Genomic DNA, 42,896 nt, shown 5'->3' with positions numbered 1-42,896 from the left:
CCGCCGCCAAGCCGGCCACCACGCGCTCGACCACCACGCGCACCCGCGCCACCGCGGCCAAGCCGGCCGCCAAGGCCACCGCCACCAAGGCGGCCCCGAAGACCGCGGCGAAGACCACCGCGGCCAAGGCCACCACGGCGAAGGCCACCACCACCCGCGCCAAGGCCGCCGCCAAGCCGGCCGCGACCAAGACCGCCGCGGCGAAGAAGCCCGCCGCCGCCAAGGCCCCGGCCAAGCGCACGTCGGCCGCCAAGAAGAAGTAACACCGCTCGAAGGGGCCCCGCACCGAGGTTCGGTGCGGGGCTCTTCCGCGTTCCTCGGGTTCGGCTCGCCGCTGTACTCGGCCGAGATGCGGAGCACGGGTCAAGGGTGGCAGAGCGAACCGGGCTCGGGAGGATGCACGGCGAACGACGACCACTCGCACGTGGTCACACCGGATCAGCATGACCGCGAACTTCGTCGACGTCCGGTTCGAAGTTCATCCCGCGCAGAAACCCTCCGAGGTCTTTGCCGTGTTGCGCCACGAGGGGGGAGGTAGCGGCTCACCAGCGGCCGCGCAAGGCGTGCCTGGACGCGTTCAGTCCGGACGGATCCAAGGAATGCGCAACCGGACCGCACAGCCGGTCGGCGAAAGTGCGGATCTGTTCGGGGACTTCGCTTTCCGCTGATCATGCGGTCGATCGGCGGGCTGATCGGGTTCCGCCGGGATTCGTCGCGCACCGCCGCGCGGAGGCTGGTCCGGCGCCGAGCCCGGTCTCGGATCTGCCGGCGCCGGTGTGGGTGGTGCACGGCGCGACCTCGCCTCGCTGCAGGCGCGCCCAGCCGTGCCGGTCCATCCGTTGCCGACGGCGCAAAGGCCGCGATGACGGCGCCTCGATCCGGAAGCGGCTACGCGGCGGTCGGCCCCGATCATGGTGCGGCCACCGGCCAGCGTGACGCCCGCCGGCGTGCAGTGCACGACAACGCCCCATTTCCGCGCTGGTGGCCGCTGCGGCTTCGGCGCTGCCGCGTGAAACCCCGAGTGGGCGATAGCCGGGTGCCGGGATGCCCGGACGCGAGTTGTCCGTTCTGAGCCGACGAGTTCGCGGTAAGGTCACCCCGGCCAGGGGCAGGTGGCGGTATTTCGAGCGACGGGGGGTTTGCATGGTCGTCCCGCACGAGGTTCCGCTGGGACCGCGCGTGTTCGTCAACCGGCTGCCGGACTTCGGCCGGATGGCTGCATTCTGGGAACTGCGGCGGCCCGGTGCCCCGCGGATCGGAGTCTGCTCGGGACTGCCCGGCGTGGGCAAAACGGCGTTCGTCCGGCGGTGCGTGCAGGGGGCGCGCGACGCCGACGCGTTCCCGGGCGGCGACCTGCACGTCGACTTCGGCCCGGTCGACGGCGAACGGCTGTCCGTGTCCGACGCGCTCGCCTCCTGCTTGAACGCGCTGGGCGTCGCGAGGGAAGTGCTTCCCGCCTCGCTGGCCGAACGGGCGAACCAGCTGCGCACCATCACCGCGCACAGGCCGGTCCTGCTCGTGCTCGAGGACGTCACCGACGCCGCGCAGGTGCTGCCGTTCGTGCCCAACAGCCAGGCCAGCGCCGTTCTGGTGACCAGCAGCGGGCGGCTGAGCGAGCTGATCGTCGACGGCGCCGAGCCGATTCCCCTGGAACCGCTCGACGGTGAGGACGGTGCGCACCTGCTCCGCGAGCTCGTCGGCCCGCGAGCCGAAGCCGAACCGGGGGCGGTCGCGGAACTCGTCCGGCAGTGCGCGGGACTTCCCGTGGCGCTGAAGGTGGTCGCGGCCCGTCTTGTCGCCCGCCCGGCGTTGTCGATCGCTTCGTTGGCCCAGCGGATCGCGGAGGATGACGGCGGGCTGAACGCGTTCACCGCGCGCGGCCAGGAGAAGGTGTCCGCGGTGTTCTCGGCCGCATACGACGCGCTGTCCGCGGAGGCGGCCCGGCTGTACCGGTTGCTGGGGCTCGTGCCCGGGCCCGACCTGCCGCTCGATGTCGTGGCGTCGGTTGTCGACCGGCCCCGTTCCGTCGTCGCCGAGCTGGTGGAGTCGCTCGACGACGCGGGCTTGCTCAGCGTGGGATCCACCGGCAGGCTCTCCCTGCATCCGATGGTTCGCCGGCATGCCGCGCACCTGGCCCGGCTCCGGGACCCGGCCGACGAGCAGGACGCGGCGTTGCGGCGCCTCGTTGACCACCTGCTGGTCAAAGCGGCTTTCGCGGACCAGGCCGTGCTGGGCGCCGGCCGCTATCGGTGCACGCCCGCGGAGCTGACGCGGGCCAAGTCATCGCCGTTCACCGGCCCGGGCGCCAAGGCCGCAGCCTTGGACTGGCTCGACACCGAACGGCAGGCTCTGCTCGCCGCGCAGCGGCTCGCGGCAGAACAAGGGCGGCACACCGAATCGTGGCAGCTCGCCGAAGCCTTGACCGCGCTGTACGTCACCAAGCGGTACCTGGTGGACTGGACGATCTCCAGCGAGCTCGGTGCGAGTTCGGCTCGCCACGTGGGCAATTCGCGTGCGGAAGCGCGGTTGCGCAGCTTCGTGTCGCGGGCGTGGACCGATCTCGGCAGGCTTGATCGCGCCGAAGACGAGCTGATCACCAAGGCGCTGCCGATCGCCGAGGAGTCGGCGGACGTGCGGCTGCGGGCATCGGTGTGGGAGCTGGTGGGACGGTTCCGCGACGAGACGGCACCGGAAGCCGCCGCGGAAGCCTACGAACACGCGATCGAGCTCTTCAGTTCGCAGGACGACGCCCGGGGCGTGGCGTTCGTGACGTTCTTCCTCGGCTGCTCGCTGCACCGCAGCGGCCGGCGAGACCTCGCCGAGGAGACGTTGCGCCGGTCGCTGCCGCTGATCCGGGCGGTGCCGGACACCCGGATGGAAGGCCGCTGTCTCACCGAGCTCGGGGCCGTCCTGTTCGCGGCCGGCCGGCCGGACCTGGCGCACCGCGAGCTGACGCAGGCCGTCGCCTTGCTGACGCGGGGCGGTTACCCGTACTTCGAGGCTCAGGCGCACGAGAAGCTCTTGGCGATCGCGGAGGCCGACGGCGAGGTCGCGGACGCGCGCGCGGCCCTGACCCGCCTGGCGGAGATCCACCTGAACCTCGGCAGCTCTCGGGCCGCCGATTTCAGGGAGCGGCTGGACCGGCTTACTCCGGCGTGAACTTCAGGGACAGCCGTAGCGCGCGCCGACCGGCGCGCACTGTCAGCTCCCGGTCTCGCAGGGACCCGGACAACCAGCAGCAGTAGATCGCGGATGCCGCGATCGCCACGTCCCCGTCTTCTCCGGCGACCTGCACGGAGCCGGTGCCGCGGACCACGGCGAAGAAGCCATCGTGCGTCGCCGTCACCGCGAGCCGGGCGCCGGGGTTCGCGGTGAGGGTCGAACGGGCCCAGAGATCGGCGTCGGGACGCGCGAGCACACGGTGGCGGGTGACGGCAGCCGCTCGTTCGCCCACCTTCAGGTCCGGTTCGGTTTCGTCCGCGACGATGTGGGAGTCGGTCTCGTCGCCGTCGCGCACGGCGGCCGCCGGGTACCTGGTGAGGGTCAGGAGTTCCGCTTCCGGTGCGACGTTCCGCACGAGGTGAGACGTCACCGGACGGCGAAGTGGGTCGGGCACGGGAATGCGGCGAAGGGGCGCTGCCGATTCCGGCGGGGGAAGAGTCAGTTTTTCGTAGATCAGGTCGCGAAGGTTCGCCGCCGCGGCACCGGTGTGGGCGAAGACCCGTGAGGCGATCGCGGCGAACCGGCCGGGCTGGTGGTCCGCGCGTGCCTTTTCGATTTGGTCGAGGAGAGGCGGCCGGGGGCAGGAGAGTGGGGGCGGTCCGGGCCAGCTCGTGCGGTGGGGAGCCGGCGACCGTTTCGTCGGTGGGGGCGCTCAGCAACAGCGGCTTGTCGAGTGCGGCGGCCACGAGCCCGAGGGACCCGTGGTCGGTGATCACCTGGTCGGCGGCGATCAGCGCGGCCTGCCAGCCGGCGTGCGGGGGCATCAGGAGCAGGCCGGCGTCCAGCGCGGACGCCAGCCAAAGGGTGATCTGGTGTCGGCCGTAGTACGCCCAGATGTTGGGGTGCAGGACCGCGCAGACCTGGTAGGAGTCGCCGGGGAGCTCGCCCAGCAGGCGTAGGGGGAGGGAATGCCAGCGGCCGAGCAGCGAGTGCCGTCGCCACGTCGACGCGAGCGTCACCAGCGTCCGGTCGCCGGTGCCGAGCTCGGCGCGGTAGCGAGCGCGGTCGGAGCGGCTGGCCCGTACGCGGTCGAACACCGCGTCGCCGACGACCGCGGTCCGCCCTTCGCTGGCGGGACAGCTGGCGAGCAGCTGTTCGCGTTGTTCGGGATGCTGCAGCACCACCGTGGCGCGGCCGTCGCGGAGGACCGCTTCCGGTGGCAGGCCGGCAAGCCGCACCCCGGTGCCCGCGCTGCCGGGGACGTACTTGTTGAAGCCGAGCCCGTGGGGCAGGACGACGGTGTGTGCGGTGAGGTGGTCGAAGTCGATGTTTTCGCTTGCGGAAAGGGCGAGGTCGTAGGGAGTTTCCCCGCGGGTGATCGACGACCAGGGAATCGGGGGCACACCCGCTTCACGCAGGACTTCGGGGACGGTCCCGCTGAAGGGCGAGGTGTCGTTGACCGTGAAGACGAACCGGACCCGGAAGTCGTCCCGGAACAGATCGACGGCTTCCAGGAGGCGGTACGTGGAGGTCAGCGTCCGGGCGACGACCAGAACGGTCCGCTCATGCTCGAACGTATCCCAGACGCTGCCGGCTGCCGGCTGCCGGCTCCCGGCTCCCGGCTCCCGGCTCCCGGCTCCCGGCTCCCGGCTCCCGGCTCCCGGCTCCCGGCTCCCGGCTCCCGGCTCCCGGCTCCCGGCTCCCGGCTCCCGGCTCAACGTATTGTATCATTCCGATTACTCATTGTGAATTCGATGGGTTTCGCGCGCCCGTGGTGGCTTTCCGGGAGCCTAGCCGGTTGAGCCGGTGGTTCTTCGTGACCGCCGCCGTGATCTGTGTTGCGTCGTCTGGTGCGGGCTGCCGTCTCCTCGACGGCCAATCGCGCCGGCCGTGATCGACCAGGTGGCGCCTGCGATCCACGCCACGGTTGGTCAGTCACCGCCGACCGGGTCGTCGTGGCGGGCACGACCGGAACCGCGATCGACAGCGGAACCGTTCGGGCCGACGATCTTCTGTCAGCTGCCGGTGGGTTCCTCGGCCCGGCTGGTGGGCGTCCCGGTCGAGCCCGTTGATCCGTATTGTGAGGCGACACGCGCTGGATGGATGGGGGCGGTCATGACCACCAACGAGGTGATCCTTGACCTGTTGGAGCGCTATGTCCTGCGTGCCGGTGAAGGGGTTGAGCGGGTGCGGCGATGGCCCGACGGCGTTGCGGTGACCACGAGTGCCGGCAGGCATCTGGTGGCGGGGTCGGAGGCCGCGTCGTGGTCGGTGAGCCGGGAGGCGTGGGTGGCCGACGTGGTCGAGGCTGTCCGCGACGACATCATCGTCAACGGGGGTGGCAACCCGGCGGAGCGCCACGGGTTCCTCCTGCTTGCCGACGGTCGCGACGTGTACGTCAACGACGCCGCTGCCGTCGCCGAGCTGGGCCGGCGGTTGGAGGATGGCCTCGACCCCACCGCCTATGCCGAGATCCTGGCGGAGTTCCATCCCTACACCTCCGCGGTGAGCAAGGTGTTGTCCACACCGGACCAATTGCGCCTGCTGATCGGTCACGAGGACATCCCGGACATCGAACCGCCCCGAGTCGAGCGGACGGCGACGGGTCTGGTCCTGACCTTCAGCTCGATCTACCAGTACCGGTGGCCGGTCGAGGGACCGTTGCTCGATCTCGCCGCGTGGACGGTGCGGGTGCCCCGAGGGTGTCCGGCGCGCTGGGAGACCCGGCGCGTGGCGCAGCGGATCAGGCTCGCGCCTCACCCAGGGATCGGCGGCCGCCTGGGCAGCCGCAATTCCCCGGTGGTGGACCGGGAGGACACCATGGCCTCGGACGCTTCGGCAGTTCAGGCCGAAGCGGATCGAATCGCGGATCTGTGGCGCGATGACGACCGGGGCGCCGGTGCGTGAGCTCAGCCGGGCTGTCGGACAGCAGCTCAGTCGTCGACCTGGTCCTGCGAGCGGACGACTTCCTCGGCGACGACCTCGATCACCTGGTCACGGTCACCGGGTTCGAGCACCCGAGGGTGGGGAAGCTCGACGCGTAGGTGATTGATGATGACCTGGGTGGTGTTCGAGGACTTGGTGCGCAGTTCGGCGTAGACCGCCCAGGCCAGGTCGGCGGCCGCGACGATCAACGCCGCCAGGGAAACCCCGTCGACGTACTGATCGGCTGGACGGTGCGGAGTCGTCCCGTGCCGGTCGTCCAAGGCGGCCTCGGTCGCCACCTTCAGGCCGGGCCAACGGCCGTTCTCCAGGCGCCGCGCCGCCACGCGGGCGATCTGCCGGACCGGATCGTCATACACCGTCATGCGAATCCCTCTCGTCGTCAGTACCGGGCGATGGCCTCGATAACCTCGGTAGGTGGCAGGTTCCCGGTCACGCCGAGCCAACAGCGTTGCAGCGCCTCGGCTCCCTGGACGGCCACCAAGCGCGCCAGGTCACCCACGAGGGAACGGTCCACCGGCCTGGCGTGTCGGGTCAGTGTCACGATGGCGCGAACCGTGAACTCCAACGCCTTGTCCGCCTCTCCGCGCGCCTCCGCGAGCCGGCTGAGTGCCGTGAACGCCTGGGCCTCGCCGCCGTGGTCACCGAGTTCCTCGTGGATTGCCTGGGAACCACGGAAAAACGATTCGGCCACGTCAAGCCTACCGCCGTGCTGCGCGACCACGCCGAGGGAGTAGTAGCAGAGTGCGGTGTCGGCCCGCAGGCCGAGCCGCTCGTTGCGGACGAGCGATTCGCGGAACCAGTGCTCGGCATCGGCCAGTTCGCCGCGCCGCAGGGCGAGTGAACCGAGGTAAATCTCGATCACCGCTTCGTGAGCCGGGTTGGCCAGCATGCGGCACGCGTCCCGTGCCCTGAGATAGCACGCTTCGGCCTCCGCCAGCAGCCCTCTTTTCTGAGCGATCACTCCCAGTTCACGGTGGTCGGCGGCGACGCCGTACCAGTCGCCTTCGTTCTTCGCCTGGACGAGAGACCTGCGGTAGCAGGCTTCTGCCTCGTCGAGCCGTCCGGCCCGGTAGGCGAGCAGGCCGGCCCGGTAGTCGTCCATGGGGGATACCCCGGCCCGGTTGCTGGGCACTTTCGCCAGTTCGCGCTGCTTGCGGTGCCAGGAGCCGGCTTCCGCTTGGCGTCCCTGTTTGCCGGCGATCGTGGCCAGCGCGTCGCAGATCTCGGCGACGTTGCGGGACACTTCCGGCACCCATTTGTGGGTCACGAGGATCTCGTAGATCTCGGTGTAGGCGTGCTTGGCCCGATCGAGTGCGCCTGCCCGGTGTAGCCGGTGCGCCCGCGTGATCACCAGGTAGCGCCAGAGGGAAGCAGCAGGGCTCTCCGGCTTGCCGGTGTTGTCTTCGGCGAACCAGACCATGCGGTCGATCCGCGCCGAACCGGCGAGGCCGTCGAGGGGCGGTGGTCCGGCAGCGGCGGATTCGAGCCGCAGCAGCGCCTGGTCGGTCCACCCCAGCGCCTCCTGCTGGGCACCTTCGGCCGACCAGTACCGGTCGAGTGCTTGGAGGATGATCCGGGCGGCGCGCCAGCGCTGTCGCTTGAGGCTGTAGGTCAGCAGGTCGCCGAGGTTGCGCCGGTGCAGCCCAAGCATGGCGAGCGGGGCGCCGTCGTTGCCGCTGTCGATCTCCCTGCTCGCCCAGCCCGCGAAGGCGACGAAGGCATCAAGCAGGACGATGTGGGCCGCTGCGCGTTCCATGACATAGGTGTTGTGACTCTCGGCGCGCCACGCGGCGACCAAGTAGGCCGGGAGTGCCGGGTGGACCGCGTGGGTCGAGCCCCGCAACGGGCTCAACAGCCCGGCATCGCCGGCTTCGCGCAGGGCCGCGGTCCAGGCGTCGAGGTCCGCGTCGGAGAACCTGGTCGGCACGGCGGGCTGCTGGGAGAACAGGGCAAGCACGCCGGCGTCGACGGCACCGTGGAACAGCGCGACCACCACCAGCAGCCTGCGGGTCTTGGCGCACAGGTGGTTGAGGGAATACGTGGTGCTCGCCGCCAGCGAGGTCGTCCGGCTGCCGACGTCGTCGTCCGGGAGCGGGCGGAGCCCGCGCAGTTCGTGCAGCAAAGCCCTCGGTCGCGTGTCGTCCAGCCGCGGCAGGATCAACCGCATGCTCAGCGGGTGGCCGTCCAGCCACTCCATCAGCTCGCCGAACGCGCGGTCCTCGCGGCGGCTCTGCCCGCCGGGGTGCCTCGCCAGCAGGTGGTCGGCGTATTCGTTCGCTTCCTCGCCGGAAAGGCCAGGCACCGGCAGCCGCCGGACGTCACCGAGCCACGGTTCGGTGGACCGGCTCGTGATGAGCACCGCGCTGCGGCCACCCGCCGCCACCTCGGCCAGAAAGGCAAGCAGTTCGTCGCGGCCGGCCTTGTCGAGCGGCGGGATGGCCGTGGCCGGGTCCGGCTTCGAGTGCACCGCCTCGAAGTTGTCCCACACCACCAAGGCCCGCCGAGCCGCCAGCGCCGCCAGGACCCGCCTGCGGCGCTCGCCAGGGGTGAGCAGCTCGGAACCCGTGCCGAGGAGCTGCGTTCCGACGGCGGACAAGACCGCCTGCAGCGTGAACGAAGCACTACCGGGCTCGAAGGAGTGCCAGACCACGAGGTTCGGCTCGGCGACCGCGCCGGTGTCCCGCCACCACCGCCCGAATGCCTTCGCCAGCTCGGTCTTGCCGGTCCCGGCCGGGCCGTGCAACAGCACCACTCCGCGAATTCGGGCCGCGACCTCCAGGTCATAGAACAGGCCATCCCGGCCGACGAACGCGTCGTGCGCCTCGAACTGTCCGGCCGACGCGGTGGTGCCTGCCGCCTGACCCGCGGTGGCGCCGGACGGCGGTGCGGACTGGTGCTCGAACACGAGGTCACGGCACGAGTAGTGCACCGGAACCATCCAGTCCGACAGCGGCTGCGGACCCTTGCGGCTCGGCCGCGTGTTCTCGGCGGCCAGGCAGCTACGGCCAACGGTGACTGCGTCGGCGACTCGACCACCTGCGACGAGGTGGGCATAGAACCCCGTCATGAACCGCGCGGCCGCGACCGCGTACACGCTGTAGGCCATCGCGACCACCGAAGACGTACCCTCGGCCAGCAGCCGGGTGGCGATGGATACCTCCAGTTCCTTCCCGATCGCGCCGGAATGACAGGCGTTGAGCACCACCAGCGGCACCCCAGCCACGGCAAGCGCCTCCGCCACATCACCAGCGGGCACCGGGTCCTCGCCGCCATCGGGACGTTCGAACCCGAGAACACCGGTGTCGGCGAACCTCGTGCCGTGCCCGTCGAAATGCACCACGTGGAAGGGCTCACCCGCCGCCAGCGCGGCCCGCAACGTCTCAGCCAACCCCTCAAGGGTCGGCGGGCGGAGCACCACCAGCTCCACCTGGTCCCGGACCAGGGCCAGCTGCTCGAGCAGCGGCCGAGCGATCGTGCGGTAGCCGACGTCACCGGCGCCCCTCGGCCGCGAGATCACCATCAGCACCCGCAACCGCCGGTAATCGATGCGCACGGGCCCGGCAGACCCACCGGGTATCCGACGGCTGATGGTGGTGCCGGTCAGGGCCAACGGCTGCGGGGAAGCCGGATCGTGCACCAGCTCCCACGGTAGCGCCAGCCACCTGGGCACCGCCGACCGGAAGACGATCTCCTCGATCGGGCCGCCACGGACGACGTCCCGAGCCGGACCGGCGCCGAAGACGGCGTCGAACACCCGGACGCCCCACTCGCCGAGCCGGCCCGCCACCTGCCCGCCGCGCTCGTCGTACACCCCGAACGGCGTGTGGAGGTAGTCCTCCAGGTACCAGCGCAGATCCGCGAGTTCCTTCGTCGTCAACGGCCAGTCCAGCCGCACCGGTTCCCCCACCTGCCGCGGATTCCCGTTGCCGACGGCAGCAGACACCGCGGCCCGCCCGTCGGCACCAAGATCCACGTACAGACGCTTGATGGCAATCCACCCCCGCCCCAGGATGCCACAGGCACCGTCGTCGTGCGGTGTACAAGCGAACCGGCGAGTTCGCCCTGTCGCCGTCGAGCACCGACGCGCACAACTGACATCGTTGTCCGGTGACGATCACGGGAGTGGTGGACCCCGCTGCAACGCCTGGCAGGGGCTTCCCGGTGCACAACACCGAAAAGGGCGACTCCCGCCGCAATCGCTGCCAAGTCGCCACCCGCATCGCGAACACGCTGGACACCTCCAGCGGGAATCCGGGTTTCCGGACCGGCGCCGACACCTGAGCACGAATGAGGATTCGTCAGGGTTGCGCTGCCTTGCCCCGTGCCGTGATCGTTGTCCGGCCATCGCCGGCCGGTCTCACCGGGACTGGCGCTGATTCGACGTGTTAAGGAATCGAGTGCTCATGCGTTACATGGGTCGCCGGTGCGCTGATCGGCATGGACTTCCAGTTCGACGGCCTGCACCGGCCGGTGATCGTGGTCGGCGGCGGCCAGGCGGGACTGTCGATGTCCCACTGCCTGACCACTGCCGGGGTCGGGCACGTGGTGCTCGAACGCGAGCGCGCGGGACACGAATGGCGGACTCGCCGCTGGGACAGTTTCTGCCTGGTCACGCCGAACTGGCAATGCCGGCTGCCCGGGTTCCCCTACCTGGAAAACTACGTGAAGGCGTTCGGCGTCCCGCTGCACGATGGCGTCGAGGCGACGCGGCTGCGGCAGCTGCCCGGCGGCGGGTTCCGGCTCACGACCTCGGCCGGGGAGCTGACTGCCGACCACGTCGTGCTGGCCACCGGCCCTTACCAGGTGCCGCTGAAGCCGCGGCTGGCCGAGCGGCTGCCCGAGCACGTCGTGCAGCTGCACTCGGCCGGCTACCGCTTTGCTCCTTGCTCTCGTCGGAAGCTCCGGCCGCTCAACACGCGTCGGCCAACGTCCCGTAGCCGACCGAATTCTCTTGCAGGGCTGTGAAAGTGGACCAGTAGCGCCGCACACTGACCGAATCGGACAGGTAGACAGCCGTGTGCTCGTGCGGCAGAACAACCGTGGAGACGTTGTTCTCGGTCAGGTAGATGACGAAGGGCTTGGTCGTCCCGGCGGAAGCCGGGTTCTCCTTGACCACGCCGGCCTTCACCAGGCGCCGGTCGGCGAGCGCTGTGATGTGGTCCCGCTGGGCGTGCCGAACCTCCGGAGGAACGAGTTCGTGGTTCACCGCTGCCGAGCCCAGCAAGACGGTGTGTCGGTGCCGCCGATCTTGGTCGAGCTGCCGGACCTGCCGGGTGAAGATCTCCTGGTCGACTTCGTCCGCCTGAAGGACGTGTCCTAGGACCGCGTGTGCGTACGCGGACGTCTGCAGAAGGTCCGGCACGACGTGCGGGGCCCATTGGAACGTGCGAAGCGCGTGCCGTTCGTACACGTCCTGGAGACTGGGTTCGCCCGGCGTGAGGATTTCGACATGGCTCGTGCGCTCGGATTGCCGGTGAAGCTGCATCAAGAGCTGGCGTTCGGCGGGCGAAACCCGCAGATAGCCGAGAATCCAGCCCAGCTGCCCGGACTCGATCGACCGCTCTCCGGTTTCCCAGCCGGAGAGGCTGGACGGGCTGAACCCCAGCTTGCCGGCCAATTCGCGGAGGCTCATACCTCGGCTTTCGCGAAGCTCTCGTAGCGCGCAGCCGAGCACATAGAAGCCGGGGCAGCGTGAAGGTCCGTCGGTCATGCCGAACGCCGTTCCGTGAGTAGGTGATACCGCGGGGCCGGGATGACGCCCGCGTCGACGTCGGCCGCATGGGACTGGAGGAGGTCCAGCAGTTCCTCGACCTTGTCGGCGACTCGGTGCTCCTCGTCCGACGTCGCAGTACCGTCCTGCAGCTGAACGGCGAGCAGGCCGATCTGCCACTGTGTTGCCTCGATCGCGTCGAGGAGTTTCGTGGTGTCGCGGGACATGGGAACTCCGATCGAGGGTCGCGGCGCGTCCGAAGAGGACAAGCGGCGCAGCCCGTTCAGGACGCGGCAGAGGTGAACGTATTCGGCTTCCTCCGCATAACGCAGGTAGGTGGCCGAAGGCCATCCGTTCTCTTCACCTCGTTCGCTGCTGTCCATGTCATACAGCGTGATCAACAGCTCGCGGCGGGGGAAGCGAAGATCGGGCCTCCGGGGGCCGGGGCGGGCACAAACGGGGCCTCTTCGGGGCCTGTCCGTTGCCCTCGAAGAACGCTTCGTTCACACTGAACGACAGACAATGACGGGGGACGACCATGGAAGAATGGACCGCCCAGCGCGCGGCCGCATTGTGTGCGGCCATGGGGTACACCCTCGGCGAGTTCGCCGAATACCTGGGACTGTCCCGGTCGACGGTGGCCAAGTGGAACCGGAAGACCAATCCGCGAAACCCGGGACGCGAGGCACAAGACCTGCTGTCGGTGGCGTTGACGAAAGCTTCGCCCGCCGTGCGAGCGCAGTTTCACCAGCGGGCGGGGGAAGTGCCGCAGGACTGGACGGCAGGCGAACCGCGCGCGCAGGTCGTCGATTCGGCTGCACAGGCCGAACAACTGGCCAACGAGGTCGCGGCACTGGGCTCGGATGCCGACCTGATCGAGTACCAGCGAGCTGAGCTGGGCCGGCTGGCTGTCGAGTACGTTCACGCCCCGCTGCCCGCCGTCTTCGAGGACCTGCGACACGTTCAGAACACCCTGACGCAGGCATTGCGGACGCCTCAACGTCCCAGCCAGACCCACGACCTGATGTTCCTTGCCGGAGTCACTTCGATACTGCTCGCCCACGCGAGCCAGAACCTCGGTGATCACGGCGCGGCTCTGAAGCATCTCCGGGCCGCGGCGACGCTGGCGACCGCGGTGGACAGCACCTCGCTGCGCGCCTGGACGTGCGGTTCTTCGGCCTTGTTCCACGAATGGTCCCGGCGGCCGGCCGCCGCGGTGACCGATGCCCTGAAAGGGTTGCAGTACAACGCCGGTCTCCAGACGCGGCAGCGCCTGCTGGCCATCGCCGCGCGTTCCGCGGCACGCGCGGGACGAGCTGACACGGCGCATGAACTGCTCGCCCGTCTCGACGAGCTCCCGGAGCGCGGATTCGCGTCCGCGGACTCGGTGGAGGGCTTCGGTGGATTGCTGTCGTTCCCGGCGACCAAAAAGGTCTACTACGTCGGCGGTACGTACGCGCTTCTCGGTGAACACGATGCGGCGCAACGTTTTTCCGCTCAGGCGATCCGGGCCTACGAGACGGGCTCGCCGGAGGAGCGGTCGTACGGTGACTTGGCCCTGGCGCGCTTGGACCACGCGCACGCGTGCCTCGGCCAGGACGACTTCGACGGGGCGGCGGCGTCGGTCGCGCAGATCCTCGACTTGCCCCCGGCGGAGAGGATCAGCCAGCTCGACGAGGCGGTCACCACGCTCCGTGATCGAGCACGGCAGCTGGCCGGCCGCCAGCACCGCGCCGCCCGCGAGCTGTCGGACGGCCTCACCGGCTACCTCGTCGAACGACCCCGCGCTCTACCATCGGGATGTGCCTGACCTCGTTCTGCCGGAAGTGCTCGATGCCGCCTGCCGCCGCGCGGGTCTCGACCTCGCCGGCGCGACGCCCCTGCGTAACCACGCCAACGACGTGTATCTCCTCCCGTTCGCCGGCGGCTCCGGCGTCGTGGTGAAGGTCGCTTCGAAGGCCGAAGGGGATCGAGCGACCCGAGCTGTTCGGCTCACGCTCTGGCTGGCCGAACACGGCTTTCCCTGCACCCAGCCGGCCGAGGTCGAGCAGCCTGTCGTCCTCGGCGATCGTGTGGTCACGTTCTGGCGGTTCTATCCGCAGAATGAGCGTGGCGTCCCTTCCGCGGGCCACCTCGGCGGCCTGCTGCACCGGTTGCACCGTCTTCCTGATCCGCCGATCGAGCTGCCGTCCGCGGCACCGCTGTCCTCGTTCGCGGACGTCGTCGCGGTCGACCTGACGCTGCCGGAACACGATCGGCAGTGGCTGATCGAGGAACGCGCACGTCTGCTTGAGGACTTCCACCAGCTGACCTTCCCGCTCGGAGTCGGGTTCATCCACGGGGACGCCTACCCGGGCAACACCCTGTGGGACGGGCCCGACGTCCGGCTCGGCGACTGGGACGAGCCGGCTTGGGGCCCTCGCGAGCTGGATCTGGCCAACACCGTCCAGGGCGGCCTTCGGTTCGGTCGCTCGAGCGCCGAACTGGACGCCTTCGCCGCGGCCTACGGCTACGACCTCCGCGACTGGGCCGGCATCGGCACCCTCGTGCGAATCCGCGACCTCCACACACTGGGCAGCTTCCTGCGGCGCGCTGCGCGCGGGGACAACGCCGCGGCCGTCGAACTGGAACGGCGGGTGGGGTCGCTGCGGCGAGGAGACGGAGCTTCGTGGGTCGCGACGTGAGGCCGTGGATCGAACGCATGTTCTAGCGGTCTGATAGGTTCGCCACGTCGTGGTCGGATCGTGGAGCCGGGAGGTCGTCGTGGCGTGGTTGCTGAGGGAGCGGGCCACCGGCCGGGAATGGCGGATCGGCGACAGCGACCTCGCCTGGGAAGCCGGCGGCTACGACACGGCGCGGTTCGAGCTGCACGTGCTGGCTGAAGACGTCAGCGGGGCGCCGGATGGCTTGCCTGAGCGTCGTCCGAAGTCGGTTTGCGGGAGCTGATGCCCGAGCGGACCAGCGACTTCGTCCCTACGATGATCATCTCGGATCCAGTGATCATGGGATGGGTGCCGGATGGCGATGATGGTTCGGCTGGCGGTCGGGGTTGTCGTCGGCTTGGCGCTCACGCCCCTGCTCGTTCGTCTTCTGCGCTGGACTGCTGACACCAAGGTCCCGAGCTGGTACGTCGTCGCGATCACGCCGGTCGCCGCAGCCGCGGTAGCGCTCTGGGCGCCGGCCGCGATCGCGTTCGGCGCTGCCTTCGTCGTGCTGGGCATCCCGGCCGCGGCGGTCGACGTCGTCGAGCACCGGATTCCGGACCGGCTGAGCCTCCCGCTGTGCGGGGTCGTCGTGGTCGCCGCGATCATCGGCCATCAAGCCGGGCTCCGAGCGCTCGCCGGTGGCGTCGCTTGGGGTGCTGCGTTGCTGGTTTCGTACCTGCTGACCGGGCAGCCGGGACCTGGGGACGTCAAGCTTGCGCCGAGCGTCGGGATCCTGCTGGGCTGGTTCGGCTGGACGTGGGTACCGGGCGGCTTCATCGCGGCCTACGTCGTTACCGCGGTGGCCGGACTCGTGGGCGTTCTGCTCGGCAGGTTCTCGTTCCGCGACGGCCAGGTGCCGATGGGGCCGCCGATGGTCGCGGTCGCCCTCGTCGGCGGAACCCTCGCGCAGCTGTGAAAACGCTCAAGCAGACCGGCGAGCACGGAGGGTGCGGCGATGCCGGGCCTGCTCGACGATGTCGCCGTGCCGGCTGACCCAGTCGGCCAATGGCTGCATCGCGTCGAGCGCCTCTCTGGTATCCGAAGTGAGCGTGTAGACGACCGATGGCGGGAAGACGCCAGGCTCCTGGTGTCGGACGATCAGGCGGTCGGCGGTCATGGTCTTCAGCGTGCGGGTGAGGACGCTGGCGTGCAGGACCCGCGGCCGACCGGACCAGCTGTTCGCCGCGGCGGCATCGTTGAGCGAGCCGACCATGCCGAGTAATTCGGTGTAGTGCTTCGGCCCGCTCTTCAAAGCCAGCAGGATCGCTGTCATCCAGTCGCCGCCGAAGAGTTGCTTCGCGTCGTGCAGCTTGCGCAGCCGCTCGGCGTCCTCGGCGGTGATCACCTGTGTCGTCGGTCGAGTCATCGGCCCTCCCCGGTTCGATCACCCCAGGCTGTTGATCTTAAGTTTTCGCAGGTCGTGTCTCAACTGTCGAACAGTCATTCACCTGATCAGGTCTTAATCTGAGTTAAAGCGCTGTTTCGGCGGTACTTTCGAAGGGGAGCTGAGGAGGGGGACGATGGCCGAACGTCCCGAGCGACGCGACTTCGCGGACAAGCTGAACCACCTGTTCGCCGTCACGAAGTCGCCGGACGGCGACGAGTACAGCAACGACTTCGTCGCGGAGTCGATCACGGCCACCGGCACGAAGATCTCCGGCACCTACATCTGGCAGCTGCGCAAGCGGAAGCGGGACAACCCGACGATCAAGCACGTCGAGGGGCTCGCGAAGTACTTCGGCGTGCCGTTCAACTACTTCTTCGACGACGACGTCACCGGCCGCGTCGACCAGCAGCTCAAGGAACTCGCCGACGAGCGGGACCGCCTCAAGGCGCAGGCCGGTGACAACGAAGCGCAGCGCATCGCGATGCGGGCCGGCGAGCTGTCGCCGCACCGTCGGCAGCTGGTGATGGACCTGCTCGACGTCGTCTACCGCGATCAGCAGGCCGAGCAGGAGCGCGAAGCGACCGAGTGAGCAGGGGAGGGGAGCGATGAACGAGCGGTTGCTCCGGCGGCGGTGCCGCCGGTTGCTGAACGAGCTCGGCATCCGTCCGCCGCTGGACGTCGTGGAGCTGTGCCGGCGCGTCGGCGAGCAGCGGGGCAAACCGATTCGCCTGCTGGCGCACCCCATTCCGGTGCCCGGACCGTTCGGCGCGTGGATCAGTACCCGCCAGGCCGACTACATCCTGTACCAGAAGGAAACCAGCAAGTCGCACCAGAACCACATCATCCTGCACGAGCTGGGCCACCTGCTGGCCGGCCACCAGAGCGACCCGTGCGACGACGAGCTGCTCGCCGGGCTCTACCCCGACATGTCGCCGGACAGCCTCCGCAAGCGCTACCCGGATCTCGAGCCGGACGCCGTTCGCCGGGCGTTGAGGCGCACCTCGTACGACACCGATCAGGAGCGTGAGGCCGAGACGACGGCGACGATCATCCTGGAGTGGGCGTCGGTCGTGGACGAGGTCGTCGTCAGCGGCGGCACGAGCGGGCTCGCCCGGCAGATGGACGCTGCCCTCGAAGGACGGCTGGGCTGGCTGTGACACCGGTTGTCGCCGCTTACGGCATCGTCTCGGCCATCGTGCTGCTGTGGCTGGTGCTGCGGCTCGCCCGCAATCCCCGCAACACCGCTCTTCGCAGCGTGACGGCGCTCGTGGCCTGCCTGGCGATCGCGTTCCCGTTCGGCGCCGCGGCCGACATGGGCGCGCACGTGCTCGGCCTCCCTCCGATGATCTCTCGGCTGGTGCAGCACGGTCTCCTGCTGGTCGGGGTCTACAGCCTGGTGTGCTTCTTCCTGTTCTCCGCGCGCGAGCGAGCGGCCGCGCGCCGAAGGGCCGGGTGGTACGCGATTCCGTTGCTGGCGGCCGAGGCGGTGCTCGTCGTCGCCGCGCTGGCGACGCCGGTGTCCGTCCGGACCAACGACCAGTCGGTGCCCAGCGTGGCGGTGTTCTTCATCGCGGCAGACGTGTTCATGGCGATCGGCTTCGCCGCGGCCGCGGTGTGGGCGCACCGGTACGCGCGCGAGGCCGTCGGCAGGCTGGCGCGCGGTCTGCGGATCGCCGCCATCGGCCTGGTGGCCATCGTCGTGGCCAACTGCCTGTTCGTACCGGCGATCGTGGTGACGTTGCTCTACGACGTCGGAGCCACCGACGACTCCGGATCGGCGGGGACGGCGCTGGGGGCGTTCGCCGCGACCTTCTTGTTGATGCCGGGCGTCCTGCTGTTCCTGCTCGGAGTTACGTATCCGGCGGTCGCGACCCGGCTCGGCGCGATGCGGATCTGGTGGCGGCACCGACGCCTCCACCGGCAGCTCGCGCCACTGTGGACGGTGCTGCACTCGCAGTTCCCCGACGACGCGCTGGATCGCGTTCCGGCTGCGCCATGGCGCGACGCGTTCCGCCTGAGGGGAACGCACCGCAGGTACTACCGCCGCGTCGTCGAGTGCCGCGACGGCCTGGTCCGGATCAGCCCGTATCTCACGCAGACCGACGACGCGGCCGATCTTCCCAGCCGGCTGAAGCAGGCCCTCGGGGCGCACGCGGCCGGCGAGCCCGCGCCTACGAAGGCGATTCCGGTGGCGTTGCCGGCGGGCGAAGGGCTGGACGCGGACGTTCGCGAGCTGGTTCGGCTGGCACGGGGCTTGGCGACGAGGGGAGCGGGATGACCAGGGCGTTGATCATCGGCGGAGGCATCGCCGGACCGGTTGCGGCGATGGCATTGCAGAAGGCGGGCATCGACTCGGTCGTGTACGAGGCGTACACGCATGGCGCTGACGACGTCGGCGCGTTCATGACGATCATGAACAACGGCTTCGACGCGCTGCACGCGATCGACGCCGACAAGCCGGTGCTGGACGCGTCCTTCCCGGCCGACCGCGCACTGTTCTGGAGCGGCTCGGGCAAGCCGCTCGGCGAAGCGCCGATCGGTGGCGGCTCCGCCGGGACGTACGGGCCGCACACCATCAAGCGCGCCGAGCTGTACCGGGTGCTGCACGAGGAGGCCGAGTGCCGGGGGATCACGATCAAGCACGGCAAGCGCCTCGATGACGTGGACACCGACAGCGGCGTGGCCGCGGTCTTCACCGACGGCACCCGCAAGGAAGGCGACCTGCTGATCGGCGCGGACGGCATCCACTCCGCGACCCGCGTCGTCATCGACCCGGACGCGCCCGAGCCGCGCTACACCGGCACGGTCGTGCTGTGCGGCTACGCCCAGCGGGCACCGGTCGAGCCGATGCCGGGTGTGTACCGGATGATCTACGGCAAGCGCGTCTTCTTCGCCTACACCACGGCGCCCGGCGGCGAGACCTGGTGGTTCGTCAACATCCCGGGTTCGGAGCTGCGGAAAGCCGAGCTGGTGGAGACGTCGCTCGAGGAGTGGAAGAAGCGAGCGACGAGGTTGCTGCGAGGGGATCGGTCACCTGCGGCCGCGATCGTCGAGGCGTCGGAGGAGATCCGGGCGAGCAACGGCTACGACATCGCCTCCACCCCGAGCTGGCACACCGGCCGGATGATCGTCATCGGCGACGCCGCACACGCCGCGGCGCCGAACGCCGGGCACGGCGCCTCGATGGCCATGGAGGACGCCGTCGTGCTGGCGAAGTGCCTGCGCGACGAGCCGGACGTGCCGGCGGCGTTCCGGGCTTATGAGGCGCAGCGGCGCGAGCGGGTCGAGAAGCTGGTGGCGACGAGCGCGCGGATGGGCGGCACCGCGACACCGGGGCCGATCAAGCGGCTCATCCGCGACGTCGCGATCCGCAAGCGACTCAAGGGCGGACCGCGAAACACGGCGGCGTGGCTGACGCAGCACCACATCGATTGGGACGCGACAAACCTACGGGAGTGAAGCTCCGCCGTTCCCCGTTGACGGGCTTAGTCGGCCTGCGGCTGAGGGGTGTAGGTTCAGCTCCTCGACGAGCGCGGAGTTCAGCTCCCGCCGAGGAACGGCACGTCAGCCGGCAGACGTTGGGCAGCTGCGAGGACCTGAGCCCGAAGGCGGGCGCAAGCCGTTGCTGGACTTCAAGGAATCCGACCTGTTCACCGCCGTCGACTCCTGAATTCCCATGCGTACTTGAAAGTCCGCGTCATACACCGTTTGCAGTGCGTGGGACCTCCGCCGGTAAACCGGAACCAGAAGAAATTGCTGGACCGGTTTGGAGGACGGAATGTCGAAAATGTTTCGCACTGCGGCTCGGGTCGTCGCGACGGGCTCGGTGGTGATCGCCATGTTCGGTAGTGCGTTGGCCACGGCCGCTGACGCCGCTGTGCCGCTGCGGGTGAAGGAACGCTGCGGGTACTTGGACTGGGGCAAGTACCGCCACTGTGACGGCGGCACGGGGTCGCACGTGATGCTCGACGTCCAGGACATCTGGGGCACCATCTACCACTACTGCGTCGGTCCCGGGGTGACCGACCTGCAGCCGGTCATCAGATGGCGTCTGACGGGCGCCTGGTGGAATGGCGGCGTCGGCTGCGATCCCGGCTACTACGGCCCGGCCTGAACACATTCGAGTGAACAGAGCTGTTCTTCTCCACGTCATGGCGATGAGTCGGTTCGATGACCTGATCGAAGCTCGTCAGAAAGGTCGGACAATGGTGCAAAGTTGGTTCTCGGTCGCGGCGCTGGTTCTCGTTTCCGCCGGACTGGTGAGTTGTACGGGAGACGCTCAGACGCCGAGCGTGCCGTCTTCGGCGATCTCGCTTCCGAAATCCACGTCACCCGAGGACGAAGCCGCCCGAGCTGCGATGGCCGCCTACGAGCTGTACTGGCAGATCAGCGAACAGGCCGGACGCGCGCCGCGGGAGAAGGACTGGAGGCCCGAGCTGGCGAAGGCGATGGCCGACCCCGCGCTCACCGACTACGTCAACGAGGTCGCCAACCTGGCGTCCGTGCCGGCGCACACCGTCGGCCAGTACGGACGCAGCCCCAAGACGACCTCGGTGTCGCTCGGCCGGCCGCCGCGGGTAGTCATCACCGACTGCCTCGACGCCACCGACGAACACCTCGTCAGCGACAAGGCCGGCGAAACCGGCCGGAACCTCGACAACCCGGACCAGCCGCGCCGGTACGAGTTCGAAGCGCAGGTCGTGCGCTACCCGAACCCCGACCGCTGGCTGGTGCAGCAAGTCCAACCACGTCTGGAGAAACCATGCTGAAGGGAAGCTGCCTCCTCACGGCGGGCCTGCTCGCGGCCGCTCTGCCCGGGGTGGCGTCCGGCCAGGCGGGACCCGGCGGATGCACGTCGGCCGGCACCCGCGGGATGTGCTGGGTCGCGGCCACCGACCCCGGACGGCCCGGAACAACGGCCGGTGGAAACCCGCAGCGGGGACGGGCGCCGCACGCCGGTGGCCGTCCGGCCGCTCAACCGCCGTGCGTCGACCAGCCGTGGACTCCGCCGCCGGCCGGGGATCCGTTGTGGGGTGGTCATTCGCCGTCCGACGGGTCGCTGAAGCTGTTGATCTGCCAGGGCGGCGGGGCCCTGCAGGGGTGGCCGCGGGTGGTGTTCGCCCCGAACGGGCAGCCGGTCGTCGTGCCGCAGGTGTCGCCGGCCGAGCTGGCCGAGCAGGCGATCTCGGAGATGGGGTTGTCGGCCCCGGACATCAGGCTCGCGCCACCGGCGGGTTCGCCGCACGGAGCGACGATCGGGTTCCCGGTGTGGATGTGGACGGCACGCCGGGAAGCCACGGTCGGCCCGGTGACGCGGACGGCGAGCGCGGGCTCGGTCACCGTGACCGCCACCGCGACGCTGGCCAAGATCGACTGGTCGATGGGCGACGGGTCGACGGTCAGCTGTCCCGGGCCGGGCACCGAGTTCACCGACGACCGGGCCGGACAGCCGTCTCCGACCTGCGGCCACGTCTACCGCGCACTTGTCGGCGGCGGCGTGGCCGGGATCGACGCGACGAGCCGGTGGGAGATCCGCTGGTCCGGCGGTGGGCAGAGCGCGTTCCGGACGATGGCGTTGACGTCGTCGGCGCGGTTACCGGTGCGGGAGATCCGGACGCTGAACACCGGGAGGTCGCGATGACGACCCGGGTGCAGCCACTGCGCGGCGTCCCGGCGGCGCCGGTACCGTTGCGCCCGCCGCGTCGCCGTCGCTCGAAGCTGCTCGTTCTGCTGGGCGTCCTGCTGTCGGCACTGTCGGCCGCGGGCATCGTCTGGATCTTCCACGCAACCGACGACGCGGTCGCCGCGGTCGGTGTCGCTCGCACGGTCCGGTACGGCGAGGTCATCACTGCCGAGGCACTGCGCGAGGTCCAGGTCCGCCCGGACCCGGGCGTGCGGCCGCTGCCGTGGGAACGGCGGTTCGACGTCGTCGGCCGGACCTCCCCGACGGACTTGCAGCCGGGCGAGATCGTGACGCCGGACGCGGTGGCGGACTCGGCGATGGTGCCGGGTACCGGGCAGCAGCTGATCGGGGTTCCGGTGAAGCCAGGGCAGCTGCCCGCGGCGCCGCTGCAGCCGCGCCAACCGATTCTTCTCGTACCGGCCGGTGTTGCGGGCGCAGGCGCCGAGTCGTGGCCGCCGGTGCGAGGCGCGGTGATCAGCGTGACCGAGCGGGACGCGTCCTCGACACAGGTGGTCGACGTCGTGGTGCCGGACGCGAACGGCGTGCAGCTGGCCTCCCGGGCGTCCTCAGGTGGCGTCGCGATCGTCGTCCTGCCGAAGGACCGGTGACCGACATGTTGATCTCCTTCATCTCGGTGAACGGCAGCCCGGGGGTCTCGACCGCGGCGTTGGCGCTGGCCTGGGTGTGGCCGCGGCACGCGGTCGTCGCCGAGTGCGATCCGACCGGCGGTCGCGCGCTGAGCGTGTTCGACCCCGACGGCAGCCATGGTCGCAAAGGCGTGTTCGAGCTGATGCTGCAGGCGCGGACGATGGAACTGCACCGGGCGATGTCGAGCCAGCTGCTCGTCCTGCCCGACGGCACCGGCCGCCACCACCTGCTGCCCGGCGCGGGTTCGCCGCGCGAGGCGGACAGCCTGGATTGGCGGCGGCTGACCTCGTTGTTCCTGGACCTGGAGACGGTCGACGTCCTGGCCGACTGCGGCCGGTTCCACACGCGGGCCACCCCGGCCGCCGTGCTCGCCGAGGCCGACCTGGTCGTGGCGGTGGTGCGCAACTGCCGCAGCTCGTTGCAAACGTTTGCGAAGGCCGTGGACGTCATCCGCGAGGAGCACGGCGTCTTCGACGACGAAGGTCTCGTGGTGCTGCTCGCCGACCCCGAGCCGCGCAGCCACCAGCGCTACCCGCACGGCGAGATCGGCAAGGAACTCGGGCTGTCCGTGGTCGGCGCCCTGCCGTGGGACCCGGCCGGCGCGGCGCAGTTCACCGATCTGCACCGGCCAGGCCGGAGGTTCGAGACGTCCCCGCTGCTGACGCACGCGCGCAAGACCGTCGACGAAATCGGGCGCCGCGCGATGCAGCGGATGACCTGGCTGCGCAAGCCGGTGGTGAACGGCCATGTCCGTTGACGTCGCCGCGTTCGCGGAGCTCGACGAGGTCGTCGACCGGGTCCAGCAGCGCCTGGCCCCGCTCGTGCAGCAGAAGATCGCGGCGGGGGAGCGTGACGAGCGCGCGGTCGCGGAGGTCCTGCTCGACGACGTCCTCGCGACGGTGATCAAGGAATGGGCAGGCTCCGGCCGCCCGTTCCTCGACTTCCCGCAAGAGCAGACGGTCCGCGCGGCCGTGCTGGCCGAGATGTTCGGCCTCGGCCGGCTCGAGGTCCTGCTGGCCGACGACGGGGTCGAGAACATCGACATCATCGGCAGCGATCCGGTGTGGCTGTCCTACCACGACGGCCGCGTCGAGCGCGCACCACGGATCGCGCCGACCGACCAGGCCGTCGTGCAGTGGTTGCAGCGGATCGCCGCGCGGATGGGACGCACCGAGCACACGATCAACGACGCCCGGCCCCTGCTCAACATGGAACTGCCCGGCGGCGAACGACTCGCGGCGGCGATCGGTGTCACCGACCGGCCGCACATCTCGATCCGCCGCCACCGCCTCCCGACCGCCGGGCTCGAAGCGTTGTGGCGGCGCAGGATGATCTCGACCGCTCAGCTCGCGTTGCTGCGCGCGGCGGTCCGGGCGGAGAAGAACGTCGTGATCTGCGGACGCCAGAAGGCCGGGAAGACGACGTTGCTGCGCGCCCTGTGCTGGGAGGTCCCGGCGACCGAGCGGTTCGCGACGTTGGAGACGGAGTTCGAACTCGGCCTGCACCGCCACCGCGACCGGTTCCCCGCGGTAGTGGCGTTCGAGGAGCGCGAAGGCAACACCGAGCGTTGGGAGAACGGCCGGCCGGTCGGCGGCGTCGACCTCCCGCGGCTGGTGTGGCAGTCGCTGCGGATGCACACCGCCCGCACGGTCGTCGGCGAGGTCCGCGGCGGCGAGATCGTCCCGATGCTCAACGCGCTCGCCGCCGGTGGCGCCGGGTCGCTGTCGACGTTGCACGCGCGCAGTGCCGCGCAGGCGATTCACCGGATGGTGTTGCTGTGCCTGGAAACGAACGCCGCGTGGACCCCGGAGTTCGCCTACGAGGCCGTCGCGAACACCATCGACCTGATCGTGCACGTCGACCTCGTGCACGAACCCGGCCGCCTCGATCGACACGTCACCGAAGTCGTCGCCGTCGAGCCGGGGGAGTACGGCCGCCCGGCACGCACCTACCTGTTCGCCCCGGCAGATGGGCGGTCCGCGCCGACGGGGAACTTGCCGACCGACATCGAGGACTACGAGCGTGGCGGCTTCGACCGCAGCTGGCTCACGAGCAGCGGCGATGGCGGCTGGCTGAGCGATCGGAGCCGACCATGACCGAGTTCGTCCTGACCGTGGCCGGCGCCGGAGCGGGCCTGGGCATCACCCTGATCGCGCTCGGCCTCTACGGACGCGAGCCGGACGCCGTGCCGGCGTTCCGGGGCGGCCACCGCTGGCTCCGCCGCCGCGGCTCGGTGCGATGGGGCTTGGCGTGCGGCGCGGGGTCGCTGGTGTGGCTGGTCAGCGGCTGGCCGGTCGCCGGAATCGCCGTCGCCGCAGCGGGCGCGTTCGTGCCGTGGCTGTTCGGCGCCGGGAAGCTCGCCGCGCAACGGATCGAGCGGCTGGAGGCGCTCGAGGACTGGCTGCGCGGCCTCGCGGACGTCCTGCGCGCCGGAAACGCGGGCCTCGTCGGAGCCCTGCAGGGCTCCGCGCACGACGTGCCGCCCGCGATCAGCGCCGAGGTCACCACTCTGGGACAGCGGCTGCGCACCTGGAACGTCGACGACGCCCTGCTGCGGTTCGCCGACGACATCGACGACCAGATCGGCGACGTCGCGGCAGCGGGGTTGTGCGTCGCGCACCAGCAGGGCACCGGAACGGCGGAACTGCTCACGACGCTGGCCCGGCAGATCGCAGCCGACGTCGTCGCACGCCGCGACGCCGAGGCCGAACGCGCACGCCGCCGGTCGGCGGCCCGGATCCTGCTCGGGCTGTGGGCGGTGATGTTCGTCGGGTTCGCCGCCTTCGGCAGCGACAGCTACACCGCGGTCTACAGCTCGGTCGGCGGGCAGCTGGTGCTCGCCCTCGTGCTGGGCGTCGTCGGCGTCGCCGTGGTGTGGCTGCGTCGTCTCGGCGTCGAGCCCGCATCACCACGCTTCCTCGGTGGGGAGCCGTCATGACGGTGCTGATTCTCTTGGCTGTCACGGCGGCGATCGGGGGCACGCTGGTCGTGGCGGGATTCGCGCCGACCCGTCCACGGCTGGCCGACGTGCTCCACGAACCCCCGCGAGGCGCGGACTTCGTGATGATGCAAGCCGATCGGCTCAAACTGGTCGCCAAGCCAGCTGATCTGGCGCTCGTCGGGCGGTCGCGGGAGTCCTTTGTGGTCCAGCGGGTCGGCTTCCTGCTCGGCGGTGCGCTGTGGATTCCGGCGTTGACCACGGTGCTGGCGCTGATCGGTGCCGCACCGCCGATCGTCCTGACCGGTGCGGCGTCCGTGGGGTGCGCGCTGGTCGGCTGGCAGCTGCCGGTCATGCTGCTGAAGAGCAAGGTCAAGCACGCCCGGACGACGTTCACCGGCGCGCTCGCCGCGTACTGCAGGCTGGTCGCGTTGGGCCGGCTCGGCGACCGCGGCCCGGTGGAGGCACTGCGCTACCCGGCCACGCTCGGCGACGGCTGGGCGTTCCGCCGGATCAAGCTCGCGATCGACGAAGCCGTGCTGCGCGGCCGGATGCCGTGGGCCGGGTTCGTCGAGCTGGCCGAGGAAACCGGCGTCCGCGAGCTGAAGGACATCGGGCACATCATCGCCAGCGCCGGCCAGGACGGCGCCAGCATCGTCGACACCCTCCGCGCCAAAGCCGCTGCCCTCGACGAGAAACAGCTCGCCGACCGCAAAACCGGGGCTTCGGTCCGTTCCGATCGGATGGACATGCCTGTCGCCCTGCTCGGCTTGGCGTTCATCGTCTTCCTCGCGTTCCCCGGTCTCTACCTGATGCTCCACACCTGAAAGGGGAAAGATCATGCTGGGCAAGATCACGTGCTGGTGGCTCTATCTCCAGTCCCGCTGGCACCAGTTCGCCGCGGAGGGTGAACGCGGCGACGAGAACATCACCAAGGCCTTCTACGCCGCGCTCGGCATCACGGTCGCCACGCTGATCGGTGCCGGGATCACGGCGTTCGTCAACGGCAAGCTCCCGCTGATCGGCGGCCACTGATGCTCGCGGGCGAACGCGGAGACGACAACGTCGCCGCGGCCGTCATCTTCAGCGCGATCCTGCTCGTGGCGTGGGCGATCCTGCAGGTCGCCGTCGTCCTGCTCGGCCGCGGTATCGCGCTGGAGGCCGCCCGCGACGGCGTCCATTCCGCCCGGCTCCCACCGATGAACACCGCAACCGCCGCCTCCGCCGCGGCCGGCTACGTCACCCGCGCCACGGGCTCGTGGTTGACCGACGTCGCCGCGCACGCGGAGTCCGACGGTCGCATCGTCACCGTGACGGTCACCGGGCAAGCCGTGTCGCTGGTGCCGTTCGCGCACTTCCCGATCCGCCAGACCTCGTCCGGCCCGATCGAGGAGCTGACCCCATGAAACCGGGTTCCGAGCGGGGTGACATCACCATCGAGGCGGTGGTCGGGGTCGCCGCGCTCTTCCTGATCTTCGGCCTCGGCCTCGCCGGCCTGCGTCTGCTCGTAGCCGACGCGGCCATCGACGACGCCGCACGCTCCGCGGCCCGGGCGGCGTCGATCGCTCGCAACGGCCAAGCCGCCGCGATCACCGCCGACCGCCGCGCCCGCGCTGTGCTCGCCGAGCAGCAGCTGGCGTGCAGCAGCCTGGACGTGAACGTGGACGCCCGCGACTTCGCCAAGTCGCTCGGCGAGACCGGATACGTCGTCGCGACCGTGACGTGCGTCGTGCCGCTCGCCGATCTGGTCCCAGGAATCGGCGGCCTGAAGACGCTTCGCGCGGAGTTCCGCTCGCCGATCGATCGGTTCGGAGCCCGGTCATGAGGTCGTTGCGCGGCGAGCGCGGGTCGGCGTCGGTGCTGATCCTCGGTTTGAGCGTCTCGGTGCTGCTCGGCGTCGGGTTCGCGGTGGACGGCACTCGCAAGGGACAGGCGTACTCCCAGGCGACGTCGATCGCCGAAGAGGCCGCGCGAGCCGGCGGCCAGGCACTACGCGCCCGAGCGCTGGCCGCGGGTGCCGACGCCGACGTGGACCCGCAGCTGGCCGTGGCCGAGGCCCAGCGCTACCTCCTTGCTGCTGGAGCCAACGGGACGGCGCGCTGGGACGGCCGGCGCCTCGTCGTCGACGCCACGATCACCCGGTCGACTGTCTTCCTCGGCTCGATCGGCATCGCCGAGTTCACCGTGCACGGCACCGGCGCGGCCGTCGTGGTGTCCGCGGGATAGGAGAATTCCGATGCGAACGTTCCGGCTCTTGGTCGCGGCGGTGGTCCTGCTGGCGATCACTGTGGTGCCACCGGTGGCGTTGTGGCACGTCCGATCCGCTTACCTGCCCGACCGTGTGCCCTCTGCCACCGAGGCCGTCGCATGGCTGACCGGCGAGGACAACGGGCGGCTCTTCTTGCTGCTGTTGGTCGCCGCCGGTCTCATCGCCTGGTTGCAACTGGTCGTGGCGATCGTCCTGGAGCTGCTCGCCCGGCTCCGCGGGGCGGCCGTTCCCCGCCTGCCCGGCTTCGGCTGGGCCCAGCGCATCGCCGCCGCCCTGCTGCTCGTCGTGCTGACCGGCACGGCGGCCGAGGCGGCGGAACCGACCGGCGACGACGCCCAGCCCACTCACGTGGTCGCGCCGGGCGACAGCTTGATGAAGATCGCCGCCGGCGAACTCGGCAGCTCCGCGCGCTACCGCGAAGTCTTCGACCTCAACCGTGGCATTCCCCAACCTGGCGGCCGTTCCCTTCAGAACCCGGGACTGCTGCGCCCCGGCTGGATTCTGCGGCTGCCGCAGGAATCCGATTGCGAAGAAGTCGTCGTGCGCCCCGGGCAGACGCTGTCGCAGATCGCCAGCGAGGAGCTGGGTGACGCCGGACGCTACCGTGAGATCTTCGGCCTCAACCGCGGACGGCCTCAGCTGGCCGGACGCGTCCTGGACGACCCCGACTCGATCCGACCTGGCGACGTCCTGCGCATCCCTCGCCCGGCAAAGCCCGCCGGTGGCGGCGGAGCCGCGACTGCCACCTTCGTCCGTGCTTCGGCGACCTGCCAGACCCCCGAACCACCACCTCCGACCCCGCCATCTCAACCCACGAAGCCACCGCCGCCACCGCCGAGCGTGCCGTCACCTGTCGACAGCGGCCACCCGTCGAGCTCGGCCGACGCCGACGATGGATCGTCGGTGATGGTGGTGAGCGTCGGCGGCGTCCTCGCCGTCGGCCTGCTGACGCTGCTGGCCGCCCGGCGGCGACGCGCTCACCAACGCCGGCGACCAGGCCACCGCATCCGCCACAAGCAGCCGGGTCGGCTCGAAAAGGACCTTCGCGCGGCAGCCTGCCCCGGAACGGTCGATGACCTCGACCGGGCACTGCGAACGCTCGCACGGCATGCCGGAGCCGATCTGCCACGCCTGCGAGCGGTCAAGATCGGCACCGACGGGATCACGCTCCGGCTCGCCGAGGCCCGCAGTCCGATCGCGCCGTTCGTCCAGATCCGCCCGGCCGAATGGCAGCTGGACCCGGCAGCCGCCCTCGACGGCGAGCACGTCCCGCCGCCCTACCCGGCCCTGGTCTCCCTCGGCCACACCGCCGACCGCGACCTCGTGCTGATCAACCTGCACGAAGCCGGTGTCCTCGCACTCGGCGGCGACCGCGACAGGGCCGAGTCCGTCATCCTCGCGATGGCTTGGGACCTCGCCGCGGCTCCATGGGCTGCCTGGACACAGCTCACGCTCGTCGGCACGGGCAGGACCTCGGCCGAACGCCACCCGGATCGACTTCGCTTTGCCTCTGGCTGGGACGAAGCCTTCGAACCGCCCTCGGGCCGTCCCCAGGTGCTGCTATCGGCCGTCCCGCCGACCGACGACGTCGCGCGACGGCTCCCGCCGAGCGGGTACGACGCTGTCGTAACGGCGCTCGACGACGACCTCTCGCTGCCGGAAGCCTGGCACCTCGACGCGACCGGTCAGTTCACGACGGTGAAGATCCTGGGCGAAGACGTCGAGCTACAACGGCTTTCGCCGGAGCAGGTCAGCGAACTCGTCGCCGCACTCGCCGACGCGGACGAGCCCGACCAGGTCCAGGCCGACGAGTACCGAAATGTTCCGCCGGAGGAGATCGGCGTGCCGGAGGCAGTCCACGTTCCGGAACCCGCGGTCCCGGTCGACCCACGTCCGGTCGCGACGGCGATGCCCTCGCTCCAGTTGCTGGGCCCCGTCCGGCTCCACGGGGCCGATCCGGAAGCCGTGGAGGGCAAGAAGCTCAACCGCCTGACCGAACTGGCCGCGTACCTCGCCCTGCACCCCGGCGTGACAGCCGACGACATCTCCCGGCAGCTCGGCACCGACACCCAACCGTGGTCCGCCGCGACCCGGCAGGGCTACATCTCCCGGCTCCGAACCTGGCTCGGCCGCGACGAGAACGGCCAGCTGTACGTCCCGAACGTCGACGCCCGCAGCGGCGGCTACCGGATGTCCGGCACCTTTACCACCGACTGGCACGAGTTCCAAGACCTCGCGCGCCGCGGTCTCGCTGACCGAGACCGCGTGGTCTCGGACTTGCGGCAAGCCCTGGACCTGGTCCAGGGCACGCCGTTCAGCAACGCCCCACCTGGCCGGTACGCGTGGAGTTCCTGGCTGCAGCGGGAGATGATCGACGCGATCGTCGACGTGGCCCACACCTTGGCTGACGCGTACCAGAAGGCCGGCGACCTCCCAGCGGCCCGCCGAGCGGCGATGCGCGGGCTCCTGGCCGAGCCGGTGAGCGAGATCCTCTACCGAGACCTGCTCCGCATCGAGTACCGCGCCGGCAACCTTGCCGCCGTCCGGGAGACTGCTGACAAGCTCGTGGCCTTGACCGCGTCCCTCGATGTTGAGCTAGACCAAGAAACCAGCGTCCTTGTCAGCCAGCTTCTGGCTAGGGGTTAACGTAGCCGGAGCCACGCAATGTCCGCGAGCTGGTTCGCGGGTTTGCCTACCTGCCGTGCAGGGTCGCCGAGGAGATGGACGAAGCCTGCGGTCCGCGCTCGCCGCCGCCACCGCCGGCAAAGATTTGAATGCGGAGCAAGCCCTGGTCACAGCCGAGTGCGTCCAGGAGCAGGCCGACGCGGCCCGCGCCGAGAAGCTCCGCACCAAGTCGGAAACCGGGCACCGAGCGGTCGACGGCCGATTCGTCGAATGCGGCTCGCTGCCCTTCCTCGGCATGCCGAATGCCCCGGCCGCGCGGTGCGACTATGTCCGGTCCGGCATGAGCTCATCCTGAGTGCTGTCGCAGCGATCCAGTGCTCCCTGCGCGGATGCTCGACTTGACGACCGACCTGCCCAGGCGGGTCCGCCGGGAATCCGCGGGCTGACGCCTATCCCGGCCGGGCACCCTCGACGGTGAGAAGGCGAGCGTGGCGAAACTCGACGCTGGAAGTTCACCGGATCGGCACCGTTCCGGTCTCCTTCCGGCGAAGCGCGGCAGCCACGATTCCGGTGCCCGTTCGAGACTTGGAGGTTCCGTGCCCGCTTCCCTGCTTTCCCGGACCGCGCAGCGGCTCGCCGTGACCGTCACCGCCGTGGCTGCCACGCTCGGGGTCTGCACCACCGCCGCCGACGCCGCCGTGTACAGCTCGTGCACGCAGACCCGCTGCGCCGATGCCCGCTCGGCCAACACGACCTGGCAGAGCAAGCGCTACCCCGGCACGCGCGGCTGGTACGACTGGCCCGGCGGCAAGTGCAACTACGCGGGCGGCACCTACTCCAACCGCGAGGGTGAGCTGCCGGCCGGCCACTCCTTCCGCGAGTTCGACGTCTACCCGCGCACGTGCGGCGCGGCCCGCGACGCGTACCGGATCGTCGTCGACCTGACCACCGGTGTCGTGTGGTTCTCGCCCAACCACTACACGGACTTCTACGAGATCTGAGCCGGCTCGTGGCTTCCCACATGGTTTGATCTGCTGATGTCTCGACCCGCCGTTCGCGGGACCGTTGCGGCATGAAGGCGAACGAGACCCGGCCGCACCTCGAAGTGCCGCCGGATGACCACGACCAGTGGAACTTCGCGGTGCGGCGCGAGACGCCGACCCAGCGGCTGGACCGCAACTACGCCGAAATCCTGCAGGAAGTGCGGGTGGCGCAGACCGGGGTGCAGTTGCTGCTCGCGTTCCTGCTCACCGTCGCCTTCACCCCGCGTTTCGCGACGCTGACGGATTTCGAACGGCGGGTCTACGTCGGCGCGCTGGTGCTCGGGGCCGCGGCCACCGCGTTGCTGATCGCGCCGGCCGCGTTCCATTGCTGATAGTCAGTGCTCTGCTCGGTAGGCGTACAAGGAGGGCCATGGGGCGCCGAACCAGAGGGGGCGATAGGCGCCTCCCGCACGGGTGGGGCAGCTGTCGCCGAGTCGTAGCGGCAGTTGTTCGGCGGCGTGGGCGGCGTTGATCTCCTCCGGGGTACATTCGCGGCCGCCGATCGCGGTGAACTGCCATTTCCCGTTCGCGGTCTGCTGCCAGCCGTCATGGTTGATGCGATAGATCCTAGCTACGGTGCCGTCAACGGCGATGATCGCGTAGCGCGCCATTTCGCGGACGAGCTTGCCGACGGGCCAGGCGCCGCGGTCGGAGGCGTACTGCTCGGCTCCGCCGACCTCGCCGTAACGGCCGCGGGGGTCGTTTCCGTCGTGGTGGACGCGCGCTCGCCGGGAGATCACCACCGCGACGGACGACATCCGGTCCCGCTGGGCGTAGCCGCGCAGGGAGGAGCCCCATCGCTTGGCAACGGCCTGGCGAGTGATGCCCAAGGCGGCGACGACGTCTTCGAGGTCGGCGCCGTGGTGGATGGCCTTGCGGATATCACGGTCGATGCCGGTTTTCACGTTCTCGCGCAGGAGCGTGAAGATGGAGGCGCGGGCCAGGAATGCCTTTGCGATGTCCTCGTCGTCAGGGCCGGCGCCGGTGATGGGGGTGCCTGGTTTGAGCCTGGTCATGGGCAAGGCGAACCGCCACACCAGTGCGTCGAGGTCCTTGGCGATGTCAGCGAGATAGGCCTCGGTGAAGCGTGGCGTTGCTCCGTTGTCCATGCGGCGCGACAGTACCTGCCGCGCCGGCGACACGGACAGGCGGCAACCTGGGTTGCCTCCTGGAGTGAACGCGCTGACCTGGGGAGATCCGGTGAGCGGTCGCGAGCGACCCCGCGAGTTCTGCCCGGGCGTAATTCTCGGATGTGGTCGCAGCGTGTAGAGCGCCGGTTGCCGAGCGGCAGTCCTGATCATGAGCGGTGTCTTCTACGTTCGAAGCAGACACGGCATGGAGGGGCGGCCTCCTCTGGCAAGGAGGCCGCCCGTGGTTCCGGACGTGGCGACGTCGGCAGACATCCAACCCCGAGGGGAACCGTAATGACGATAAGACGCGCTCGGCCGTTGCCGCCAGCACGTTCCGGCCAGCTGCGCCCACGGCGCGACGACGGACTCGGTGACAATCACGTCGCGCCGAAGAGTGCCGGCGCCGACCGGAGGGTCGAGACCGATGAGCGGACATGGGCACAGGTCGCCAGCCTGATCATCATGACAACGCTGGGTACCTGGCAGCACACGCTGCGGATGATCGCCCTGACCGCGACGCCCCTGGCGATCGCGATCATCGGGATCACGCTCGGCGTCCAGATCGATCTCGGCGACGTGCACATCGGCCGGCCGCATTAGTCGACGTGCCCGGCCGTCACCGACTGACGGCCGGGCACCGTAGCTAGTGTCGCGTCTGAAGTTCGTTGGCGCCTGGCGTGGGACAGGATCTCGTCGGCGGTTTTGGTCCAGGTGAACGGGTGGCAGCGGTCGTTCCAGCCGTTGATGAAGCGGCGGATCGCGGTGACGAGTTCTTTGACGCTGTTGAAGGATCCACGGCGGATGGCCTGGCGGGTGATGATGCCGAAGAACACTTCGACCAGGTTCAGCCAGGAGCCCGAGGTGGGCGTGAAGTGCAGCGTGATCCTCGGGTGCCTGGCCAGCCATTCGTTGACCTCGGCGTGCTTGTGGGTGTGGTAGTTGTCCTGCATGACATGCAGTTCGCGACGTGGGTAGGCCTTGGCGACCTTCTTGAGGAAGTCAAGGAATTCGGCTTTGCCGTGCCGGTCATAGCAGTGGTCGGTGACCTTCCCGGTCGCGAGCTCCAGCGCCGCGAACAAGGTCGTGGTCCCGTTGCGTTTGTAGTCGTGGGTAGCTTTTTCTGGCAGCCCGGGGCGCAATGGCAGCATCGGCGCGGTGCGGTTGACGTCACCAACGGCGGCAACGTCACCCTCGACCCGATCGAGGTGACCGACCCGAAGACCGGTCCGGTGCGGTGCCCGGTGTCGAAGCAGGCACCAGGCCGGCAGACCACCTGCACGGCGGCGTATCGGCTGACGCAGGCCGACGTCGACGCGGCCACGGTCGACAACACCGCGACCGCGGCCGGCGAGACTCCGGGCGGTCGAGACGTCGAGTCGCCTCCGGACAGTGTGACCGTCCCGGTCGGCGGCGGCCCGACTCCAATGCCGATGCCGCCGACCCATCGTCGCCGGTGCCCCGGCCGGACGGCACGTCGCCGACCACCGCGAACTTGCCGCACACGGGCGTGGACGTCACCGCGCTGCTACTCGGAGGAGGCCGTCGGGGGCGGAAGAAGCCATCACGGTGAGCCGGTCGGTGCGGGCGGTGACCCGCTCGGATCACCGCCCGCGGTATCCCCGCTTTCCGCCACGGCCGGCGACGTCGCGCAGCAGGGCGTCCACCCGCTCCGCGGCGTCGGGCAAGCGATGGGACCTGACTTCGGGGCCGGCCGCGGCGGCCAGCTGCGGATCGCCGGTGAGCCGGTCGGCGATCCGGTGGTGGGTGTGCTTGATGCGGTCGTCCAAGCCCGCGTCCGGCTCGGCAAGGACGACCGCCGTCGACCAGTCGAGCACCGCGGCGGTCTCCCTGTCGTCGAAGACATCACGCACGACGTCGGCGACCAGGACCATGGCCATCGGCCGGTATCGGCGGGCGACGCGAGACAGCTCGATTCCGATCACCAGCAGCACCGGTGCCGTGCCGCCCGCGGTCCGGCGATACACCTCGGCCAGCCGGGCACGAAGGTGTTCCTCGGTCGCCAGGCCGGTCAGGGGTTCGGACGCCGCCGTTTCACACGCCGTGGACGAGACGTCCGTCCAGCCTGCTGTGGCGGCTCGGAGGATGGCGGGTGGCACGGCGCCGGGATCGGCGGAGATCAACCCGTCGGTGTCCGATCCGTTCTCCAGGACGGCGTGCAGTGCCGCGACGTCGTACAGCGTCTCGTCCAGCCCGGCACCCGAGTGCGCGCGCTCGGCCCAGTTCGGCCAGCGCCCCGGCCAGGTTGCCGCGCACCACGGCCGAGCGGCACACGGCATCCACTTCCGGTACTGCCCAGTCCCGCGGAAACCGCCACCCGCTGGTGATGCTCGCGACCCGCCAACGGCGCCGAAGCCCGCCGCGCACACAATCGGCCGCGCCGGCATCATCTCTCCCGCTCACGGGCCCGCCTTTCTTGTCGTCCCCGCTGGTGCCTGTCATGCGACCGAAATAGCTGCCCGTCGTGACGCCGGGATGATCGCCGATGAGGCGACTCTCACAATCCGGTCGTGTCCACAGCTGGCCGAAGGTCTCTGCGGGCAGGGAGAGCGAGGGCACGTATGCGCGGACGCCGAGTGCCAAGCGGCTGCCTCGGAGCCGGCTGCCAGTGCGATGTCCACGGCCGCTTCGGCGTGCAGCCGCAGGGAGTCGCGGATCGGGACGGGGAGTTGTCAGGGGCGATGAGGAGCTCGATCTCGGTGCAGCCGAGGACCGAGTTCCAGGTGGGCGACCCCGCACGGGGACCCTGAACGGGCACGATGCCACCCGTAATCCGGCCCGGTGCGGCCCGCGGCCCCGTCGTGAAGGCTGCGAGCTGGAAGTCCGCACGCCTCTCGGTCCTCGCCGAACCGAGGAAGCCCGCTGTGTCCCCCTCGCCTGCACCGGCCGTCCCGGAGACGTCGGTGCAGGCAATGAGCGAATGTCGAGCCCGGTAGATCCGGCCCCGCCTCATCACTCGTCGCAGAAACCTCAGCGCTCAGACCTTGGAAGCGATTGCCGCGTCGACGCTGGTGAAGATACGGATGTCGTCGCTGAACGCGACCATGCGCAGCAAGCGCTGTGCATGACTGCCGGAGTCGACGACCAGGTAGCTGCGTACTCCCTGGGACGCACAGGACGTCATGACGCCGCGCACCAGGTGGACGCCGGCCGCAGACATGAACTCCACCGCGGTGATGTCGAGCACCAGCATGGACGGCGCCCGCATGCCTTCGGTCGCGGCCGAGAGCGCGGCACGGATGTCGGCGGCGGTGGCCAGGTCGAGTTCTCCGCCGACTCGCAGCACCAGCCCACCGTCGATTACGCGCTGTGTCATCGTCGCTCGTGCGGTGTTTTCGTCACCGAGACTCATGGCCTGGGTGGTACCCAGCGCGGCTGATCGACTAACTCAGAACGCTGCCGACGTCATGAACCCGCCGTGCGAGCCCGATCTCGAGCCGCGGTGTGCACCGTTCGAGATCGACATCGACCGCACGGTGGAACACCTCACCGTGCCGGCTCACTGCCGGCCCGCGGGCGCTCTCGGTTCACGCCGGTCGGAGGATTGCTGTGTCGGGTGTGGGGAGCAGGCCGAGCTGGTAGCCGCGGGCAACGGCGTGGGCCCGGAGAGCGGTGAGCCGGTGCATGATCTGTTTGGCGTGCGTGCGGATGGTCTCCACCGAGACGCCGAGTTCGTCGGCGATTTCGGCGTTGCGCAGCCCGTGGGCGATCCGGGTGAGGATTTCCAGCTGGCGCGGGGTGAGCTGGATGGTCTGGGCGGGCAGGGCGCCGACGGCCTGGGAGCCGGTGAGCAGTGGTGCGAGGTGCGGGTCGAGGAAGGCGCGTTCGTGGTGGGTCGTGCGGATTGCCGCGATCAGCACTGTGGGCGCGGCCGACTGGGAGACGAGTCCGTTCACCTGAGCGGCGCGGGCGGCCTGCAGGTACCCGCCGGCCGTCGCCTGGTCGTCGTGGACCAGGCCGATCACCCGCACGCCGGGCTGGGCTTGGCGCAGGATGTGGATTCCGCGGGCGTCGCCGTCGATCCGGCTGTCGAGGAGCACGACGTGCGGATGCAGGCGCAGGAGCTCGGGCAGGGCTTTCTCCGCGCTGGGCGCGGCCCCGCACCAGGCGAGGTCGCTCGTTTGGGTGACAAGGCTGCGCAGGCCGTACCCGACCAACGGCTGGGTGGAGATCACCAGCACCCGCACCGCGGCAGGGGCGCCTGCGACGGCGGGCCGGGGAATGGCTTCGATCGTCGTCATGAGTTGCTGTGCACCTCGGGCTGGGTCGGCAGGAACTTGTGGAGGTAAGGATTGGCATCAGCCTCCACGACGGAAAGAGAGCGGGTTCTCCGGCCTCGGGTGACGGCCACAAGGGTGCTGAAACATGCCGCGGACATACTGTGAGTAGGCGTGCAATGCATAGCGGCTCACCCGTCTGGGCAGTCACTCGGCGGAGTGGGTGGTTGGCCCCGACGGAGAAAAGTACTCAAAGGAAAACCTCGTTCTGGGAGCCCTCCCAGACCAGCTCGGGTCGTCCGATGGGGTGATTCATGGGCGCGGAAGCCGGCTGAGAGTGCCCCGCATCCCGCGACGTGGGTACAGCGCGGTTGCCCGACAGGGCCTCACTTCCACGTCAACGCACACAGGCCCGGGGCGCATGCTCGAAACGCACACGACGAGTGCTCTGCAGCGTGGGCTTGGGCGCGTTGCTCGCGGCCGCTGTGTGGAGTTCGGGGCGGTGGTGAACACCGAGCGCGAACGCGTTCCGAGCCCGCCGAGCGAGCCGTGGCTCATCTGCCGTTTCGGGACGCTCGCCCTGCCACGGTGGGCGACCAGCACCGTCGCACCTTCGAGGTGAACCTGGGGCGCGAGCCGCGATGAAGGGAAGGACGGCATGGAAGGCCGCACGGCGGGCGGTCACGTCGCCGGCGAAACCGGTGCAGCGCGGGGACTTCGTCGCCGCTGGCGGATGGCGATCCTCGCGAGTGGATGGCGGCTTCCGAACGACTGCGCCGTGTCCAAAGTGGACACGGTTTGCCGCGCAGTCAGCGGCTGGGCTGGAGGAGACGTTCCACGCCGTCGCCGCGCCGCGCGCTGTCCTGGAACGCGGGTCGGACGCCGACGGCCGCGTCGCCGCTGATCCCGATCCCGTGCCATTCGCCATACTCCGGGCCGCGGCAGCCGGCTGGGCCGATATCGCGACCGCCGCCTGCGAGGCCGGCACCACCGACTCACTTACCGGTCTGTCGCCGGAGAAGTACCTCCGCGTCCGGCTGGCCGAGGTCTACCGCCGCTGCCGAGCGTGACGGATGCGAGGTGACGCTGACATCGGTGCCCTGGCGATCGAGGTTGATCTGTCAGCAGTCCGCCATCCGTACCGGTCGATGGCCCCGGTCTGGTCGCCGACGTCCTCCGCACCGTATTCGCCAGTGGGGAGACCGCCGCGGCGCTCGACCGAGCGACCGCCGCTGTGCTTGCCGAACGGGACACAAGCTTAGGCCACCAAATCAGGCACGCCCGTCGCCAGATCACCGATCTGCTGTCGGGTGCATCGGTTGCCCGATACAGAGGCAGCGCATGACGTCCCGGGCTACCTCGCCGGGCGAGGCGAACGGCCGGACAGCCGCACGTTCGATGGGCCAGACGGTGTCGCGGCGGGCAGAGCCACTTCAGAGCGTCGGCCATGAACGGGGCCGGGCCATGAACTTCGTTATCGGTTCCAGCGAGATTGGGGCGCAGGACCCGCTGTCGGGTGATCCCCGGCTGGATCCGCCCGCGGACCCGACCTCAGAGTCTGCCGCTGGCCTTGGCGCGGCTGCCGGACCCGGCGTGCTCACCGGACCTGCCTGCGCGTCCTGCCCTCCCGACGTGAACAACGCCTGGCCACCATCAGGGCGGATCCACCGAGAAGTATCAGCGCGCTGCAGACCATCAGTGAAGTGTCGACCGGGGCACCGGTCGAGGCGAGCGACTGGCCCGAGTCCGGGTTTACCTGCGGTTGCGTCCCGCTGCCGGTTCCGTCCACGTCGGTGGTCGGCGTGATCGGCGGTATGGCCACAGCGGACGTCGTGCTCGACGTAGTGGTCGGTGTGGCCTTTGCACTCGAGGTGCTGGTGGTGGGTGTTGTCGGGTCTGTGGTGCTTGTTGGCTTGGTGGTCGTAGTGGGTGTTGTCGGGTCTGTCGTGCCCGTTGGTTCGGTGCTCGTGGTGGGCGTTGTCGTGCCCGTCGGCCCGGTGGTCGTCGGTTGCGTCGTGGTGGTCGTCTCCGAGGTCGTGTCCGTGGGGACGGTCGGTGTGGTGGTGGTCGTTGCGGTGGTTGGTGTGGTTGTCGGTGTGGTCGTGGGCGTGTCGCCGCAGGTGGTGACGAGGTTGCCGAACGGCGCGTTGTGGATTTCGCCGCCGTTCTCGCCGGCTCCGCCCATGGTCGCCGTCCTGGAGACGACCGCGCCTTCGATGTTGGCGGAGCTGCGGTCGACCAGGGCGGCGTTCGGCGCGTAGATCGTGCCCCACACCGTGGGCGAGCTCGAGTACCTGTGCGCCACCCGTCGGCTAGATCTGTCCGATGTGGATACTCCGACGCTGGTTCTCGCCGGTACCACGGACGTTTCCCTGCCACCGGCCGGAGCGCGGGCGCTCGGTGAAGCGATGCCCGCGGCGCGGATTCGCCTGCGGGAGCACTACACGCACTTCTGTCACCAGAAGCAGGCTGCGGAGGTCGCCGCGGAACTGGCCGCATTCCTGGCCTGACTGGCTCAGCATTGCCGGGTGGGACCAGATGGTGAGGTCACCGATCTCGACGTCGGGGGCTGCTCGACGGCGAACGCGATCGCCCGCGCGACGGCGTCGGGGCTGATGCCGAGCGCCGCCATCGCCTGCCGGGCCTGCTCACGCTGCAGGGGCCTGGCCGGGACGATCTTCAGTCCCGACGCCGAGACGGTCGTGACGAAGTGCCCGGATCCCGGAAGCCGACTGGGCCGAGCGCGCACCTCGGATGGCGGTGGTCGTCGACGTCCCGGGTCTCCTCCGCGAAGACCGCGACTGGGCCGTGGTGCATCTTGCCTGCGCGATCTCCCGCCCTGGCCGAGTGTCGCACTCACGTCCCTGTCCGAACCGGACGCCGGCGCCGGTGACGCCAGGTCCTTGCGCGGGCAACCGAGCTTTCGGCCAAGAACCGAACGGGGCTCTCCGTCAGGGAGCCGACCAATCGGGAACCACATGCGTCACCCATTCGAGTTCACCCGCGGCGGGTAGTTTTTGCGAGATATTTTCGCGGGGCTATTCGAAGGTGGATCGTCATCGTGCATCATGCGCTCATGATGGAACAGACCACGTCGCGGCCGAGCACCCGCGGGGATCTGGAGCCGACACCGATCTATGACGCCGTTTCCGTGTTGTTGCAGGCACAGTGTCACGCTGGACAGCGCGCCGAGGAGACGGCCGCGACATCGGTGACGGCCGACCAACCAGTCCCCGCCAAACATGCGAACGCCGCGCAAGCACAGGAGGATCGTGCGGTGGCAGGCACGCTGACGCTCGACCGGGAGTAGCACGCACCCGCGTACGCGGCTGGCGTGGCGACGCGTGGCATCGTCGCTCCCCGCCGATGCATCGGCGTTATTCGTGGATGGAAGCGATCGCCGGCCCCGCTGTTCCGCACCAGCTGGCTGCACCCGCGCCTGGCAGTCAGGACAGGCATTTCGTCTCCTGATCGACTCGTCGGCGTCGCAACACGATGTAGCCCTGGCTCGGTGAGCGCGGAGCAGGCCGCAGCCGAGGAACCCCGCATGCGGTGCAGTGGATCATCGGGCGTGCCGCGGTGGGGCAGCTGCTGCATCTTGGCGAACCCGATGGATGTCTCCGCGCGCTCTCCTGTGCGGTCCGCTTGGCGCGACGAGGTAGTGTACCCGGCCCGCCGGAGCGGACGGGGCGGCGCCGGCCGGCCGGAACCAGCCGACGCCGTTGCCCAAGCTCACTGCGCGACGCTGATTTGCGTGTTCAGTGCCTGGTCACCCTGGGTCTTCTCATTGCCGGTCGCGTCCTGCGTGACGCGGTCCTTGGTCACGCCGAGTCCTTCGAGGGCGGTGGTGATCGCCTCGGCGCGCTTTTCGGAAAGCGCCTTCGCCTTTTCCGCGTCGGGGTAACCCGCGTGGGTGGCGATGCTGATCTTCACGGTGTTCCCCTGCAGCGCCTTGGCGATTTCGCCGAGCGTCTGCGTCGCCTGTGCGGTCAGGTCGGCCTTCTCCGATTCGAAGGTGATGGGCGCTCGCTGGAGCGCCTGCTCGATTGTCGTGCTCACCTGCTGGGCCGCGTCACCGGCCGCCTGACCCGCCGAGCTCGGCGCGCCGGCACCCGATGAGGCGGCGGCGCCGCTGGACGAGCTGAGGTCCGGGCCGGGAGCTGCCGTGTTGGTTGTCCCGCTTGAGTCGCACGCGGTGACCAGGCTGGCCACGATCGCCAAACCCGCCGCCGTCCGGGCAATTGTGCTATGCATGAAATTCCGTTTTCCTTTGTGTTTGCTCCGCCTTGTCTGACGCGAGGATACGAACACGGTGAGGTGGCAGCGGCAACAACGACCGAGGTCACAACGACCTGGCCCGAGCCGGCTTCGAGTCCCCTCCGTCGGGAACGTGCGGTCCTGCAACGGCTTCCGTTCGAAGTTCACCTGCGTGGGGGAAGTTCGGTGGCGTCACCCGCGTGAGGGGTATTGCCATCGGTGTGCCCCATCCAACGACCTTGACGGCGCCGATCGTTCAACCGTGGCAGCACCTTCACCCAGGTGACCGTCTCAAGTTGCAGGCTGGCGCCCGGAGGCTTTGATGAAGCCCGTCAACCGGGCCATGCGCCCCGGGCCACGGAATTCACAAGGGGTCCCAAGAGCATCGACTTCGATGGTCTGAAGAACGTCGCGAGCGGCGGCAACGTCGATCAAGCCGCGGAGTTCGCGAAATCCCGCTTCGGCCAGCACAGCGACAAGATCGACGCGGTGGCTGGCAAAGGCGAAGGACTTCCTCGGTCGTGACCAGCCGCGCGAATCCCGCGACGAGAACGCGCCCGGCGACGAGACGCCGGTCGGCGACGTCGGCGGACGTTCCGAGAGCGGCTTCGGCCGTCAGCAGGAGCAACCGCACGCGGACTGGCAGGGGAGCGAGTACGGTCGTCACGCCGCGACGGATGACGACACTTCGCGCGACATAGACGACCGTGTCGGTCAGGAGGCCGCAATGGACAGCCGCTACGGCCTGGATTCCGCGACCACGTACGGGGGATCTTCCGACGACCGTGCCGATTCCGGCTACGGGGTCTGAGTTCCGTGCCGGCTCGCTCGGCAGCGTGGCCTCGGCTCGCTTTAGCCTTGTATTCCTGGTTGTCGGTGATCTGGAAGGCATCGTGTGAACACAGCCTGATCCAGCGGGCCTCGTTCTGAATGTCAACCGGACCAGCCTCCTTCGTGGTCAGCTCGGCCCGTGCGATCGCTACGACGGTCACCCTACGGTGGTGCGCAGGCATTTCTGCGCTGTCGCGTCATCGTTGGGCCGCGGAGGCGTCTCAGAGAGTGCCGGGGTGTCCCGGGCGGCCCCTCCCCCTCAGTACCTGGGCCACCCCGGTCCAACGCCGCGCGACCACGCGCTTCCGGAATTTGGCCGTTCTTCGAATTGCGGCACACGACGCAGCAGGGCCCACACTCCGGCGAAGACGACGTAGACGGTTGACATCCAGAACTCGGTCATGGGCTAGATGTGCTGCTGCTTCTGGTCGTTGACACCCTGGGATGGGGGTTGGGTCTTCTGTAGGAGCCTCTCATACGGGGTCTGGCCAGCCAGGCTCCCGTGCGGGCGGTGGTAGTTGTAGTAGTCCTCCCATTCCTTGAGCTTGTCGTTGAAGGCGGCGAGGTCGCCGAGGACGACACCATCGAGCAGGCGGTAGAACTCCTCGGCGTCGATGCGGTGCGAACGCTCGACCTTCCCGTTGAGCCGGGGTGTGGCGGGCCTGATGTAGGGTCTGCCCAGGGTCTGGTTGACACCTCACCTGTGAGGCTTCGGCCTCGCCTGGAAGGATGTCATCGTGCCCAAGCCCTACCCCCGCGAGTTCCGTGACGACGTCGTCGCCGTCGCTCGCCGCGGCGAGACCCCGTTGAAGCAGGTCGCCAAAGACTTCGGGATCTCCGAATCGTGCCTGGCCAACTGGCTGCGCGCGGCCGACGTCGAGGACGGCACCCGGCCCGGAGTGACCCGGGAGGAGTCCGCCGAGCTACGCGAGCTGCGTAAACGCAACCGGCTGCTGGAGCAGGAGAACGAGGTCCTGCGCAAGGCCGCGGCCTACCTGGCGCAGGGCAATCTGCCGGGAAAATAGCCTTCCCGCTCGTCCGTGAACTGGCCGCGGCCGGCGCCCCCGTGCGGGTGCCGGCCGCGGTGACGTGCAGGGTGCTGGGGATCTCCCGGCAGGCCTACTACCAGTGGTGCGCTGCCCCGGTCTGTCAGCGGGACTTCGACGACGCGCATCTGATCAACGCCGCGCTCGAGATCCATGCCGACGATCCGGCCGATGGGTACCGGTTCATCGCTGACGAACTCGCCCGCCGCGGGTTCACTGCCTCGGAGAACCGGGTGTGGCGGATCTGCTCGATGCAGAAGATCTTCTCGCTGCACGCCAGG

47 protein-coding genes and 3 pseudogenes are annotated in these 42,896 nt (G+C 69.6%); 36 read left to right on the top strand and 14 right to left on the bottom strand.

Features of this window, described 5'->3' with window-relative positions; translation table 11 throughout:
* From G3I65_RS06515 to G3I65_RS06505, 3 genes are all read left to right on the top strand, one after another.
* Nucleotides 1-263: hypothetical protein (locus G3I65_RS06515; protein ID WP_203612297.1), on the top strand; the 263-nt coding region annotated here is incomplete at its 5' end.
* A 180-nt stretch (nt 264-443) separates the two neighbouring features.
* Entirely contained in the window at nt 444-668 is a 225-nt protein-coding gene (locus G3I65_RS06510) for a hypothetical protein (protein ID WP_160695269.1), read from the top strand.
* Nucleotides 669-1,143: 475 nt separating this feature from the next.
* Nucleotides 1,144-3,159, top strand: coding sequence for a tetratricopeptide repeat protein (locus G3I65_RS06505; protein ID WP_160695268.1), 2,016 nt, complete (start codon nt 1,144-1,146; stop codon nt 3,157-3,159).
* Here the strand turns inward: G3I65_RS06505 and G3I65_RS06500 are convergent.
* On the bottom strand, nt 3,146-3,577 hold the full coding sequence (locus G3I65_RS06500; RefSeq protein WP_160695267.1) for a hypothetical protein: 432 nt from the start codon (nt 3,575-3,577) through the stop codon (nt 3,146-3,148). The two genes, G3I65_RS06505 and G3I65_RS06500, sit on opposite strands and share 14 nt — an antisense overlap.
* Nucleotides 3,578-5,277: 1,700 nt before the next feature.
* On the opposite strand from G3I65_RS06500, the gene G3I65_RS06495 reads away from it, so the two are divergent.
* A complete protein-coding gene (locus G3I65_RS06495) occupies nt 5,278-6,069 on the top strand; it encodes a hypothetical protein (RefSeq protein WP_160695266.1) in 792 nt (263 codons plus the stop codon).
* A gap of 26 nt (nt 6,070-6,095) precedes the next feature.
* Here G3I65_RS06495 and G3I65_RS06490 read toward each other — a convergent pair whose 3' ends face one another.
* Both G3I65_RS06490 and G3I65_RS06485 read right to left on the bottom strand, forming a co-directional pair.
* Nucleotides 6,096-6,470 (bottom strand): hypothetical protein, encoded by a 375-nt coding sequence (locus G3I65_RS06490; RefSeq protein ID WP_160695265.1) that lies wholly within the window; start codon nt 6,468-6,470, stop codon nt 6,096-6,098.
* A 17-nt stretch (nt 6,471-6,487) separates the two neighbouring features.
* Entirely contained in the window at nt 6,488-10,081 is a 3,594-nt protein-coding gene (locus G3I65_RS06485) for a CHAT domain-containing protein (protein WP_160695264.1), read from the bottom strand.
* A gap of 134 nt (nt 10,082-10,215) precedes the next feature.
* On the opposite strand from G3I65_RS06485, the gene G3I65_RS06480 reads away from it, so the two are divergent.
* Nucleotides 10,216-10,389, top strand: coding sequence for a hypothetical protein (locus G3I65_RS06480; RefSeq protein ID WP_160695263.1), 174 nt, complete (start codon nt 10,216-10,218; stop codon nt 10,387-10,389).
* 156 nt (nt 10,390-10,545) lie between these two features.
* On the top strand, nt 10,546-11,073 hold the full coding sequence (locus G3I65_RS06475; protein ID WP_239070649.1) for an NAD(P)-binding domain-containing protein: 528 nt from the start codon (nt 10,546-10,548) through the stop codon (nt 11,071-11,073).
* Here the strand turns inward: G3I65_RS06475 and G3I65_RS06470 are convergent.
* Entirely contained in the window at nt 11,018-11,818 is an 801-nt protein-coding gene (locus tag G3I65_RS06470) for a helix-turn-helix transcriptional regulator (protein ID WP_160695262.1), read from the bottom strand. The genes G3I65_RS06475 and G3I65_RS06470 overlap by 56 nt on opposite strands.
* Nucleotides 11,815-12,201 carry a hypothetical protein gene (locus tag G3I65_RS06465; protein ID WP_160695261.1) on the bottom strand — a complete coding sequence of 129 codons (387 nt, stop codon included), beginning with the start codon at nt 12,199-12,201 and terminating at the stop codon, nt 11,815-11,817. The genes G3I65_RS06470 and G3I65_RS06465 overlap by 4 nt, the downstream gene beginning before the upstream one ends.
* 155 nt (nt 12,202-12,356) lie before the next feature.
* On the opposite strand from G3I65_RS06465, the gene G3I65_RS56385 reads away from it, so the two are divergent.
* The 4 genes from G3I65_RS56385 (at nt 12,357) to G3I65_RS06450 (ending at nt 15,439) form a co-directional block, all read left to right on the top strand.
* Complete coding sequence (locus tag G3I65_RS56385) at nt 12,357-13,628, top strand: hypothetical protein (RefSeq protein WP_203612296.1); 1,272 nt, start codon at nt 12,357-12,359, stop codon at nt 13,626-13,628.
* Nucleotides 13,621-14,502 carry a phosphotransferase gene (locus tag G3I65_RS06460; RefSeq protein WP_203612295.1) on the top strand — a complete coding sequence of 294 codons (882 nt, stop codon included), beginning with the start codon at nt 13,621-13,623 and terminating at the stop codon, nt 14,500-14,502. The genes G3I65_RS56385 and G3I65_RS06460 overlap by 8 nt, the downstream gene beginning before the upstream one ends.
* Nucleotides 14,503-14,581: 79 nt before the next feature.
* Nucleotides 14,582-14,764, top strand: coding sequence for a hypothetical protein (locus tag G3I65_RS06455; protein ID WP_160695260.1), 183 nt, complete (start codon nt 14,582-14,584; stop codon nt 14,762-14,764).
* A 72-nt stretch (nt 14,765-14,836) separates the two neighbouring features.
* On the top strand, nt 14,837-15,439 hold the full coding sequence (locus tag G3I65_RS06450; protein ID WP_239070644.1) for an A24 family peptidase: 603 nt from the start codon (nt 14,837-14,839) through the stop codon (nt 15,437-15,439).
* Nucleotides 15,440-15,445: 6 nt separating this feature from the next.
* On the opposite strand, the gene G3I65_RS06445 is transcribed toward G3I65_RS06450, so the two are convergent.
* The gene (locus G3I65_RS06445) at nt 15,446-15,868 is read right to left on the bottom strand and encodes a helix-turn-helix domain-containing protein (RefSeq protein ID WP_309235297.1); all 423 of its coding nucleotides are present in this window, start codon (nt 15,866-15,868) and stop codon (nt 15,446-15,448) included.
* A 175-nt stretch (nt 15,869-16,043) separates the two neighbouring features.
* Between G3I65_RS06445 and G3I65_RS06440 the strand changes: the two genes are divergently transcribed.
* The 20 genes from G3I65_RS06440 (at nt 16,044) to G3I65_RS06345 (ending at nt 31,448) form a co-directional block, all read left to right on the top strand.
* Nucleotides 16,044-16,499 (top strand): helix-turn-helix domain-containing protein, encoded by a 456-nt coding sequence (locus tag G3I65_RS06440; RefSeq protein ID WP_160695258.1) that lies wholly within the window; start codon nt 16,044-16,046, stop codon nt 16,497-16,499.
* 16 nt (nt 16,500-16,515) lie between these two features.
* The gene (locus G3I65_RS06435) at nt 16,516-17,067 is read left to right on the top strand and encodes a hypothetical protein (protein WP_160695257.1); all 552 of its coding nucleotides are present in this window, start codon (nt 16,516-16,518) and stop codon (nt 17,065-17,067) included.
* Nucleotides 17,064-18,188: an MAB_1171c family putative transporter gene (locus tag G3I65_RS06430; protein WP_160695256.1), complete on the top strand. Its 1,125-nt coding sequence runs from the start codon at nt 17,064-17,066 to the stop codon at nt 18,186-18,188. Before G3I65_RS06435 ends, G3I65_RS06430 begins: the two co-directional genes overlap by 4 nt.
* Nucleotides 18,185-19,369 carry an FAD-dependent monooxygenase gene (locus G3I65_RS06425; RefSeq protein WP_160695255.1) on the top strand — a complete coding sequence of 395 codons (1,185 nt, stop codon included), beginning with the start codon at nt 18,185-18,187 and terminating at the stop codon, nt 19,367-19,369. Before G3I65_RS06430 ends, G3I65_RS06425 begins: the two co-directional genes overlap by 4 nt.
* Nucleotides 19,370-19,748: 379 nt before the next feature.
* The gene (locus G3I65_RS06420; RefSeq protein WP_160695254.1) at nt 19,749-20,024 is read left to right on the top strand and encodes a DUF6355 family natural product biosynthesis protein; all 276 of its coding nucleotides are present in this window, start codon (nt 19,749-19,751) and stop codon (nt 20,022-20,024) included.
* 37 nt (nt 20,025-20,061) lie between these two features.
* Complete coding sequence (locus G3I65_RS57060) at nt 20,062-20,679, top strand: hypothetical protein (protein ID WP_239070637.1); 618 nt, start codon at nt 20,062-20,064, stop codon at nt 20,677-20,679.
* Nucleotides 20,673-21,551 carry a hypothetical protein gene (locus G3I65_RS06410; protein WP_239070634.1) on the top strand — a complete coding sequence of 293 codons (879 nt, stop codon included), beginning with the start codon at nt 20,673-20,675 and terminating at the stop codon, nt 21,549-21,551. Before G3I65_RS57060 ends, G3I65_RS06410 begins: the two co-directional genes overlap by 7 nt.
* The gene (locus tag G3I65_RS06405; RefSeq protein WP_160695253.1) at nt 21,548-22,201 is read left to right on the top strand and encodes an SAF domain-containing protein; all 654 of its coding nucleotides are present in this window, start codon (nt 21,548-21,550) and stop codon (nt 22,199-22,201) included. Before G3I65_RS06410 ends, G3I65_RS06405 begins: the two co-directional genes overlap by 4 nt.
* A 5-nt stretch (nt 22,202-22,206) precedes the next feature.
* Nucleotides 22,207-22,998 (top strand): hypothetical protein, encoded by a 792-nt coding sequence (locus G3I65_RS06400; protein ID WP_166639752.1) that lies wholly within the window; start codon nt 22,207-22,209, stop codon nt 22,996-22,998.
* Nucleotides 22,988-24,337 (top strand): CpaF family protein, encoded by a 1,350-nt coding sequence (locus G3I65_RS06395; protein WP_160695251.1) that lies wholly within the window; start codon nt 22,988-22,990, stop codon nt 24,335-24,337. The genes G3I65_RS06400 and G3I65_RS06395 overlap by 11 nt, the downstream gene beginning before the upstream one ends.
* Nucleotides 24,334-25,179 carry a type II secretion system F family protein gene (locus G3I65_RS06390; RefSeq protein WP_160695250.1) on the top strand — a complete coding sequence of 282 codons (846 nt, stop codon included), beginning with the start codon at nt 24,334-24,336 and terminating at the stop codon, nt 25,177-25,179. Before G3I65_RS06395 ends, G3I65_RS06390 begins: the two co-directional genes overlap by 4 nt.
* Nucleotides 25,176-26,006 (top strand): type II secretion system protein, encoded by an 831-nt coding sequence (locus G3I65_RS06385; protein ID WP_160695249.1) that lies wholly within the window; start codon nt 25,176-25,178, stop codon nt 26,004-26,006. Before G3I65_RS06390 ends, G3I65_RS06385 begins: the two co-directional genes overlap by 4 nt.
* Before the next feature lie 13 nt (nt 26,007-26,019).
* Nucleotides 26,020-26,214, top strand: a complete 195-nt coding sequence (locus G3I65_RS06380; RefSeq protein ID WP_125312304.1) for a hypothetical protein — start codon at nt 26,020-26,022, stop codon at nt 26,212-26,214.
* Entirely contained in the window at nt 26,214-26,585 is a 372-nt protein-coding gene (locus G3I65_RS06375) for a hypothetical protein (protein WP_160695248.1), read from the top strand. Before G3I65_RS06380 ends, G3I65_RS06375 begins: the two co-directional genes overlap by 1 nt.
* Nucleotides 26,582-27,004, top strand: a complete 423-nt coding sequence (locus G3I65_RS06370; RefSeq protein WP_160695247.1) for a hypothetical protein — start codon at nt 26,582-26,584, stop codon at nt 27,002-27,004. Before G3I65_RS06375 ends, G3I65_RS06370 begins: the two co-directional genes overlap by 4 nt.
* Nucleotides 27,001-27,405: a hypothetical protein gene (locus G3I65_RS06365; protein WP_160695246.1), complete on the top strand. Its 405-nt coding sequence runs from the start codon at nt 27,001-27,003 to the stop codon at nt 27,403-27,405. Before G3I65_RS06370 ends, G3I65_RS06365 begins: the two co-directional genes overlap by 4 nt.
* Before the next feature lie 10 nt (nt 27,406-27,415).
* Nucleotides 27,416-30,094, top strand: coding sequence for a LysM peptidoglycan-binding domain-containing protein (locus G3I65_RS06360; protein WP_160695245.1), 2,679 nt, complete (start codon nt 27,416-27,418; stop codon nt 30,092-30,094).
* 55 nt (nt 30,095-30,149) lie between these two features.
* Nucleotides 30,150-30,428, top strand: a complete 279-nt coding sequence (locus tag G3I65_RS57055; RefSeq protein WP_239070630.1) for a hypothetical protein — start codon at nt 30,150-30,152, stop codon at nt 30,426-30,428.
* 241 nt (nt 30,429-30,669) lie between these two features.
* On the top strand, nt 30,670-31,074 hold the full coding sequence (locus G3I65_RS06350; protein WP_160695244.1) for a ribonuclease domain-containing protein: 405 nt from the start codon (nt 30,670-30,672) through the stop codon (nt 31,072-31,074).
* A 71-nt stretch (nt 31,075-31,145) separates the two neighbouring features.
* Nucleotides 31,146-31,448 carry a DUF6328 family protein gene (locus G3I65_RS06345; RefSeq protein WP_239070627.1) on the top strand — a complete coding sequence of 101 codons (303 nt, stop codon included), beginning with the start codon at nt 31,146-31,148 and terminating at the stop codon, nt 31,446-31,448.
* A 3-nt stretch (nt 31,449-31,451) separates the two neighbouring features.
* Here G3I65_RS06345 and G3I65_RS06340 read toward each other — a convergent pair whose 3' ends face one another.
* The gene (locus G3I65_RS06340) at nt 31,452-32,225 is read right to left on the bottom strand and encodes a hypothetical protein (RefSeq protein WP_160695243.1); all 774 of its coding nucleotides are present in this window, start codon (nt 32,223-32,225) and stop codon (nt 31,452-31,454) included.
* Between the two features lie 483 nt (nt 32,226-32,708).
* Here G3I65_RS06340 and G3I65_RS06335 point away from each other — a divergent pair, with 483 nt between their 5' ends.
* Nucleotides 32,709-32,846 (top strand): hypothetical protein, encoded by a 138-nt coding sequence (locus G3I65_RS06335; protein WP_160695242.1) that lies wholly within the window; start codon nt 32,709-32,711, stop codon nt 32,844-32,846.
* Here G3I65_RS06335 and G3I65_RS06330 read toward each other — a convergent pair.
* From G3I65_RS06330 to G3I65_RS06315, 4 genes are all read right to left on the bottom strand, one after another.
* On the bottom strand, nt 32,843-33,691 hold the full coding sequence (locus G3I65_RS06330; protein WP_255481874.1) for an IS630 family transposase: 849 nt from the start codon (nt 33,689-33,691) through the stop codon (nt 32,843-32,845). The two genes, G3I65_RS06335 and G3I65_RS06330, sit on opposite strands and share 4 nt — an antisense overlap.
* A 156-nt stretch (nt 33,692-33,847) precedes the next feature.
* A complete protein-coding gene (locus G3I65_RS06325) occupies nt 33,848-34,543 on the bottom strand; it encodes a hypothetical protein (RefSeq protein WP_160695241.1) in 696 nt (231 codons plus the stop codon).
* A gap of 698 nt (nt 34,544-35,241) precedes the next feature.
* Complete coding sequence (locus tag G3I65_RS06320) at nt 35,242-35,616, bottom strand: STAS domain-containing protein (protein ID WP_160695240.1); 375 nt, start codon at nt 35,614-35,616, stop codon at nt 35,242-35,244.
* 175 nt (nt 35,617-35,791) lie between these two features.
* Nucleotides 35,792-36,505: a DNA-binding response regulator gene (locus tag G3I65_RS06315; RefSeq protein WP_160695239.1), complete on the bottom strand. Its 714-nt coding sequence runs from the start codon at nt 36,503-36,505 to the stop codon at nt 35,792-35,794.
* 1,679 nt (nt 36,506-38,184) lie between these two features.
* On the opposite strand from G3I65_RS06315, the gene G3I65_RS56380 reads away from it, so the two are divergent.
* Both G3I65_RS56380 and G3I65_RS06305 read left to right on the top strand, forming a co-directional pair.
* Complete coding sequence (locus tag G3I65_RS56380; RefSeq protein WP_203612294.1) at nt 38,185-38,742, top strand: hypothetical protein; 558 nt, start codon at nt 38,185-38,187, stop codon at nt 38,740-38,742.
* Between the two features lie 15 nt (nt 38,743-38,757).
* A complete protein-coding gene (locus tag G3I65_RS06305; protein ID WP_160695238.1) occupies nt 38,758-38,991 on the top strand; it encodes an alpha/beta fold hydrolase in 234 nt (77 codons plus the stop codon).
* Nucleotides 38,992-39,018: 27 nt separating this feature from the next.
* Here the strand turns inward: G3I65_RS06305 and G3I65_RS59020 are convergent.
* Nucleotides 39,019-39,212 (bottom strand): annotated as a pseudogene (locus G3I65_RS59020) (oxidoreductase); the annotation flags it as partial.
* A gap of 345 nt (nt 39,213-39,557) precedes the next feature.
* Between G3I65_RS59020 and G3I65_RS06295 the strand changes: the two are divergent.
* Entirely contained in the window at nt 39,558-39,791 is a 234-nt protein-coding gene (locus G3I65_RS06295; RefSeq protein ID WP_160695237.1) for a hypothetical protein, read from the top strand.
* A 422-nt stretch (nt 39,792-40,213) separates the two neighbouring features.
* Here G3I65_RS06295 and G3I65_RS06290 read toward each other — a convergent pair whose 3' ends face one another.
* Entirely contained in the window at nt 40,214-40,693 is a 480-nt protein-coding gene (locus G3I65_RS06290) for an OmpA family protein (RefSeq protein WP_309235296.1), read from the bottom strand.
* Between the two features lie 327 nt (nt 40,694-41,020).
* On the opposite strand from G3I65_RS06290, the gene G3I65_RS57050 reads away from it, so the two are divergent.
* Nucleotides 41,021-41,263, top strand: coding sequence for a hypothetical protein (locus G3I65_RS57050; RefSeq protein WP_239070624.1), 243 nt, complete (start codon nt 41,021-41,023; stop codon nt 41,261-41,263).
* A 712-nt stretch (nt 41,264-41,975) separates the two neighbouring features.
* On the opposite strand, the pseudogene G3I65_RS06280 reads toward G3I65_RS57050, so the two are convergent.
* A pseudogene (locus G3I65_RS06280) lies at nt 41,976-42,239 on the bottom strand (integrase core domain-containing protein); the annotation flags it as partial.
* Between the two features lie 67 nt (nt 42,240-42,306).
* Between G3I65_RS06280 and G3I65_RS57045 the strand changes: the two are divergent.
* Nucleotides 42,307-42,896, top strand: a pseudogene (locus G3I65_RS57045) (transposase); the annotation flags it as partial.

Origin of the sequence: Amycolatopsis sp. SID8362, from assembly GCF_010550475.1 — a bacterium.
GTDB classification, from domain to species: Bacteria; Actinomycetota; Actinomycetes; order Mycobacteriales; family Pseudonocardiaceae; genus Amycolatopsis; species Amycolatopsis eburnea.
The sequence above is the reverse complement of the archived record's forward strand: the minus strand, read 5'-3'. Positions and strand labels throughout refer to the sequence as shown.

Bases quoted from the DNA above. Each gene is read 5' to 3' on its own strand.
- G3I65_RS06510 (WP_160695269.1), top strand. From the start codon at position 444: ATGACCGCGAACTTCGTCGACGTCCGGTTCGAAGTTCATCCCGCGCAG.
- G3I65_RS06505 (WP_160695268.1), top strand. From the start codon at position 1,144: ATGGTCGTCCCGCACGAGGTTCCGCTGGGACCGCGCGTGTTCGTCAAC.
- G3I65_RS06495 (WP_160695266.1), top strand. From the start codon at position 5,278: ATGACCACCAACGAGGTGATCCTTGACCTGTTGGAGCGCTATGTCCTG.
- G3I65_RS06490 (WP_160695265.1), bottom strand. From the start codon at position 6,470: ATGACGGTGTATGACGATCCGGTCCGGCAGATCGCCCGCGTGGCGGCG.
- G3I65_RS06475 (WP_239070649.1), top strand. From the start codon at position 10,546: ATGGACTTCCAGTTCGACGGCCTGCACCGGCCGGTGATCGTGGTCGGC.
- G3I65_RS06470 (WP_160695262.1), bottom strand. From the start codon at position 11,818: ATGACCGACGGACCTTCACGCTGCCCCGGCTTCTATGTGCTCGGCTGC.
- G3I65_RS06465 (WP_160695261.1), bottom strand. From the start codon at position 12,201: ATGGACAGCAGCGAACGAGGTGAAGAGAACGGATGGCCTTCGGCCACC.
- G3I65_RS56385 (WP_203612296.1), top strand. From the start codon at position 12,357: ATGGAAGAATGGACCGCCCAGCGCGCGGCCGCATTGTGTGCGGCCATG.
- G3I65_RS06450 (WP_239070644.1), top strand. From the start codon at position 14,837: ATGGCGATGATGGTTCGGCTGGCGGTCGGGGTTGTCGTCGGCTTGGCG.
- G3I65_RS06440 (WP_160695258.1), top strand. From the start codon at position 16,044: ATGGCCGAACGTCCCGAGCGACGCGACTTCGCGGACAAGCTGAACCAC.
- G3I65_RS06435 (WP_160695257.1), top strand. From the start codon at position 16,516: ATGAACGAGCGGTTGCTCCGGCGGCGGTGCCGCCGGTTGCTGAACGAG.
- G3I65_RS06425 (WP_160695255.1), top strand. From the start codon at position 18,185: ATGACCAGGGCGTTGATCATCGGCGGAGGCATCGCCGGACCGGTTGCG.
- G3I65_RS06420 (WP_160695254.1), top strand. From the start codon at position 19,749: ATGTTCGGTAGTGCGTTGGCCACGGCCGCTGACGCCGCTGTGCCGCTG.
- G3I65_RS57060 (WP_239070637.1), top strand. From the start codon at position 20,062: ATGGCGATGAGTCGGTTCGATGACCTGATCGAAGCTCGTCAGAAAGGT.
- G3I65_RS06410 (WP_239070634.1), top strand. From the start codon at position 20,673: ATGCTGAAGGGAAGCTGCCTCCTCACGGCGGGCCTGCTCGCGGCCGCT.
- G3I65_RS06405 (WP_160695253.1), top strand. From the start codon at position 21,548: ATGACGACCCGGGTGCAGCCACTGCGCGGCGTCCCGGCGGCGCCGGTA.
- G3I65_RS06400 (WP_166639752.1), top strand. From the start codon at position 22,207: ATGTTGATCTCCTTCATCTCGGTGAACGGCAGCCCGGGGGTCTCGACC.
- G3I65_RS06395 (WP_160695251.1), top strand. From the start codon at position 22,988: ATGTCCGTTGACGTCGCCGCGTTCGCGGAGCTCGACGAGGTCGTCGAC.
- G3I65_RS06390 (WP_160695250.1), top strand. From the start codon at position 24,334: ATGACCGAGTTCGTCCTGACCGTGGCCGGCGCCGGAGCGGGCCTGGGC.
- G3I65_RS06385 (WP_160695249.1), top strand. From the start codon at position 25,176: ATGACGGTGCTGATTCTCTTGGCTGTCACGGCGGCGATCGGGGGCACG.
- G3I65_RS06380 (WP_125312304.1), top strand. From the start codon at position 26,020: ATGCTGGGCAAGATCACGTGCTGGTGGCTCTATCTCCAGTCCCGCTGG.
- G3I65_RS06375 (WP_160695248.1), top strand. From the start codon at position 26,214: ATGCTCGCGGGCGAACGCGGAGACGACAACGTCGCCGCGGCCGTCATC.
- G3I65_RS06370 (WP_160695247.1), top strand. From the start codon at position 26,582: ATGAAACCGGGTTCCGAGCGGGGTGACATCACCATCGAGGCGGTGGTC.
- G3I65_RS06365 (WP_160695246.1), top strand. From the start codon at position 27,001: ATGAGGTCGTTGCGCGGCGAGCGCGGGTCGGCGTCGGTGCTGATCCTC.
- G3I65_RS06360 (WP_160695245.1), top strand. From the start codon at position 27,416: ATGCGAACGTTCCGGCTCTTGGTCGCGGCGGTGGTCCTGCTGGCGATC.
- G3I65_RS06345 (WP_239070627.1), top strand. From the start codon at position 31,146: ATGAAGGCGAACGAGACCCGGCCGCACCTCGAAGTGCCGCCGGATGAC.
- G3I65_RS06340 (WP_160695243.1), bottom strand. From the start codon at position 32,225: ATGGACAACGGAGCAACGCCACGCTTCACCGAGGCCTATCTCGCTGAC.
- G3I65_RS06335 (WP_160695242.1), top strand. From the start codon at position 32,709: ATGACAACGCTGGGTACCTGGCAGCACACGCTGCGGATGATCGCCCTG.
- G3I65_RS06330 (WP_255481874.1), bottom strand. From the start codon at position 33,691: ATGGGTCGGCGGCATCGGCATTGGAGTCGGGCCGCCGCCGACCGGGAC.
- G3I65_RS06325 (WP_160695241.1), bottom strand. From the start codon at position 34,543: ATGCCGTGTGCCGCTCGGCCGTGGTGCGCGGCAACCTGGCCGGGGCGC.
- G3I65_RS06320 (WP_160695240.1), bottom strand. From the start codon at position 35,616: ATGAGTCTCGGTGACGAAAACACCGCACGAGCGACGATGACACAGCGC.
- G3I65_RS06315 (WP_160695239.1), bottom strand. From the start codon at position 36,505: ATGACGACGATCGAAGCCATTCCCCGGCCCGCCGTCGCAGGCGCCCCT.
- G3I65_RS06295 (WP_160695237.1), top strand. From the start codon at position 39,558: ATGATGGAACAGACCACGTCGCGGCCGAGCACCCGCGGGGATCTGGAG.